Origin of the sequence: Phyllobacterium sp. P30BS-XVII, from assembly GCF_014138335.1 — a bacterium.
Classification (GTDB): domain Bacteria; phylum Pseudomonadota; class Alphaproteobacteria; order Rhizobiales; family Rhizobiaceae; genus Phyllobacterium; species Phyllobacterium meliloti.
Genome location: NZ_JACGXO010000001.1, coordinates 683,310 through 738,815 on the forward strand (window position 1 = coordinate 683,310; position 55,506 = coordinate 738,815).

Consider the following 55,506-nt stretch of genomic DNA (forward strand, 5'->3'; position numbering starts at 1 on the left):
CGATTATGCTGCAACCGGGTTATGCCATTGAATATGACTTCATTGATCCACGCGAGTTGGATCGGAGCCTTCAGACCCGCCGTATTGCCGGTCTGTTTCTTGCCGGGCAGATCAATGGAACAACTGGATATGAAGAGGCAGCTGCGCAAGGTCTGTTGGCCGGGCTCAACGCAGCCCGACTATCAAGTGGTGGTGAGCCGATCATCATACAGCGCACTGAGGCTTATATCGGTGTGATGGTTGATGATCTGACATCGCGTGGTGTCAGCGAGCCCTATCGCATGTTTACTTCCCGTGCGGAATTTAGACTTTCTTTGCGTGCGGATAATGCAGATGAGCGGCTTACCCCTATGGCGGATCGCTTGGGAATTCTTGGTTCCGCACGTAGAACACGATTCGATGAACGCACACGGGAGTTGGATGCAGCGCGCGAGATGGCTAAGCGTCTGAATATCACGCCCAATGCAGCCGCTTCAATGAATTTGCATTTGAACCAAGATGGCGTCCGCCGATCAGCGTATGAGCTTCTTGCCTTTCCCGATATTGACCTTGCACGCCTCACCGCTATCTGGCCAGAACTGTCATCAGTCAAAGGACGGGTCGCCGAAGCACTGGAAATTGAAGCACGGTATGCGGTTTATCTCGAGCGACAGAAAACTGATGTTGCGGCGATGGAACGCGAAGAGGCACTGCTCATTCCGCAGAGCATCGATTTTTCCGCAATTTCTGGCCTGTCCAATGAGTTGAAACAGAAACTCAAGCAACGTCAGCCTCGATCCATTGCTGAAGCGCAGCGTATTGATGGCATGACGCCCGCGGCGCTCGCTTTAATTATTGCGCAGATACGCCGCAGCTCCATCGCACGAGATGTAGCGTGAGCGATTGGCGCGAGAAACGACTGCGTCAGGTCTTGCCAACTGTTTCACGTGAAACAGTGACGGGCCTGATCGGCTTTGAAGATTTGTTTCGAAAATGGTCGAAAGCAATTAATCTCGCCTCCCCGGCTACGCTGGATGAGTTATGGGAACGGCATATTGTTGATAGTGCGCAGCTCTATCCCTTGTTCCCCCACGCCAAAAAATGGCTTGATCTCGGTTCAGGCGGTGGTTTCCCAGGTGTTATACTTGCTATTCTCTTGAAGGAAAATGCAGGCGCCAGAATCGACCTTGTAGAGAGTAATGGCAAAAAAGCAGCTTTTCTGCGCACTGCTTTGGCTCAATTCGCGACGTCTGGTATGGTTCATCCCGCCAGAATTGATGCTGTTTGGGCGAAAATCCCAACTCCTGATGTTATTACCGCTCGCGCACTTGCTCCTCTTAAGGAACTTTTCGCGTTGACTGAGCCTTGGCTGGCAAATGGTGCAACGGCTCTTTTTCAAAAAGGCCGGGATTACCGACGGGAGATTGAGGAAAGCCGTGACGGCTGGTCCTTTGATCTGGTACAACATCCAAGTGTGGTTGATGTTGAGTCGGTCGTGCTGCAGATCAGCAATGTGCGGCGCAATTCGGCGGTAAAGTAACACCACTTTTCGATTTCGGTCGCCGATAACGATGATTTGCTTGGGAAGACAGTGATGAACAGTCAGACGCGTATCATTACCATAGCCAACCAAAAGGGCGGTGTGGGCAAAACCACGACTGCTATCAATCTGGCTACGGCGCTTGCGGCCATTGGCGAAAATGTATTGATCGTTGATCTCGATCCGCAGGGTAATGCCAGTACCGGGCTTGGAATTGACCGCAAAAATCGTGAACTGTCGTCCTATGACGTGCTTATGCAGACTGCTTCGGTTGAAGAGGCGGCGATTGCAACGGCGGTTCCCAATCTTTCATTGATTCCATCAACACTTGATCTACTTGGTGTTGAGATGGAAATCGCCGGGTCTGGAGACCGTGCCACCCGTTTGCGTAAGGCGTTTCGGGGTAACAGTACGGCCTCCCCTTTCACCTATATTTTGATTGATTGTCCCCCATCCCTCAACCTTCTGACAATGAATGCCATGGCGGCGGCCGATTCTGTCCTTGTTCCCTTGCAGTGTGAGTTCTTTGCTCTGGAGGGTTTAAGTCAGTTGCTGGAAACGGTAAATCAGGTGCGCACGGCCCTCAATCCGTCATTGACCATTCAGGGTATCGTACTAACAATGTTTGATGGCCGTAACAATCTTGCGACGCAAGTCGTGGATGATGTGCGCTCATTTATGGGTGATAAGGTGTATCGCACTGTGATTCCACGCAATGTTCGCGTATCAGAAGCGCCATCCTACGGAACGCCGGCCATTCTTTATGATTTGAAGTGCGCTGGTAGTCAGGCTTATCTGCAGCTTGCATCGGAAGTTATTCAGAGAGAGCGGCATTTGCGCGCCGCTTGATATCGATTCGAATACGAAACATTTATGAGAGCCTATGACAATGAATGAAGATCCGTCAAAGAAACGCCTCGGTCGTGGTCTTGCCGCGCTCATTGGAGAGATGGACCGTCTACCGGAAGAAAACGTTCCTCCGCGTATTGCAACATTGGATCGTCAGGTTCCTATTGAATTCGTCAGTCGCAATCCACGCAATCCGCGCCGCCTGTTCACGGAAGCTGATCTTGAAGATCTTACACAGTCGATCCGAGAGCATGGCATCGTTCAGCCTGTTGTCGTTCGCCCTGCCAAGGATTCGGCGGATCGCTACGAACTGATTGCCGGTGAACGGCGCTGGCGTGCCGCGCAACGTGCTGGTCTGACAACTGTTCCTGTTATTATCCGCGAAGTCGATGATCGTGTTGCACTTGAGCTGGCAATTATCGAGAACGTACAACGTGCCGATCTCAATCCGATCGAAGAAGGTATGGGGTATCAGCAGCTTATCGATGATCATGAATATACGCAGGCAGATCTGGCGCAGGTGATCGGCAAGAGCCGCAGTCATGTGGCCAATACGCTGCGTTTGCTGAAATTGCCTGAGCCGGTGCGTGACCATATTACGAACGGCGCTCTTTCAGCCGGGCATGCGCGCACGCTGATCACAGCGGAGAATCCGGGGCTTCTTGCTGATCGGATTATTCGCGATGGTCTTTCGGTTCGTCAGGCGGAAGCTTTGGCACAGGGCGGCGGAAACAAACCAGCTGTGCCCAAGCTGAAGGCTGACAATGACGAGAATAAAGATGCCGATACACGGGCATTGGAAAAGCTGCTCTCTGATGTCACGGGGATGCGTGTTACGGTTAACCATCAGGCGAAGGGTGGGGATGTGCGTATTCACTATACGACGCTGGAGCAGTTGGATGAAATTTGCCGCCGCCTGCAGAGCTAGCGTGACGTAACGGTATATTATCGTTTTAATTCAAATACTTATTTGCTATTCAGCTGCAGATTCGAGCGGGCGTTACCTAACGTCCGCTCCGCCCTGCTCTTGCAGCCTCGGCAGCCAAGGCTATCAGTGATTGGCGAATGATCGGAATGGACAGTGCTGCGTTGCGGCGGCTTTCCAGAACGGTTTTTTGCAATCTTTCAATGGCTCTGGCGCAAGTTTGCGTTGTCCAGCGCTGCAATGCTGTCTCGACAAGCCGACGCCTGGAGAAAAATACCGGCGGCCGCGCGCCTGCGACAGCAGATCCAGCATTTTTGCCTTCCGTCTCCATGCCGTAACGCAGGGACTGGAGCGTCTGGAACTGCCGGATAGCCGAACTCAGAATGAGGAAGCTCGACGAACCCGAGCCGATGACCCGATCAAATGCGTGGGTAAAATCGTTGAGATTGCCAGTCATGAGCGCATCGATAATCGTCTCATAGGAGGTTGCACTGACATCGCCAATAATATCGCGAACGTCCTCAATGGTGATACGTTCGCGCCCATGAGCATAAAGACAAATTTTCTCCAGCTCGGCACGCGTCGCCAAACGATCACCGCCAAGGCTTTCCTTCAGCAGATTGCGGGCATCCAGCGTGATCTGTAACTGATTCCTTGCAAGCATATCGTCGATGGTTGCATCGATCCCTTTGGCGTCGTCGCTATAGCAAGGCAGTGCCATGGCACTGGCGCTTTGTTCGACAATGCCACGCAGGCCTGCGCCCTTTTTCAGATCGCCAGCCTCTATGAGAATAAAGGTGTCTACCGGTGGTGTTTTGGTCAGATGCGTTACGGCATCGGCCAATCCCTTTTGCCCTGATGCGTTACGGACCCAGATCAGGCGCTCGCCGCCAAACATGGAAATTGTATTGGCCTCATCGGAAAGACGGCCAGGTTCTGCCTGAATATCATCGGCGTCCAGACGGATGACGGCGAAGGGGTCGTCCTGTGAGAGCCCGGTCAGTTTGATGAAACTTCCGGCCCTTTCGCTCACGAGGCCTTTGTCCGGACCGTAAAGAAGCACAATGGGATAGGCTCGATCGAGCCTTTTCAGGAAGGAATCAACCTCATGCGCTTTCTTCTGTGCCATGGTTGAAGGGTTTAGCGCATTGAACACGGATTGCAATTGTACATTACTTATCAAAGCAGCGCTTTGAGGGCGGGGAATAAATGCCAGATAGCAAAAAGGCCCAGGTAAACCTGAGCCTTTTGATCTTCGGACAACTGGAGCGGGAGAAGGGATTCGAACCCTCGACCCCAACCTTGGCAAGGTTGTGCTCTACCCCTGAGCTACTCCCGCATGTGCCAGTTTGTCTTGCGAAGCGGGGCCTATATGACCCAAGCACCAGCCAATTGCAACAGTGAATTTTCGACTTTATGACGATATTCGAAAAAATTGTTGAATGATTGCGTTGGCCTTAAGGTCGAACACTTGTTTAAACGCCGTATCACTGGCTTTTCGCTTGAGAGCGCGCGTCGAAGTGATTAGGACAGGAAAGCTTATTTCCTGATGATCGGTGCCGCGAGAGCCAGAATGCCCAAGACATATGAAGAGCTGATGCAGAAACTCGACGAACTCGGGATCAAAACGTCAACGATTCGCCATGCACCGGTGTTTACGGTCGCTGAAGCGCAAGATCTGCGCGGGCAGGTTGCCGGTGCTCATACCAAGAACCTTTTTCTTAAAGACAAGAAGGACAAATTCTTTCTTGTGACTGTTGGGGAGGAGGCACAGGTCGATCTCAAGTCGATTCATACAAAGATTGGTGCTTCAAGCCGGGTGTCCTTTGGAAAGCCGGAAAAGCTGATGGAATATCTTGGACTTGTTCCTGGCTCCGTCAGTGTGCTGGGCGTGATCAATGACGAGGACCATCAGGTGAAGGTGGTGCTCGATGAACATCTTATGCGCAGCGATATCATTAATGCGCATCCTCTAAGCAATGATGCGACAACCTCTATCGCAAGCAATGACCTCAAGCGCTTTCTGAAGGCGACGGGTCATGAGCCCCTGATCTTGAAAATTGACGAATCGAACCCAACCTGAGTGCAGACATGCGCCAGTCCAACCGGACTTGGCAAATACGTGACCAGCGGATGCGGGAGAACTTTCATGAGCAATACAGATAACCCGTTCAGTGGCGGCTATGGCAGCGCGGCTGGTACAACGACCGTATCCTATGGCGGCTCGGCTCCATCTGCGCCCTCAAAACCTGTGGGCGCCCTGATCAAAGATACAACCACCGCAGGATTTGCTACCGATGTGATTGCCGAATCGAAGAACCAGCCGGTTCTGGTTGATTTCTGGGCGCCGTGGTGCGGTCCGTGCAAACAGCTGACCCCTATCATCGAAAAGGTGGTCAATGCCGCTGGCGGGCGTGTAAAGCTCGTTAAAATGAACATTGACGAGCATCCGGCTATCGCTGGTCAGTTGGGTATTCAGTCGATTCCCGCTGTAATTGCCTTTTCGGACGGCAAGCCTGTCGATGGTTTCATGGGTGCCCTGCCTGAATCCAAGGTGCAGGAATTCATTGATCGTATTGCATCACCCGATGGTGACAGGGATGCGGCCATCCAGGCAGCGCTGGACGCGGCGACACAAGCGGTTGCGGCCGGTGATGCCGAACAGGCCGCCCAGATATACTCCGCGGTTCTTGGTGAGGTGCCTGATCATGTCGGCGCGCTTGCCGGACTGGCAAATTGTCTGATTGAGCTTGGTGATCTCGATCAGGCCAAAGCCGTTCTTGCGCAGGTTCCCGCGGATAAGAAGGAAGATGCCGGTATTCGGGCGGCAGAAGCAAAGATTGCCTTGGCCGATCAGGTGGCCAAACTTGGCGATCCCGTTGCACTGGAAGCAAGGCTTAAAGCTGATCCAAAGGATTATCAGGCACGTTATGATCTCGCCATGATCCTGAACGCCACCGGAGAACGCGACGAGGCCGCCGATCATCTTCTTGCCATCATGAAGGCCGATCGTGCGTGGAATGATGATGGTGCCCGCAAACAGCTGTTGCAGTTCTTCGAAGCATGGGGTCCGGCTGATCCGGCGTCACTTACCGCACGCCGGAAATTGTCTTCCCTGCTGTTTTCCTGAATGAAATAGGGCACAATAGCGATTGGTTCGTGTTTCAGCGGATCAATCACTGGAGCTGGTAATGCAAGCAGGCAATGTTCGTTATCGGACGCTGGAGAATATTCCCGAAAGCGTACCGATTTTTCCCCTTTCTGGAGCACTGTTGCTCCCCGGCGGGCAACTGCCTTTGAACATCTTCGAGCTGCGCTATCTGGCGATGGTGGACGCTGCCCTGAGCGGTAAGCGTATTATTGGCATGATCCAGCCCCGGTTCGATCAGGGCGAAGAGGAAACGGATGAATTATGCGAGGTCGGGTGCCTTGGCCGTATCACGTCCTTTGCTGAGACAGGCGATGGCCGTCTTTTGATCACGTTGCAGGGCATTTGCCGCTTTCGGATTGTCAAGGAATTGTCCAGCAGAACGCCGTTCCGGCAGTGCAAGATCGCCCCGCTTCTGGCTGATCTCGACGAGGCGGATGATTCGGAAGTGGATCGCACGGCACTACTGCGTGTTTTCAGGGCTTATCTTGATGCGAATAATCTTGAAGCGGATTGGGATGGTATTTCCCGTGCGGGCAATGAAACGCTGGTGAATGCACTGGCCATGATGTCGCCCTTTGGTGCGGCGGAAAAACAAGCCCTGCTTGAAGCGGCTGACCTGAAAACCAGAGCCGAAACTCTGATTGCAATCACTGAAATCATGCTGGCAAAGGACAATGATGATTTTGGGTCAAACCTGCAGTGATCTGTTCTGAAGGAACACATCTATGATCGAACCAAAACGCGAACCAGCAATTGATCGCAAGTTGCTTGAGCTTCTGGTCTGCCCTTTGACCAAGGGGCCACTTGTCTACGATCAAGAAAAGTCGGAGCTGATTTCAAAATCGGCGTATCTTGCCTATCCCGTCCGCGACGGTATTCCGATCATGCTGCCATCAGAGGCGCGGACCATCGAAGATTAGATTTAACTCCATTTTTTGCAGAAATTGTGAGAATATGAGTCAGTTGAACAACTGACTCAAGGGGGTTAGCTTGACGAAGCGGAATGACAAACGCGATATTCTTGTCGCTACTGCGGCCGGTTTGTTCTGGCGTCAGGGTTTTGCGGTGACAAGCCTTGCGCATATTGCAGCGGAGTCCCGCATCCCGCTTGGCAATATCTATTATTATTTCAGGACCAAGGCCGAGTTGGCGCGCGGTGTTGCTGATATTTTTGTCGCCGAAACCGATGATATGCTGACGGAAATTGTTGAAGCCGATCAGGAACCGCGTAAGCGCCTGCAGCTACTCATTGAAAAACTGGCCCATTCCCTAAAAAGTCGAGTGGAGAACGGTTGTCCGATCGCCTTGGGCATTCGCGACTTTCGGCATGAATCACCGCAGGCGGCTGAACGGGCTGCAGAAGTTTTCAGTCTCCTCATCGGATTTATCGGAAGAGAACTCGGGAGAACGGGACTGCGCCCTTCGACAGCACTTGCCACAGCGCGCAATGCGGTGGCGGAGTGGCAGGGCGGCATCATGCTTGCCCATGGCTTGAAAGACCCGACGGTCCTTGCAGAAAGTTTCCGGCGCATGGAACGGCTTCTGGTGCCTTCGCGGAGCTAGTTCGCACAGCACTCGCATCCTTGGCGTAAACGCACTATATGAAGCGAAAAGTGCTCCGGGAGTTTTAATGGCCAGAAGTAACCAAACTGCAGATTGGACTCATCGCCTGTCACCGGCTTTGAGCGAAATCGAATCCCTCGCGATTGAAGCCTATGCGCATCTGCCGGAGGATTTTCGAAGTCTCTGCGGTGATATCACCATTCAGGTATCCGAATTTCCCGAGGACCAAATCGTTGAAGATATGGGTCTGGAATCGCCGTTTGATCTGCTTGGCCTGTTCGAAGGCCGGGGGATCGGTGAACGTTTCTCGCTACAGACAGGTGAGCAGCCCAATAAGATTACTATCTATCGTCGTGCTGTCCTCGACTATTGGGCCGAATATGAAGAGGCTCTGGGCGATATTGTCACCCACATTCTCATCCATGAGATTGGCCACCATTTCGGCCTTTCGGACGAGGATATGGAACGGATCGAAGCAAGCGTGGACTAATCAGTGATTGCGGGAAAAACTGCTTTTAATTTTGCCTGATCAGGCTAAATCTCATGCATCGATCTCTTAGGTTTATTAGGGAGACCTGTCTTGCCTGATTATCCAACCCCTACCGAGTTTTATCAGGCATTAAAAACGGCGTGGAGCCTTGAGAGTTCAAGCAAGTGGACACTAGAAAATCCTGCCAAGGGACAATGCAGCGTCACCTCGCTGGTGGTTCAGGATTTCTTTGGTGGCTCGATCCTCAAAACACAGACTTATGGCGGTACGCATTTCTACAATACAATTGATGGTGTGCGATGGGATCTTACCATTAGCCAATTCGACCGGCCCATTCCTTTTGAGGACAGACCGGCGACACGCGAAGACGCCATGGCAGATACGTCAGAGCAGCAATATCGCGCACTGAAAAGCCGCCTGAGTAATGCTGTGGCTTAATAGTCGCTGAGCTTGATACCCGGATCATAATCGACCCCGTCAACATCCTTTACCACCGCTTGGCCACACTGCATTGTGCCGGTGACGGAGTTGAAGGCGTAGGTAGGCGAGCCGTAAATGTGCCAACCTTTGTTAACGGCAGCCGTGACCTTATGACAGAAGCTGGCATCATCGGGGCCGGTCAAAAAGCGGTACAGTTTCATGCTTTGTCTCCTTTGATTTGCACTTTCGCCAGCGTCTTTTCCGCATTGGCGAGATGCAGGCGCTCAACCATTTTTCCATTCAGGGCAATCGCACCCTTGCCGGCATTTTCAGGCAAGGCAAAGGCTGCAACAATGGATTCCGCTTCCGCAAGCATCGCCTCATCCGGCTGAAAAGCGCGGTTTGCTGCGTCAATCTGCGAGGGATGGATAAGTGTTTTGCCGTCAAAGCCCATTTTCGAGCCCTGAGTGCATTCAGTTGCAAAACCGGCAGTGTCCGCAAAGTTGTTATAGACGCCATCTATGACATCAAGGCGCCCGGCTTTGGCGCAAAGAATGATCTGCATCAGCCATGGTATGAGATAGGAACGGCCTTCGCTCAGACCTGTACCCGTTTCCTTGGCGATATCATTGGTGCCGACGACAAAACAATCAAGACGACCCGTGGATCGTAAGCCAAGCTCAGCGATCTCATCCGCGTTCAGAATGCCGCGCGGTGTCTCGATCATCGCCCAAAGCCTGATATTCTCTGAAGCGTCAGTCTCTTCGAGTATTTCGGTAACGCTGACTATATCCTGCGGTGTCTCGACCTTCGGCAAAAGGATTGCGTCGGGTTTGCAGGCCCGCGCAGCCAGAAGATCCTCGGCGCCCCACTCACCTGCAAGCGCATTAATACGAATGATCCGTTCAGCCTTGCTTGCCGGATTGGCACGGAAATAATCACGCAAAGCCTCGCGGGCCTCGTCTTTTGCATCAGGCGCAACCGCATCTTCCAGATCAAAAATAACCGCATCAGTGTCAAGGCTGGCAATCTTGGCGAGAGCCTTGGCATTTGAGGCGGGAACGTAAAGAACCGAGCGGCGAGGGCGAAATGTTTTGCGCATGTCACTTTTTTGCATTGATCCGTGAGCCAAGACAAGAGCAATCATGCGCAGCTGACTGCCCCAATCTGCCACAGGCGGAAGGTCTTTGATTCGCCGCCAAGCTGGTGTAAAGCCAACATACTCATCTTATGAACACCACAGGCAGAGATTATGGACAAGTTTACCAAGCTCACCGGCGTTGCCGCACCGTTGCCGATCATCAATATCGACACGGACATGATCATTCCCAAGGATTACCTGAAGACGATCAAGCGCACAGGACTTGGTAGCGGACTATTTGCCGAAATGCGCTTCAATGAAGACGGCTCGGAGAATCCGGATTTCGTCCTCAACAAGCCAGCCTATCGCAAGGCGCAGATTCTGGTTGCCGGTGATAATTTTGGTTGCGGTTCCAGCCGTGAGCATGCGCCTTGGGCGTTGCTCGATTTCGGTATCCGCTGCGTTATCTCAACCAGCTTTGCCGATATTTTCTACAATAACTGCTTTAAGAACGGCATTTTGCCGATCCGTGTCAGCCATGAGGATCTCGACAAGCTGATGGACGATGCACAGCGCGGTGCCAATGCAACGCTGACGATCGATCTGGAAGAAAAGACGATCAGAGGACCTGATGGCGGCCAGATCAGTTTCGACCTTGATGAATTCCGTCGCTACTGCATGCTGAACGGTCTCGATGATATTGGTCTCACCATGGAAAAAGCCTCGAAGATCGACAGCTTTGAAGCGGCCAATGCCCAGAGGCATCCCTGGGCTTAAGCGCTGAACCATGCGGGCTTAAGCCTGTTGAAACTCTCGATTATTCAAAGAAAAAGGGCGCAGAAACTGCGCCCTTTCTTTTTTGCGGCATTGCCTGTTTAAGCTGCGAGCTGCTTTGGCTGGATCAGCGCGCGCGCCACCAGAAGCTCGGCGATCTGAATGGTGTTAAGTGCGGCACCCTTGCGCAGATTGTCGGAAACAATCCAAAGCGACAGGCCATTCTCGACAGTGATGTCCTCGCGGATACGCGAGATATAAGTCGCATCTTCACCGGCTGCCTCGTAAGGCGTGATGTAACCGCCATCTTCATGCCGGTCGATAACAAGGCATCCTGGAGCATCGGACAGGATATCGCGGGCTTCCTCTGCGCTCATCGGGCTTTCGAACTCAATGTTGACAGCTTCCGAGTGGCCGATAAAGACCGGCACACGCACGCATGTCGCCGTCAGCTTGATCTTCGGATCAAGCATCTTCTTGGTCTCTGCAACCATCTTCCACTCTTCCTTGGTGTAACCATCTTCCATGAAGACGTCGATGTGCGGAATAACGTTGAAGGCGATGCGCTTGGTAAACTTCTTGGCCTCGACGGGATCAGCAACAAAGACAGCGCGTGACTGTTGGAAGAGTTCGTCCATGCCATCCTTGCCGGCCCCGGAAACGGACTGGTAGGTGGAGATGACAAGACGCTTGATTTTTGCCTTGTCGTGCAGTGGCTTCAGCGCCACGACGAGCTGGGCAGTCGAGCAATTCGGGTTGGCAATGATGTTCTTCTTGGTAAAGCCGACAATCGCATCGGGATTTACCTCTGGAACGATCAGCGGAACGTTGGAATCGTAACGCCATGCGGAAGAATTATCGATGACAACGCAGCCCTGCGCACCAATCTTCGGGGACCATTCCTTGGAAATATTGCCGCCAGCCGACATCAGGCAGATATCGGTATCGGAAAAATCATAGGTGTCGAGGGCTTTGACCTTCAGTGTACGGTCGCCAAAGGAAACTTCGGTACCCTGTGACCGGCGCGAGGCAAGCGCAACAACTTCACTCACCGGAAAGCCGCGCTCTTCCAGTATTGTCAACATTTCGCGGCCCACATTGCCCGTGGCACCTACAACCGCAACCTTGAAACTCATCTGTGCTATCTCCTGTCCCTCACCGCTCTTTGCAAAAAACCCGCTGGCCACTGCGGGTCTTTTCCCCCGGGCCGGACCCGGGAGGGGGCGAGCAGGCCAAGGGAAATCAGACCGTTTTGGTGGTCGTTTTGGCCGGCATTTTGGTGGAAAGAACAGACGCGCCTGCACATCCGGCATGAAAGCCGGAACCGCTCGTCAAAAAGTGTGCAGTTGATTCGCTGCTCACGGGGCGTCTCCTTAACCTGACACGCTTGTATCCGCTTTCCAAAAAGAGTCAATTGTCCATGCAAAAGATAAGAATATGTCGTGTTACACACAATTTTGGACTTTTGCTGCCAAAAGCAGTCTTTGCTTTCGTGAATATTTGTTCAACACTTGGGCGGTGCATGGGGTGCATGACCTTTGGGGGGAGAGTTCCGGAGGACATTCACCGGCGTGAGATCAGTTGAGCCAATGGGCTTGGCCAATGAAATCCTGCGCAGTGACAAAACTGAGGATATGACCGGACCTTGGGGCCGGGCAAATGCTGTTTTCTGGGAGGAATAGAAATGGCAACCACTTCTGTGGCTGGCGACGCCAGCCGGGGTATGACGAGAGAAGAGAAGAAAGTTATCTTCGCTTCTTCTCTCGGAACTGTTTTCGAATGGTACGATTTTTACCTGTATGGTTCACTGGCAGCTTTCATCGGCGCGGCATTCTTCAGCGAGTATCCTGAAGCAACGCGTAATATCTTCGCGCTTTTGGCCTTTGCTGCCGGTTTTCTTGTCCGCCCCTTCGGTGCTCTGGTTTTCGGTCGTGTCGGCGACCTTGTCGGCCGCAAATATACCTTCCTAGTGACCATCCTGATCATGGGCCTGTCAACCTTTCTGGTGGGTATCCTGCCCGGCTCAGGTACATGGGGTATCGCCGCACCTATCATCCTGATCGTGCTTCGTATGTTGCAGGGTCTTGCACTTGGTGGTGAATATGGCGGCGCAGCAACCTATGTGGCGGAACACGCGCCAAATAATCGCCGCGGCTATTACACGTCCTGGATTCAGACAACCGCGACGCTCGGTCTCTTCCTGTCTCTCGTCGTCATTCTCATTGTCCAGAACTGGCTCGGGAAGGAAGCGTTCGCCGCGTGGGGCTGGCGTGTACCTTTCATCCTATCATTTCTCCTTCTTGGTGTTTCTGTCTGGATTCGTCTCTCTTTGAGTGAATCGCCAGCGTTCAAAAAGATGAAGGAAGAGGGCAAAGGCTCCAAGGCGCCGCTGACGGAAGCATTCGGCCAGTGGAAGAATGCCCGCATCGCCCTGCTTGCGCTCTTTGGTCTGACTGCGGGTCAGGCTGTTGTCTGGTATTCCGGCCAGTTCTACGCATTGTTCTTTTTGCAGAACGTGCTCAAAGTCGACGGTCAGTCCGTCAATATCATGATCGCAATTGCTCTGCTGCTCGGCACCGGCTTCTTCGTCTTCTTCGGCTGGTTGTCGGACAAGATTGGCCGCAAGCCAATCATCATGGCTGGTCTTGCTCTGGCAATCCTCACATATTTCCCGTTGTTCCAGGCTTTAACCCGGGCCGCCAATCCTGCATTGGCACAGGCGGAAGCAACGGTTCGTGCGACCGTGACCGCGGCACCGGGTGACTGTACCTTCCAGTTCAATCCTGTGGGTACTGCCAAGTTCACCAGTTCGTGCGATATCGCCACATCGTTTTTATCCAAAAGTTCGGTGCCCTATGACGTTGTTGATGGCCCTGCCGGACAGCCAGCCACGATCAAGCTTGGCGATACGGTCATCCCGTCCTACGACGCTACTGCCGCTGGTGCGGATGCAGCTGCCAAGAATGCGGTCCTGACGCATGATTTGAACCTGGCTCTGCAGAAAGCCGGCTTCCCGCTCGTTCGCGCGCCTGCAAAAGTTGCTGATGTAAAGCTGGACGGGTTCATCAAAGCCAATCCGGAACTCAATCTCGATGCAGCAGCAATCCGGGCTGGCGAGAAGGTGGTTACGCCAGTGGCGGATCTCGTCAAAGCGAAGCTGGTGACTGCTGAACAAGCAGCTGGTGCAACCGAGATGGCTGTTTATAACATTCCGAATGGCGGTCTGTTCACCATGGTTGCAGATCCAAAGGCAGTCAATTGGCCAATGACCATTGCCATCCTGTTTGTTCTGGTGATTTACGTGACGATGGTCTACGGGCCGATTGCTGCGATTCTGGTCGAGATGTTTCCGACCCGTATCCGTTACACCGGCATGTCCCTGCCTTATCACATTGGCAACGGATGGTTTGGCGGTCTGCTTCCAGCAACGGTTTTTGCGATGAGCGCAGCCAAGGGCGATATTTACTACGGCTTGTGGTATCCAATCGTCATCGCCGCGATGACACTGATCATCGGTCTGATCTTTGTCCGTGAAACCAAAGGTGAAGACCTGCACGACATCAAGTAGTCAGAGTCTAACAAACAAAAACCCGGCGCGAGTGATCGCGCCGGGTTTTTCTATGGGAGATGCAGCCGATCAGGCAGCGAGTGACTTGAATTTGGAAAGGATCGCATCGCCCATCTGGGTGGTGCCAACCTTGGTGCTGCCTTCAGACATAATATCGGCCGTGCGAATACCATCGCCAAGAACACCGGCAATCGCAGCTTCCAGCCGGTCCGCTTCTTCAACCATGTTGAAGGAATAGCGCAGGCACATGGCGAACGACGCAATCATGGCAATCGGATTGGCTGCGCCAGTTCCCGCGATATCAGGGGCAGAACCATGCACTGGCTCATAAAGCGCCTTGCGGCTGCCGGTCTTACCATCGGGCGCACCGAGAGAGGCGGAGGGAAGCATACCCAGCGAACCCGTAAGCATCGCGGCAATATCTGACAGCATGTCGCCAAAGAGATTGTCGGTGACAATCACGTCAAATTGCTTGGGCCAGCGCACCAGCTGCATGCCACCGGCGTCAGCCAGCATATGTTCAAGCTGAACATCGGAATAACGCGCCTTGTGCGTGGCAGTAACCACCTCGTTCCACAGAACGCCGGATTTCATCACATTGCGTTTTTCCATTGATGTAACCTTGTTGCGGCGCGTGCGCGCCAGCTCGAAGGCAACTCCGGAAATACGCTCGATCTCGTAGGTGTCATAAACCTGCGTATCGATACCGCGTTTCTGACCATTGCCGAGATCAACGATCTCCTTCGGTTCGCCAAAATAGACGCCGCCAGTCAATTCACGCACGATCAGGATATCGAGGCCTTCGACCACGTCCTTCTTGAGGGATGAGGAGTCGGCAAGCGCCGGATAGCAGATGGCAGGGCGCAGATTTGCGAAGAGTTCCATGTCCTTGCGCAGGCGCAGAAGACCAGCTTCCGGGCGCACGTCATAGGGCACGCTGTCCCATTTTGGACCGCCTACAGCGCCGAAGAGGACCGCATCTGCTGCCATTGCCTTTGCCATGTCGGCATCCGAAATCGCCTTGCCATGGGCATCATAGGCGCAGCCACCGACAAGGCCCTCGTCCAGTTCGAAGCCGCTTTTGAGTTCAGCATTCATATAGGCGATGATCTTGCGGACTTCGGCCATTGCCTCGGGTCCAATACCGTCGCCGGGAAGAAGAAGGAGCTTTTTCGATGCCATTTCGGGGAAACCTCTAGGAGCGTTTGAAAGGGATGGCGGGTTCTTAGCGCAAGTTCAGCAAAGATGGAAAGCTTTCTGCGAAATTTTCTGACAGTTGATGCGCTCTGCAATGATTTGTGAAGCCGTAGTCATATCACTGCAACCCTCCGGTAATGTCGATGCAATCTTCGCAGCCTAGTTGCCGGGCATAAGTTTTGTCGATGGGGGTTTCCATATGTTCATGCACAATGCCCGTAATTGCAAACGGGTTATCGGAGCCGGTTTTGTAGTTAGCGCATTGCTTTTGGCAGGATGTGCGTCCGACATCATGAAGAATTATATCGGGCAGCCGGTGGAATCGGTGGTTATCGATTACGGCCCGCCGACCGAAGTTCTTGATCTTGGTCCGGGAGAGCGTGCCTATCAGTGGCGCAAGATATCGACCAATGCTGTTTCAGGCACATCGAGTGGTGAGGTCCGCGATACGCGGCATGGCAGGCGTTATGTGGAAACGGAAACACCCGGCTATGTCGAGCAGAAGGAATGTTTCTATACATTCTACGCCCGTTCGTCTGGTGGTCGCTGGTACATAACCAATTTCCGCAAGCCCAAGCTGGAGTGTGAATGATGGGCGGATCATGCAGTGCGAGCAACACTGCATTTATCTGCAAGTCATGATAAAGATTTTGTTACCACACGCGGGCCTTATTGCCGGTGTTTTACCAATGGAGAATTTCAATGCGCATCTTGCTGCTTGAGGACGAGCCTGAGATGGCTTCGGTCCTGAAAGCCGCGCTGGAGCGTCGCGATGTGATCGTCGACCATGTATCGACATTGGCCGATGCCGAGGCTATGGCAAAATTTGGTCCCTATGACGCTGTGGTGCTGGATAGGCGGTTGCCGGATGGCGAAGGCTTGAGCCTCATTCCGCGTCTGCGGGCCCTGCATGTTGATGCGCCGGTGATCGTACTGACGGCCATGAGCAGCCTTAATGATCGCGTTGCCGGACTGGATGCGGGTGCCGATGACTATATGGTCAAGCCTTTTGCCACGGAAGAGCTGATGGCGCGCTTGCGCGCATTGCACCGGCGTCCATTCACCCTACGTGCAGAGCAGACAGTCATTGGCCGGTTGACTTATGATTTCCGCCACCGTGAGGCGCTCATTGATGATCAGCCACTGGAATTGCCGCGGCGGGAGAGGCTGGTGCTTGAGACCTTGATCCGTCGGCCGGGGCGTACTGTCCTGCGCGCCACGCTCGAAGAATCTGTCTATGCCATGGATGATGAGATTGGCTCGAATGCGCTTGATGCCCATGTGTCACGGCTGCGGCGCAAGCTGGAAGATGTGGCCGCAGGTGTCGAGATACGGGCTATACGCAATCTTGGCTATCTGTTACGGGCAACTGCATGAAGAAAATTCGTCCGCGCTCGTTGCAATGGGTTCTGGTACGCAGGCTCATTGTGCTGCAGGCAACGACGCTGCTTATCTTCATCGGGCTGTTTTCGCTGGTCTTGTGGGTGGCCAATCCAAAGCTGCTTGTCGATAATGAAGCGGCTGTGGATCTTCTGAAAAGCGCAATCGACCGGGATGCCGACGGCAAGCTGATCGTGCGTGACACTGCAGAACTGAATGCATTCCGCGAGGAGTTTCCCAGACTGTGGTTCATTGCGCGCGATACAGGCGGGCAGTCCGTACAGCAGGGCGATATCCCCCTTGGTTATGAGAATGATACCAGCGATCTATTGAAGGCCGTAGATCATGCGACTGTTGGCTTTAGCGAGGGTGATTTACGCCCTGAAGCTGTCGTCTCGAAAATCGATACCAAGGCCGGCCCCATCCAGGTCATCACCTCTACGCGGGCATCTCGCGATGAAAACGAGGGCCTGGAAATCAATATTGATATGCAAGTGGATATGGCGCGCAATCCGGATGGTAGTACGGCCTGGATAAGGGTCGTTCCGGTTCTCATTATCGTCATCATCGCGCTGCTTCTGCCCATTATCATCGTGATGGGCGTGACGACACTGGTTACAACACCGGCAGTTGTGCGGCGGTCGCTGGCTGGGCTTGTTGCAACGGCCACTCAGGCGGGACGTATTGATATCAATAACCGTGCAATGCAATTGCCCATCGAACAGGTGCCGCTGGAAATTACGCCGCTGGTTCAGGCTTTCAACCACGCGCTTGCCCGGCTTGGCCAGGGCTATGATCAGCACAATCGCTTTCTGACGGATGCGGCACATGAGCTGCGTACGCCCATTGCTATCCTGCGAACGCGAGCTGAGCTTCTGACGGAAGATCCGCAAAGTGCCCGTTTGCTACAGGATATCGAGCGTTTGTCGCATCTGGCGCAGCAATTGCTCGACCGTCAATTGCTTGACCAGCCGGTTGGGCCGGGTGAGGTTGTCGATCTCGTACCGTTGGCTGGTCAGATCGTTGCGGATTTTGCGCCTTTGGCAATTGCTGCGGGTTACGATCTTTCCTTCGAACCACCGGCAAAGCCAGTCTATGTTCAGGTCAATACGTTGCAGATCGAACAGGCTGTTGCAAACCTCATCCGCAATGCAATCGAGCATTGCGACGGGAAGGGAACAATCACCGTATTGGTTGACGAGACGGGTGGTATTGAAGTTCGTGATGAAGGACCGGGTATTCCGGAGGAAGAGCATGAACATGTGTTCGAGCCCTTCTACCGTCTGCGGCCTCGCTCCAGCGGGGCTGGTCTCGGCCTTAACCTCACTCGTCAGATTGCCCGATTGCATGGCGGGCGAGTCGATATATTGACCGGACCGTGGCGCGGTGCGCGTATTCGCCTGCAATTGCCAATACAAAAAGCGGCTTAAGCGATCCGCTATTTTACCTCGTCTATACTTTCGACCAGATTGTCCCGCATGGTGATCAGTTCCGATCTTAGAGATTTTGCCTCATCCATAGTGCATCCGAAGGCCTTACCCATGGCAACAGGTACGGCCTCGGCTTGCGCGCGCATCGCCCGGCCATCAGCAGTTAGACCAATTAGAACCTGACGCTCATCCACGGTGTCGCGGCGGCGTGTAATCAGTCCGGCGGTTTCCAATCGCTTGAGCAGGGGCGTCAGCGTACCGGAATCCAGACTGAGCTTGTCACCGATTGCTTTCACAGTCTGGTTCGCCTCTTCCCACAGGACGACCATCACAAGATATTGCGGATAAGTCAGGCCCAGCGCTGCAAGACGAGGCTGGTAGGCGCGCGTCACCGCGTTGGCGGTGGAATAGATGGCGAAACAGAGAAAATTCTCCAACTTGAGGAGAGATTCCTGATTGTTCATGCCTGCCTTTTCCATTGTCATTACTCCGTCGGTATTCCCGCACATCATACACAAAGCAATTAAATTGCGCATCATTTAATTTTTCGTAACTCATATACAGTTTCCTATTGCGCGCAATTCAATTGTGTGCAACTTAATACGCATCGAATTATCGATATAACCCAAGGAGCCCACCATGAGCATTCTCTACACCACCAAAGCGACAGCAACCGGCGGACGCGATGGCCGTGCATCCAGTGAGGATGGCCGCCTGAAAGTGACGTTGTCGACACCGAAGGAACTCGGCGGCAACGGGGCGGAAGGCACCAATCCCGAGCAGTTGTTTGGGGCCGGTTATTCAGCCTGCTTCATCGGTGCAATGAAGTTTGTTGCCTCGCAGAAGAAAATCAAATTGTCCGATGACACATCGGTTACTGCGACAGTCGGTATTGGTCCGCGTGAGGACGGCAAGGGCTTTGGCCTTGATGTTGCTCTTGCGGTGACATTGCCCGGCATCGATGCGGCAACTGCACGCGAAATCGTCGATGGCGCACACATCGTCTGCCCCTATTCGGAAGCCACCCGCAGCAATCTGAACGTTCGTATCTCCATCAACTAGGCCGCGGTTAATCCAGCGGTTCACGGAAATGACGACCATGAGCAAGAACAAAACTCTTCTGACGTCCCGCCGCTCCTTTCTGACAGCAGGTGCAGGTCTTGTTGCTGCCGTCAGTCTCAAGGTCGGCGGTGTGCAAGCAGCAGACAAGCCGAACAAAACCAAATCTAAAGAGCCAGTCAAAGGACAAAAGGTCATGACAACATTCACGACGAAAGATGGCACCGAGATCTACTATAAGGATTGGGGCAAAGGACAGCCGGTTGTGTTCAGCCATGGCTGGCCGCTGAATGCCGATGCCTGGGAAGATCAGATGGTTTTCCTTGCCTCGAACGGCTACCGCGCCATTGCGCATGACCGGCGCGGCCATGGCCGTTCCAGTCAGCCGTGGAACGGCAACGACATGGATACCTATGCCGACGATCTGGCAGAACTTGTCGAAAAGCTTGATCTGAAAGACGCCATTCACGTTGGCCATTCAACTGGTGGCGGTGAAGTTGCCCGCTATATCGGTCGCCATGGCACCAAGCGCGTGGCCAAGGCGGTGCTGGTCGGCGCTGTGCCACCGTTAATGTTGAAAACGGCGGCCAATCCCGGTGGTCTGCCGATCGAAGTGTTCAATGGCATTCGCGATGGGGTAGCTGCTGATCGCTCGCAGTTCTTCAAGGACCTGACGACACCTTTCTATGGAGCCAATCGTCCCGGCGCCAAGGTTTCGCAAGGTGTACGCGATGCTTTCTGGCTTCAGGGCATGCAGGGCGGGCTGAAGAATGAACTTGATTGCATCAAGGCATTCTCCGAAACGGATTTTACGGAAGATCTGAAGAAGTTCGACATACCGACCCTGTTTATCCATGGGGATGACGATCAGATCGTGCCAATCGATGATTCAGCCAAGATCGCCACAACTTTGGTCAAAGGCTCAAAGTTGACGATCTATCCGGGCGCACCGCATGGTCTGGCAACCACCCACAAGGATCTGCTCAACAAGGATCTGCTGGCATTTGCCAAGGCTTGATCGATTGAGAAAAACCCGCCGCACTCGCTAGAGCGCGGCGGGTTTTTGATTTCAGGCAAGGCCGCGCTTTTCGATCATCGCGTCCGGTGTTGGCATCTTGCCACGGAAGGCCTTGTACAATTCTTCCGGATCGCGGCTGCCGCCGGCCGAATAGATATATTGCTTCAGCTTTTTCGCGAGATCGGCGTTGAAAACATCGCCAGTTTCCTCGAATGCCTTGAAAGCATCGGCATCGAGCACTTCCGACCACATGTAGGAATAGTAACCAGCGGAGTAACCATCGCCGGAGAATACGTGGGTAAAGTGCGGGGTGCGATGACGCATGATGATGGCATCAGGCATGGAGAGGCCTTTCAGCGTATCGGCCTCAAATTGGATTGGATCAACCGGAGGCGTGCCGTCCGCATGGAAGGCCATATCGACCAGTGCGGAGGAGGTGAACTCCACCGTATTGAAACCGGCATTGAACGTGTTGGCTGCAAGTACCTTGTCGAGAAGCGCCTTTGGCATGGCTTCACCGGTACGGTAATGCACCGCATATTTTTCCAGAACCTCCGGCACCGTTAGCCAATGTTCGTAAAGCTGTGATGGCAGTTCGACAAAATCGCGCGAAACTGACGTTCCGGAGACGGCTGGCCATGTCACATCGGACAGGAGGCCATGCAACGCATGACCAAACTCGTGGAAAAGAGTGCGTGCGCCATCCAGTGAAAGAAGCGCTGGTTCGCCCTTTGGAGGTTTGGCGAAGTTCATGACGTTGTAAATAATCGGCTTCTGGCCGCCATCGAGCTTATGCTGAGATTGCAACGCACTCATCCATGCACCGGAGCGTTTGGATTGCCGGTTGAAATAGTCGCCGAGGAAAAGGCCACGACGACTGCCGTCAGGATTTTGCACTTCCCAGACACGCACATCGGGATGCCAGGTTGGAATGCCGGTCTTTTCTTCAAAGCGAATACCGAAGAGACGCGTAGCCACATCGAAACAGGCTTCGATGATCTTCTCAAGTTGGAGATAGGGTTTAAGTTCGGCCTCGTCGAAAGCAAAACGCTCGTTGCGCAGCTTTTCGGCGTAATAGCGCCAGTCCCACGGCGCCACCTTGTGGTTGCGGCCTTCCGCAGCGATCAGGCGTTCCAAATCAATCTCTTCTTCAGCAGCCCGGTTGCGCGCCTTGTCCCAGACGGGTTCCAGCAGATCCATGACGGCCTTGGGTGTCTTGGCCATAGTATCGTCAAGCTTGTAGGCGGCAAAGCTGTGATACCCAAGCAGCTTGGCTTTTTCGGCACGCAGCGACACCATTTCGGCAACGATGGCGCGATTATCCGTTGCTCCACCGTTCTCGCCGCGTGCGGCCCAGGCCCGGAACGCTTTTTCGCGCAGGGAACGGTCTTCTGAAAAGGAGAGGAAGGGCTCAATGATCGAGCGAGAGAGGGTGACGGCCCAGGCGTCTGGCCGGTCCCGTTCCTCAGCTGCGCCGCGCATGGCGGCGCGGACAAAATCGGGCAAACCTTCCATCTGTGCTTCGTCGGTTATGAACAGCGCCCAATCAGCTTCGTCCTTGAGGACATTCTGACCGAACTGCGCACCAAGGCTGGCCAGTTTTTCATTGATATCGGCAAGACGGGTCTTGCCCTGTTCATCGAGCCGCGCACCGCTGCGCACAAAACCTTTCCATGTCTTTTCCAGAACGCGGTCGGTTTCCGCATCGAGGCCAAGGAAATCCCGCTGCTCGTAAAGCGAGTCAATACGGGCAAACAGCTGCGGGTTCATCATGATTGATGAGTAATGGCGCGACATTTTGGGCGCGAAGACACGCTCCAGCGCCTGAATCGCCTCGTTGGTGTGCGCACCAGCGCGTAACCAGAAGATGGAGGAAACGCGATCCAGACCTTCACCTGATAGTTGCAATGCCTTCAGCGTGTTCTCAATGGTCGGCGCTTCGTGATGATTGACGATAGCTTCCACATCGGCAAGATCAGCCGCAAGGGCCGCGTCAAAGGCCGGAGCGAAATCATCATCCGTAAAGGCTGTGAAATCGGGGAGTCCGAGCGGTCCGGTCCAGTCCGTCAATGCAGGGTTGATAGACGTTTTTTCTAAGGACATGGGAAAGCTCCGGCATGGATGATGAACTGTGGTTCTAACATCTAAGGCGGCAATGGAGCGACCACAAGTCAACAGTGCCAGAAAGCTTGTCACCCAAACGAAAAACGGGGCTTGCGCCCCGTCATCATCTGCATTTTGCTATCAGCTATTACGCTTGCGCGCGGCCAGCGTCCGCAGGCGCAGGGCGTTCAGGCGGATGAAGCCCGCGGCATCCTTCTGGTCATAGGCGCCACGATCATCTTCAAAAGTGACGAGCGCATCGGAATAGAGCGACTTCTTCGATTTGCGGCCTGAGACCATCACATTGCCCTTGTAGAGCTTGAGGCGCACGACGCCTTCCACATCTTCCTGGCTCTTGTCGATCATGGCCTGCAGCATCTCGCGCTCCGGTGAGTACCAGAAGCCATTATAGATGAGTTCGGCATAGCGGGGCATGAACTCATCCTTGAGATGGGCTGCACCGCGATCCAGCGTGATCGATTCCATGGCGCGGTGCGCCGCGAGCAGGATTGTACCGCCGGGTGTTTCATAGACGCCGCGTGATTTCATTCCAACGAAACGGTTTTCGACCAGATCAAGACGGCCAATGCCGTTGTCGCGGCCCAGATCGTTGAGCGTCTTCAGCAGTGTTGCCGGTGAAAGCGGCTTGCCATCAATCGCCACGGCATCGCCCTTTTCAAAGGCGATCTCGATTTCGGTCACCTTGTCGGGTGCATCCATGGGCGAAATGGTGCGCTGATGCACATATTCAGGCGCTTCCTGCCACGGGTCTTCCAGAACCTTACCCTCGGAAGACGAATGCAAGAGGTTCGCATCGACGGAGAACGGGGCTTCGCCGAGCTTGTCCTTGGCGATCGGAATCTGATGCTCGCGGGCAAATTCAATAAGGTCGGTACGGGATTTGAACGTCCAGTCACGCCATGGGGCGATAACCTTGATGTCGGGGTTCAGCGCATAGGCGGAGAGTTCGAAGCGCACCTGATCATTGCCTTTGCCGGTCGCGCCATGGGCGATTGCGTCGGCGCCGGTACGGGCAGCAATTTCCACAAGGTGCTTTGAGATCAATGGGCGGGCAATGGATGTACCGAGCAAGTAGACGCCCTCATAAACGGCATTGGCGCGGAACATCGGAAAGACGAAATCGCGGACGAATTCTTCACGCACATCCTCGATATAGATTTCCTTGATGCCGAGCATCTCGGCCTTCTTGCGCGCTGGTTCCAGCTCTTCGCCCTGACCAAGGTCAGCGGTAAAGGTGACGACTTCCGCGCCGAGTTCCGTTTGCAGCCATTTGAGGATGATGGATGTATCGAGACCGCCCGAATAGGCCAGCACGACTTTCTTGACGTCTTTCCACTTGTTCATTCTGTTTCCCTGACTGCCTGGCAGCCCTGCTGTCGTTTTGATGAAGGTGGGGTTCTTTTATCAGTTGGGGCAATGTTGGCAAGATCAGCTTTGATCGTGTGTATCAGACGCGGGGAAAGCGGCGCGCGGTCCACATCTCGCAAAGACAGGTCAACACACAAAAGACGATCACGGTTGAGAGAGACCCCAGTATCACATCTGAAATGTAGTGCCGACCGAAAGCAACCCGCAGCACGTCGGTGACAATGATGATGACCATTATGGGCAACGCCAGTCTTCGCCTGACTTCATGTGGCCATAGAGGGAGTAGGCAGATAAGCCAGGCTATGCCGGCGGCCTCTCCCGAAACGAAAGAGCAATTGTGCTGGCAGGCATTCGACCACTGCGCAGCTGCCACGAAAGGTTGTTCGCCGCCAAAAAGCAGTGCGTTCGCCGGGCGGGGACGTCCGATGAATTCTTTCATGAAAGCATTGACCAGCAGTCCGGGCCCAATAGCCAGTGTGACGAGAGCCACCGTTGAGATGCGGATTCTTTCATGGCTCCAGCGCAGACCGGAGGCGAGATCGCGCAACGCAATCGTGACGATCACGGAAGCTGCCACGATTGGAAGTGCATAAAAAGCGCGCCGCAATGTCTTGAGGAGAGGAACCTCTGCCGCCGGGAAATCTCCACAAATCTTGGCCCCAACGGTTGTCACGCAATCGGACGCAAAAAAGAACAGCGATGTGACTGATTTATCGATCTCCGGCACATGATTGAACAGGATAGCAAGTGCTGCCCACAGGATCATAAGGCTGATAGCAAGCGCTGGTTGGCTCCAGGCGCCAAAGCCATAGGGCGCCTTGCCACATGCGGCAGATGTTGTTCGATAATAAACCATACGGCTCTCTGGCTGAAATACTGGTCCGTTCTGGCGTGCAATGATTGCAGTGTCATTACAGAACACGTTTTTCAACTGACTGGGGAAAGGTATTTAATTAAGGCTGCCAGATGTCAGCATTTTGAAACTCTAAATGCAAATGGCGGCCGATTGGCCGCCATTTGCATTGGAAGTTTGCTTTGCGTGTTTTGGAATATTGCTTTCAGCGTGTAGCGACCATGAACAGCCGTGGAAAGGGGAGAAGGACAGTGCCATCCGGCAATGCCGGATAAGCCTTTGCGACCGCACGTGTATATTGTTCGAGATAGGCCGCCCGTTCGTTTTCATCAAGTGGATCAAGATATGGCCGCAGACCCGTCCCCTTGAACCATTCTACAACGGCTGGCGCACCACCGGCGAGTGGATGGTGATAGGTGGTTTGCCAGATATCAACCTTGGAGGATATTGGGCGCAATATGCGATAATACCATTCCGCGCTTTGCCGTGGCGATCGCTGGCCAGCCGCTGCTGATAATTTAGCGGCCCATGGTCCGTCGGATGCGATTTCCCGCATCAATCGGTGCGTTGGCTCATCAAGATTGTTAGGGATCTGGACGGCAAGACTACCGCCCGTTGCGAGTTTGCTGATCAGATTCGGCAAGAGCGTGGCGTGATCGGGAAGCCACTGGATGACGGCATTGGCCAAGATGACATCATAAGGTCCGTTGCCGTTCCAGCGCGCAATATCGGCCACCTCGAATGTGACTTCAGGCAGTCGCTTGCGGGCCGCTTCTATCATATCTTCCGAACTGTCTATTCCCGTCACAGCGGCTTTGGGAAAACGGGCAATCAGAACTTCGGTGGAATTGCCAGGCCCACAGCCAATGTCGACAGCCGAGCGGGCATAAACGCCCGGAACCGCCGCCAGCAGATCACGCACGGGACGTGTGCGCTCATCTTCGAATTTGACATATTGTTCAGCGGACCAGCTCACGACAGGCCTCCTATGGCTATCGGACCGGCAGGAGATGGGAGGGCGTGGAGCATACTGATACCTCAATCGTAAAATTGGATGTTGGCAGAATAAACGCCTCGCCCTATGATTTCCAATGCATGGTTTTAGTAATTTTAATACTTAAAAGGTATGGCTTTGATTGATCTACGGCGGTTGCGAGCCTTTGTTGCTCTTGCAGAAGAAGGGCATGTAACGCGTGCGGCGGAGCGATTGGGTATGCAACAGCCGCCGCTGACACGTCTCCTTCAAAGTCTTGAAGCCGATCTTGGGGTTCTTCTGATGCACCGTATGCCGCGCGGGGTTCGCCCGACGGAGGCCGGCAAAGTGCTGCTTGATGAGGCGAGGATCATTTTGGCGCGTGCCGATGGTGTTGCCGCCATGGTTCACCGGGCAGCGCGGGGCGAACAAGGCCACCTTGCCATAGGATTCACCAGTTCTGCTGCCCTTCACCCCATCGTGCCGAAGATGCTGCGTGCCTTTCGTGAAAACCTCCCGCAGGTCTCGGTTTCGCTTGAAGAAGCAGGCACTGCCGAACTGGTGGACGCCCTTCTGCATGAGCGACTGGACGCTGCCTTTATTCGCTCGCCTGTTGGCCGTACACCGGGTTTGCGGATCGATTCAGTGCTGGAAGAGCCAATGCTCGTTGCACTCCCGGTCGGACACCGGCTTGCAACGGATAGCGCGTCACGCTTGCTGCTGACCGAATTGGCCAGTGAGCCTTTTATTCTTTATCGCCGATCGGCGGGGCCGGGCCTTTATGACACGATCCTCACAGCGTGCCGCGAAGCTGGATTTAGCCCTGTTGTGGCACAGGAGGCGCCGCGTTTAACAGCGACGCTCAGTCTGGTCGCCGCGGGATTCGGAATTTCTCTTGTGCCCGCGTCCATGCAGCGTCTGGGTGGAGAAGGTATTGTCTATAAAGCGGTTGCAGGCAGTTCAAGATTGATAGCGCCCCTGCTTCTGGCCATGCGTCAGGCCCATCCCGTGCCCGCGCTCGCACAGTTTCGCAGTCTCGTACAGCGTATAGTCGCCGCGCAAGAAAGAGAGAATTGAGCCCTTGAGGTAACGATAAAAGAAAAACACCAAGAACCGTCAAAATCGAGTGGCCAAAACAATGCGTCCGCGTTAGCTTCCGCGAGTTTCGACGGAGCGCCCGATGACCTTCATTCCAGAATGGCCGATTATCCTGCAATTTGCGATTGCAACTTTTGTCTTGTCCATCACGCCGGGACCTGACATGACGCTTTTTGTTGGCCGGGCCCTATCCGAAGGCAAGGCGGCGGGTTTTGCCTGCCTGTCGGGTGCCAATTGCGGGATTGTCGTACATACGACGATGGTGGCGCTCGGGCTTTCCGCACTGATTATTGCGTCGCCGACGGCCTTTTTTGTTCTCAAGATTGTAGGAGCGGGCTACCTTGTCTGGCTTGCATTTCAGGCTATTCGCAAGGGTTCTGCGTTTTCGCCGGAAAAGAAAAGTGGCCCCTCGCATACGCTGTTCCAGAACTGGTTGACCGGGATTGGCATTAATTTGCTTAACCCGAAGATCATCCTGTTCTTCATGACATTCCTGCCGCAATTTGTTTCGGCAAATGATCCGCATGCGCCGGGCAAGCTCTTCTTCCTTGGCCTGCTTTTCATTCCGCTGTCGCTGCCTGTTGTTACACCGATGATTCTTGCGGCTGATCGCTTCGCCGGCCTTTTGAAAAAGAATCCGACAGTAACCCGCGTGACCGATTGGCTGTTTGCTGGCGTGTTCTCGGCATTTGCCGCAAAAATCCTGATGGCGCAGGCGAAATAGAAGCTGGGGTTTAAGCGCGAGGATCGCTTGGCCGGGTTGGCAAGACCAATCCGGCGCTGCGTCCTGAAACGAGCCAGTAGACAAAACCGCCAACAACGCCTGTGGCAAGAATTGCTGCAAAAGTATCAATGTCTTCCGTTTGCGGGCGCCACTTCCAAACGATGACGACCACAGCTGTTGCCGCACCGCCAAGCGTATAGAAGAGCCAGTCACGCCAGGCGGTCAGTTCTGCAAATACGATGAGAATGAAAGCCGGTATGAACACACTATAACCGATGACCACGGCGAAGGCTGGAACGGTGAGATAAAGAAACGGGCCATCGCTGCCGATCAACTCCGAGCTGCCGAGCAGCAACAGGTTGAGAAAGAGCGAAGCTGCGAAGATAGCGCAGACAAAACCGAATACGATCAGGGTAAAGCGGAAGAGGTAGAGGGCAAACTGGCTCAATCTTCGCCGTGCCCAGCGATCATGGCCGCTTCAAATGCGAGACGGTCTGTCTTCTTCATCCGTTCCGATTCCGATTTCAACTGTCCGCAGGCCGCCAGAATATCGCGACCGCGCGGTGTGCGGATCGGCGAGGCATAACCTGCATTGTTGACGTAATCGGCAAATTTTTCGATCTGTTCCCATTCCGAGCACTGGTAGTTCACGCCGGGCCATGGGTTGAACGGTATAAGATTGATCTTGGCCGGAATGCCCCTGAGCATCCGCACCAATTCCTTGGCATCTTCAAGCGAATCGTTAACGCCGCGAAGCATCACATATTCAAAGGTGATGCGTTTGGAATTGGACAGGCTCGGATAGGCCCGGCAGGCATCAAGCAATTCCTTGAGTGGGTACTTCTTGTTGATGGGCACCAGCATATCGCGCAGATCATCGTTTACGGCGTGTAGGGAAATGGCGAGCATAACGCCGATTTCCTCACCGGTGCGATAGATTTCCGGAACAACGCCTGATGTGGACAGCGTAATGCGGCGCTTCGACAGGGACAGGCCGTCACCGTCAGAGGCGATCAGCAATGCCTTCTTTACATTCTCGAAATTGTACAGCGGTTCGCCCATGCCCATCATGACGATGTTGGAGACCTTGCGGCCTTCGGCAGGCACAATGGCGCCATCGGGCGTGTTGCGATCCGGGAAGTCACCGAGCCGGTCACGCGCGATCAGAAGCTGCGAGAGGATTTCCTCTGCCGTCAGGTTGCGGACCAGCTTCTGTGTGCCTGTGTGGCAGAAAGAGCAGGTCAGTGTGCAACCCACCTGACTGGAAATGCACAGCGTGCCGCGGCCTTCTTCGGGAATATAGACGGTTTCAATCTCAACCGGGCGGCCTGCGCCGCGCGGTGGAAAGCGGAAAAGCCACTTGCGGGTACCGTCGGTGGAAATCTGTTCCTCGACGATCTCAGGCCGGGCAATGGTGAAATGGCGATCCAGCAGTTCGCGCATATCGCGGGAAATGTTGAGCATATCAGCGAAATCCGACACGCCGCGCACATAGAGCCAGTGCCAGAGCTGTGCGACGCGCATTTTGATCTGCCGTTCGGCCACGCCAATTTCAGCCAATGCTTCGCCCATCTCGGCGCGTGACAGGCCGATCAGTGTTGGCTTGCCATTCATGGCGGCAAGCATGGCATCACGGGATTTGTCCCGGGCAAACGACTGGGTCTCAGGCAAAACGGACATAGGATTTTCTAACATTCTTTCGTGAAGCGCGGCTCATACCACGTTCTGGCCGTGCCGTCACCTCCACATGCAAAAAGGCCGGACAGCGGATGTCCGGCCTTTCCATCGGGGAAGTGTCGATGGGCTTACTTGCAGGTGGCGATGGCCTTGAGCGCAGCCGAAACGCCTTTGAGCGAATAGGTGTAGCTTGTCTTGGTGCCGCGCTTGGAAACCGCATTGATGGACATGGTATGACCGGTACGAAGGGCTGCAACCAGCTGCGGCTCTTCAGCTGCGTTTTCCATCCAGCCATGGCTACCATTTGTGAACATGGAGAAGCTGCGCGCATCAATGGTTACAGTAACCTTCGAATTGACCTGAAGATCATAACCCGCCTTGAACTGTGGTTCGAAGCTGACGTTCTGCCCGGGCTTCTGGCTGACCATGAAGAAGTTGTCGCCGTGATCGAGCTTTACAGGCTGCTTGTCGACAGGCACGGACAGGACATAACAAACCTTGCCCTTGCCCTGCTGATAGCTATAGGCGCCCCATGCGTTGAACTGGCTGATTTGACTTGGGGTCTGGGCAAGAGCCGTCCCTGTCAGCCCAAGCATGAGCACAGAGGTCGCTACGATTGATTTTCCAAACATGTTACCTACCAGTTTTTGTCGTTCACTTCATAACTTACGAACCGGCAAGAGCTGTGAAGCCGCATTGTCCAGTTCGCTTTCTCTTAATTTGACTTAATCTGGGTTACCAAACGGTGAAGATGGGGTCAAAAAAGCGATTTTTGTAAGCGAGAAGATCACGTTGTTTATCCAAAATTTCGCGGCGTCACTCCAGCGGAATAAAAGCGGCGACACTTTGACATTTCACCCTATCACGGGGATGTGATGGAAAAACAACCCGGCAAGAGGTCCGCTTCGGGCAGATTTAAGCTCAGTTACCCTTGTCGAGATCCTCGATCGCTTTCTTTGCCGCCTCACGATGAGCCGGTGTGATGTGGTTGCGTATGGCGTTCAGTGCCGCCATGAGCACGGCCACGTCATCGGTGAAGCCGAGACCGAAGATGAAGTCGGGAATAACGTCGAAGGGCATGACAAAATAGGCAAGCGCCGCAAGCAGTGTGCCGCGAACCCTGAACGGAGTGGACGGGTCGAGAGCGCAATAATAACCGGCAATGACCTCATCGAGAAAAGGTATGGACTTGGCTGCTTTACGTGCAGTTTTCCAGAACCGCGCACGCACGGTTTCCTCTCGGGAGCGCTGATCATATTCGCTACCCGGCTGCAGAATTTCACCAATTTTGACGTTATCCATTCCTCTTCCTTCAAGTTATAGGCCCCGATACAAAGGAAAACATGGTAAGAGCTGGTCACGGCTACAAGACTTTTGCCAATAATATCGTCAATTGGCGGCAAAATGGTTCATGGCTTCAGCCATTGTGACATCAAGCTTTGTGATGCCATCTGCGTCATGCGTGGCCAATGTTACATCAACGCGATTGTAGACATTGAACCACTCAGGGTGATGGTCCATCTTTTCGGCAAGAAGAGCCACGCGGGTCATGAAGCCGAACGCTGCATTGAAGTCCTCGAACCTGAATGATTTATGGATAGCTTCACGATCTCCCATTTTGGACCAGCCGGTCAGGTCCTGCAGGGCTTCATCAAGTTCGCTGGCATCTAACCGGTTGCGCGCCATGGTTGGTTTCCTCATATACATCAAATTATTTTCCTCCTGACCATAGTGTAACCGCCCATGAAAACCCATCCGCTTCGCTCTGTTCTTTTTGTGTGCCTTGGCAATATCTGCCGCTCTCCGCTGGCCGAAGGCGTGTTTCGCTCGGTCCTTGCCACGGAAGGAAAAGGCCAGGGGGTTCTCATTGATTCCGCTGGAACCAATGGCTATCACACGGGCGAAGCACCGGATGAACGGTCGATTCTTGCGGCGAAGCAGCATGGGATTGATATTTCCGGCCAGCGCTGCCGACAGCTCAAAGCTGAGGATTTCGCGGACTTCGATCTGATCCTCGGTATGGATCGCGCCAATGTGGCAGCCATCGAGGCGCGGCGTCCGGCAAAAGCGACGGCGAAAACCGGTCTGTTCAGTGAGGTCGCACTTGGCGAAGCCAGTCAGATACCCGATCCCTATTATGGAACCGGGGCAGACTTTGAGCGTGTCTATCTGATGGTTCTCAAGGCCTCCAGAGGCCTCTCAAAACTCTTCTGATAGGTGCGAGGTGATTCCAGAGGCCAGGCCTCCTCGACGATGTAGGGACCGCCACCCACGGAATCGCGCGAAGACATCAGGACGAAGCGCCCGATGTTGAAGGGCATCGTGGAGAAATTACCGCGTGAGGCGAGATAGTGCGCGACTTCCTCGTTACGGGCATTGCGCAGCCGTGCCAGTGTAACATGCGGCGTGAATTTGCGCGGATCAGCCGGCAGCATCAGCCTTTGGCAAATGCGCTCGATCTCGCCGTGAAGCGCCTGAATGTCCGGCGATGGTGAAACGGCGGCAAAAACGCTATGGGGCTTTTTCGATCCGAATGCATTCACGCCCGAAAGCTGAAGTGTGAATGATGGTCGCCTTATGCGGTCGAGCGCGTTGGCTACCTCATCGGCTACATGGCCTTCGACATCACCGATAAAGCGCAGTGTGATGTGATAGTTTTCGACATCGATCCAGCGAGCGCCTGGCAAACCACCGCGTAAGAGCGATAGTGAGAGAGCGGCGTCCCTCGGGATCTCGAGGGCAGTAAAGAGACGCGGCATAAAGCATCCTCCCCGAATCGAGTTATAACCTCAGGGAATCATTGAATGAGTCCAAGAGCAAGGCACAATTTCACATTCTTTTGCGCCGCGACAAATAAGACACGCAAGATGTGGTGTTAAGATGACAACAATGTGGATAGCTTGCCCCCAAGGTTAAGGAGCATCCGGGTGATCAGTTAGGCCCGCAACTGGTCTTGTTGCGGGCTCCATGCAGCCTTACTGGTCGGTACTATCTGATGTATCCGACGTTACCGTTGGCTGTTTGATTGTTTTTTGCATGATCGGAAGGAAACCCTTCACCATCACGGCGACACCTTGTGTGGTTGGATGCATACCATCGGCCTGTAGCAGCGATGCTTCTGTCGCTATGCCGTCCATGAAGAACGGGTAGAGCGGCACGTCATATTTCTTCGCAAGATCGGGGAAGATCGCGTTGAACTTCTGTTCGTAATCACCGCCCATATTTGGCGGCGCCAGCATTCCGGCAAGAATGACCTGAATTTTACGCTTCTGCAGCTTTTCGATCATTTCAGCCAGGTTCTTTTCGCTAATCTCTGGCGAGATACCCCTCAGGGCGTCATTGGCACCAAGTTCGAGAATGACAAGATCAGTACCATCCGGAACGGACCAGTCGAGACGCGCAAGGCCGCCCGTCGTCGTATCACCAGCGACACCGGCATTGGCGATCGAAATCTCGACGCCTTTGTCTTTCAGAGATTTTTCCAGCTGGGCGGTAAAGGAGTCCTGAACCGGAAGTTCAAAGCCAGACATCAGACTGTCGCCAAATCCGACGACGGAGAGCGCATGACCGGACACGGCATTTTGATTGGCCAAGGCGAGGGATGGCAGGGCAACAAGGCCGAGCGACACAATGATCTTTATCAATGGTTTGAATATCATCTTCGGGTACCCATATCTGACCGGATGCGACTAAAGTCGGTGTCGACCATATCGTAAAGGATCTGCTTTCGTGACTAAATCCGTCATCACGCTCGATCACATTGAGTTGACTCTAGGGTCGGGTGCTTCCTCCGTCCATGTTCTCAAAGGCATATCGCTCGCCATTAACAGCGGGCAATCGGTGGGAATTGTCGGACCATCAGGTTCCGGAAAGTCGACCTTGCTGATGGTTCTTGCCGGGCTTGAACGGATCGATTCCGGCTCGGTCGAAATTGCCGGGCAAAAGCTGGAGACTATGACCGAGGATGCGACGGCTGCCTTTCGCGGCACGAATATCGGTATTGTTTTTCAGTCCTTTCATCTCATTCCCAATATGACCGCGCTTGAAAACGTTGCTGTTCCGCTGGAACTGGCTGGCAACCCCGACGCCTTTGCCATCGCCGAGCGTGAACTGGCAGCGGTCGGACTGGCAGACCGCGTGACCCATTATCCCGGAGAATTGTCGGGCGGTGAGCAACAACGCGTGGCCATCGCCCGTGCCCTTGCACCATCGCCAAAAATCCTGATTGCCGACGAGCCCACCGGCAATCTTGATACGACGACTGGTCGGCAGATTGCCGATCTTTTGTTCCAGAAGCAGAAAGATCTCGGACTTACGCTGGTGCTCGTCACCCACGATCCGGCGCTATCAGCCCGTTGTGATCGCGAAATTCGCGTTCGTTCCGGATTGATCGAGGCGGATGAGCATGCACCGGAGCTGAAGAAAACCGCATGAGTGCGACCAGATCCTCCACGTCGCCCTCTTTGCGGTTGGCGCTGCGTTTCGCTCTGCGCGAGATGCGCAATGGCCTGTCAGGGTTTTACATTTTCCTTGCCTGTATTGCCTTGGGCGTTGCAGCCATTGGCGGGGTCAACTCCGTTGCCAATTCTGTGACATCAGGCATTTCCACGCAGGGCCAAAGCATTCTGGGTGGCGACATTCGTTTTCAACTCAACCAGCGTGAGGTTAATCCAGACGAGCGTGCCTTTGTGGAAAGCAAGGGCCGCGTTGCCGTCAGCGCCAATATGCGATCCATGGCTCGTTTGGCCGATGGTTCTGATCAGTCGCTGGTGGAGGTAAAGGCGGTCGATAATGCCTATCCGCTCTATGGTTCCCTTGATACGGCGCCGGTGCTGGACAGAGATGCGCTCTTTGCTGACAAAAACGGAGCATTCGGCGCCGCTGTTGCGCAGATTTTTCTTGACCGGCTTAACCTCAAGCTGGGTGATCGGATATTGCTCGGTTCTGCAACGTTCGAATTACGGGCTGTGATCAACAACGAGCCGGATGTTCTGTCGGATGGTTTTGGATTCGCCCCGCGTTTTCTGGTGTCGCTTGATGGATTGCGTGCTGCGGGGCTGGTCCAGCCGGGCAGCCTGGTCGAGCACAGCTACAAGATTGCCCTGCCCGTCGGGGCGAGCGAAGCCGATATCACCGCTATCCGCAACGAGGCACAAACAAAGTTTCCGCAAGCTGGCTGGACCATCCGCAGCCGTACCAATGCCGCGCCGTCTTTGAGCGCCAATGTCGAGCGGTTCTCGCAGTTTTTGACACTGGTTGGTCTAACGGCATTGATCGTCGGAGGCGTCGGTGTTGCCAATGCGGTACGTGCCTATCTCGACGGCAAACGCGGCGTCATCGCCACCTTCAAGTCATTGGGCGCTCCGGGTTGGTTTGTCATCGCCGTCTATCTGATCCAGATCGTGCTGATTGCCCTTATCGGCATCGCAATTGGATTGGTTCTCGCGGCAATCATTCCTTACGTAGCAGGTTACGCCCTGCAGAGCGTGCTGCCAATCGCTGCCAAGGGCGGCTTTTATCCGGGAGCGCTCGCTTGGGCTGCATTGTTTGGCCTGTTGACCACGCTCGCTTTTGCCATTCTGCCGCTGGGCCGGGCCCGGGACATTCCGGCAACGGCCCTGTTCCGCGAGCAGGGTTTTGATCAGCGCGGTTGGCCCAAACCCGTCTACATCGCCGTGGCGGTTGCCCTTGTTGCCATCCTTTGTCTGTTGGCAGTGTTCTTCGCTTACGACCGGCGTATTGCAGTCACATTTATTGGTGCTGTTGCGTTTTCATTCCTTGTTTTGCGTGCGGTTTCCAGTCTCGTGCAGTGGCTCGCACGCCGCGCGCCACGGGTTCGTTCCACTGCACTTCGCCTTGCCATAGGTAATATCCACCGGCCGGGCGCGTTGACGCCGTCGGTCGTCCTGTCGCTCGGTCTGGGTTTGACACTTCTGGTGACACTCGCCTTAATCGACGGCAGCCTGCGCCAGCAATTGGCCGGTAACTTGCCGGAGCGCGCGCCAAACTTCTTCTTTGTCGATATCCAGAGTACGCAGGTCGACCAGTTCACCAGCCTTCTGCAGAAAGCTGCGCCACAGGGCAAGATCGTCAGCGCTCCGATGTTGCGCGGACGTATCGTTGCCTTCAATGGCACGGATATTGGCAAGCTCACCATACCGCCGGAAGGTGCGTGGGTATTGCGCGGCGATCGCGGCATTACCTATGCGAAGAAGCTACCTGAAAATTCGGTCCTTACTGCCGGTAACTGGTGGCCGGAGGATTATGCGGGTGAACCGCTGGTATCATTCTCGGCGGAAGAGGCGCGCAATCTCGGTCTTAAACTGGGCGACACAGTCACGGTTAATGCGCTTGGCCGTAATGTTACGGCACGGATCGCTAATTTCCGGCAAGTGCAGTGGGAATCTCTGGCGATCAATTTCGTCATGGTTTTCTCGCCCAATGCCTTTGCCGGCGCTCCCCACGCATGGCTTGCCACTTTGACTGACCCTTCGGCAACCACGCAGGAAGACGCAACGGTCATGCGTGACGTTACCCGTGCCTTCCCGGCTGTCACTTCGGTGCGGGTCAAGGATGCAATTTCAATTGCCAATGAACTTGTGGGCCAACTGGCCGTTGCCATCCGTGCGGCGGCATCGGTGGCGCTGATTGCCTCGATCCTTGTGCTTGGCGGAGCGCTTGCCGCTGGTAATCGTGCCCGTGTACACGATGCGGTGGTCCTGAAGACCCTTGGAGCAACGCGGCGCACGCTCATCAAGGCTTTCAGCTATGAGTATGTGATCCTTGGACTGGCGACGGCAACTTTCGCGCTTTTTGCTGGCGGTTTGGCCGCCTGGTATGTGATCGTGCGTGTCATGAAGCTGCCTGCATCGTTCCAGCCGGAGGTGGCGGTTTCGACTCTGGTGCTGGCACTGGTTCTGACTGTTGGTTTCGGGTTGGCGGGAACTTGGAGAATACTTGGTCAAAAGGCTGCGCCAATTCTGCGAAACCTCTGAAATCGTTAAAAAAGCGTAATATTTATGCATTTTGCGACCGTTTGGTGGTCCAACACGCGATCTTGAGTAAAACAGGACTTGTTATCGCCTTGTTGAATCCCCATAATTCTCGGCAAGGCATGCTGGGGTCCCGCCAGCGGCGCCTGGGAATAACCCCCGACACCCGACGGGACGTAGCAATGAGGAAAACCATGGCTGACTATCGCAACATCCAGGCCCGTACATCGGCCGGAGTGCGTGTGGACGCGGGGATCGATCAAGGTCTGCGCAGCTACATGCTGAAGGTCTATAACATGATGGGGATCGGTCTCGCAGTGACCGGTCTGGCCGCACTCGCAATCGTTTATCTCGCAACCACCAACGATCCTTCCCTTGCCGCAGCACAAATGTCAAACGGCAAGATGCTGACGAGCTTCGGTGTTGTTTTCTATACATCGCCGTTGAAATGGGTCGTCATGCTCGCACCACTCGCCGCAGTGTTCTTCCTGAGCTTCCGCATCGAAAAAATGTCGGTTCCTGCAGCCCAGGCAACATTCTGGGTTTATGCTGCGCTTGTAGGTCTTTCACTGTCGACAGTCTTTCTGGTGTTTACATCGGGCAGCATCGTCCAGACATTCTTTATCACCGCTGCATCTTTCGGTGCTTTGTCGCTTTACGGCTACACAACGAAGCGCGATCTCTCCGGAATGGGCTCGTTCCTGTTCATGGGCTTGATCGGTATTCTGCTTGCAGGTTTGGTCAATATCTTCCTGCAGTCGAGTGCTTTGCAGTTCGCAATATCGGCGATCGGTGTTCTGGTCTTTGCTGGCCTGACTGCCTATGACACGCAGAGCATCAAGGAAATGTACTACGAGGGTGACAGTTCAGACACTTATGGCCGCAAGGCTATCATGGGTGCGCTGCGTCTCTATCTCGACTTCATCAACATGTTCATGTTCCTGCTGCAGTTTCTGGGCAACCGTAACTGATCGCAGGCGACACAAACGGACGGATGAGGGCAGCGGTGACGCTGCCCTTTTCTTTGGACGTTGCGAAAAGCATAGCGCGTGGTTCGCCTTTCGACAGGCTCAGGATGAGGGGAGTTATATTCTGCAACGCTTGCGATTAGCGTTGCATCCAACCCTCCCCCTCATGGTGAGCTTGTCGAACCACGCACACCATAATCTTATGTTTACAGACTGATGGCGAGCCATGACCAGTATTCATATCCGCCCGGCCCAGCCCTCCGACCTGCCAGCCATCACCGCCGTTTATCGCGACGCCGTTTTACATGGTACCGCAACCTACGAAATCGAGCCCCCGGATATAGCCGAAATGACGCGCCGATTTCACATAATCACCAGTGACGGCTTTCCCTATTGTGTGGCGGAGATCAACGGTGTGGTCGCCGGTTATGCTTATGCCAGTTATTTCCGCACCCGCCCGGCCTATTGGTGGAGCGTAGAGGATTCGATCTACATTGCGCCCGAAGCCAAGGGAAAGGGCATTGGTAAGGCCCTGTTGCAACGGTTGATTATTGATTGCACCGCACTTGGCTTCCGTCAGTTCATCGCTGTCATTGGCGATGGCCACGACGCATCAGCATCGGTGCGTCTGCACACAAGTTGCGGGTTCAAACATTCAGGAATAATCAAAGGTTCCGGTTTCAAGCATGGCCGCTGGCTGGATACTGTCCTGATGCAGCTCGATATGAATGGCGGCACCGAGACACTCCCAAACACGGCACCCCTGAAAGGCTGAGCGTTTCTAGCTCTGGACAATCCGCAGGGATTTGTCGAAGATTTTCAGCACGCGGTCGAGTTCCATGCCCCGTTTGAGAATAAGGCCGCTTGCGGCGATCACGCTATAGGCACCTTGTTTGCGCGCCAGCCGCGGATTTTTTTCAATACGGTACATCGGTACTTCACTGGTGCGGCGAAACACGGAAAACACGGCACGGTCGCTCAGATGATCAATGGCATAATCACGCCATTCACCCGATGAGACCATAAAACCATATATTCTGAGAATTTGATCAAGTTCCCGCCGATTGAATGTAACGGGGAGATCGCGTGCGCTGGAGAGCGAAATGAGTTTTGCCTGCTGTTGCGATTCGTCGCCACCTGCATTGCTGTCCATCAATCAATCCGCCTTTAGATTTGCTGTATGACAACTGGATGACAGAAGGGTGACCTGTTCCGCCTATATTTACAAGACCGTATCGCGCAAAGCCTCGATAAATGAACATAAAACCTGCCGGTAAAGGGCTTTCTCACGAAGCAATACGTGCTGTTTCGATTGGTGATATCGGGTCACATTTTCGCCACTTTACCTTCGCATTACCGCCCGATTCCAGACCGAACCTGCACCCGTTGTCTGAGACGGTTCGGCCTTGAGCGGTCCGATACCCCAAGCCCCCCGCCCAAACGGGCTGTTCTGGCCGAACCATTCAGTCTCCCAGATGACAACAAGCCCCAAGACTCCAGGCTGGTTCTACCAGCCTTTTTTCTTTTTCAGGAATAGCTTTTAAAATCAGGGCTTTGTCATGATCGATGCACCGATAATCGGACCCGGTTTACCCTCGCCAAGCATCTCCTGCAACAGGACAGCACAGCCCGAGGCCTTCTTGCTGGCGATCTCGGTCAGCGGAATTTCGATCTTCTGTGATTTGCCATCCCACATACCAACCGTTTCCATGGCGCGCACGCTATTGGCATAGCTCACATTGCGTCCGCCATTCTCCCCATCGGGGATGGCAACAATCGTTTCCTTGTTGAAATAGGCAAGGAGAACACGCACCGGATTTTTTGCGGCAGGGCCTTCACCAATATTGATAATCAGCCGATCAGGCGATGTTTTTTCGATGGAGACGGGGACGGTCAGGCCAGAATCACCGCTGCGCATCTCATCGATTCGGCGACGGATACGCGTGCCATCCTGACCATTGACGTGTTCGCGGCCATTGAGGATTGCCTGTGGTGTGTAGACACCTGTCAGACCAAGCGCCTTGCGATAGGCATTCTGGCGCGCGGTATTTTCTGGTAATGCGAGATTGTCGATCCAGCCACGATAATCCCAGTAGTCAACGTGAAAAGCCAGAGCGACGACCTTGCCTTCCGCAACCAACTGCTTGAGCACAGCATCAGCGGGAGGGCATGAGCCGCAGCCCTGCGACGTATAGAGTTCGACCACGCCATCGGGTTTCTTGCCAATGTCTTCAGCGCAAACTGGCCAAGCAAACGCAGCGGCCGCGAAGAGCGGGCTGGCGATAAGAATGGCTTTGAACAGAGGGCGCAGGGTCAAGGGTACGAGCTTTCTTCCCGAATTCTTCTTCGATCTTCCATGAGAGTGATTGCCAGATAATTGATAGGGATGCGTTATATCAAGAGGAAGTCACTTTGAGGTGAATTCAATCACGTTTACAGGCAAAACCTTATAAATATTGGATGAACCGTGCAAAAAAGGCCGCCGGTTGCCCGGCGGCCATTCATTTCTTCACATATCTGCTGGTTTAAGCAGCGAGATCGCGCAGCACGTACTGGAGGATGCCGCCGTTCTTGAGGTATTCGAGTTCATCGATTGTATCGATGCGGCAGATAAGCGGGACCTGTTTGACGGTGCCATCGGCGAACGTCACCGTGGCATGGGTCTTCTGGCGCGGCTGGATCGTGGCAAGTCCTTCGATCGAAACCGTCTCGTCACCCTTCAGACCGAGTGACTGCCAGCTGGTGCCATCCTCAAGCACGAATGGGACAATGCCCATGCCAACAAGGTTCGAGCGGTGGATGCGTTCGAACGACTGGGAGATCACGGCGCGAACACCAAGAAGATTGGTGCCCTTGGCCGCCCAGTCACGCGATGAACCATTGCCATATTCAATACCGGCGAAGATGACCAGCGGGACATTCTCCGTGCGATACTGCATGGCCGCATCATAGATCGGCATTTCCTCTTTCGAGGGATAATGGATCGTGTAACCACCTTCGCGGCCGTTCTCGCCGAGCATGTGGTTGCGGATGCGGATATTGGCAAACGTGCCGCGCATCATCACTTCGTGGTTGCCACGCCGTGTGCCGTACTGGTTGAAGTCGAGCGGTGCTACACCATGATCGGTAAGATACTTGCCCGCAGGCGAAGCCGCCTTGATCGAACCGGCCGGAGAAATGTGGTCGGTGGTGATCTTGTCGCCGAACAGACCAAGGATGCGTGCGCCCTTGATGTCATTGACGGTGCCCGGTGTCTTGCCCATGCCGACAAAGTATGGCGGGTTCTGCACATAGGTGGAATTGTCGTCCCATGCATAGGTCTGGCCTGCCGGAACCTTGACGTCCTGCCAGTTCTGGTCGCCCTTGAACACATCCGCATATTTGGCGGAGAACAGCTTGCGGGTAACGTTTTTGGTGATGAACTCCTGGATCTCATGCGAAGACGGCCAGATGTCCTTGAGGAACACCGGATTGCCGTTCTGGTCTTCACCCAGAGGTTCTGTCGTCAGGTCCTTGGTGACTGATCCGGCCAGCGCGTAGGCAACAACCAGTGGCGGTGAAGCCAGATAGTTGGCCTGAACATCAGGCGAGACGCGGCCTTCAAAGTTGCGGTTGCCGGAAAGAACAGCCGCCGCAATCAGACCCTTGTCATTGATGGTCTTGGAGATCGGCGCAGGCAGCGGACCCGAATTGCCGATGCAGGTGGTGCAGCCAAAGCCAACCAGATTGAAGCCAAGCTTGTCGAGTTCAACCTGTAAGCCTGCGCTTTCCAGATAGGCGGCCACAACCTGCGAACCGGGAGCCAATGAAGTCTTGACCCATGGCTTTGACTTCAGGCCCTTGGCGGCAGCATTGCGGGCGAGAAGACCAGCGGCAATCAGCACGCTCGGGTTTGACGTGTTGGTGCAGGAGGTGATTGCAGCAATGGCAACATCGCCATGGCCGAGATCATAATCCTCACCTTCAACCGCATAGCGGGCCTCAAGCTGGGTGGTCTTCTTGTATTCCTTCTGCAGCGACTCGTGGAAACCGGCTGCGATGTCTTCGAGCGCAATGCGGCCTTCCGGGCGCTTCGGGCCAGCCATGGATGGAACAACAGTACCGAGGTCCAGTTCCAGTGTGTCGGTAAAGACAGGATCGGCGGAACCCGGCTCACGCCACATGCCCTGCGCCTTTGAATAGGCTTCAACCAGCGCCAGACGCTCTTCATCGCGGCCGGACATGTGCATGTAGTTGATGGTCTCGCGGTCAATCGGGAAGAAACCGCAGGTCGCACCATATTCCGGACCCATATTGCCGATGGTGGCCCGGTCAGCCAGCGTCATGCTTTCAAGCCCGGGACCGAAGAACTCGACGAACTTGCCGACAACACCCTTCTTGCGCAGCATCTGCACGACGGTCAGCACCAGATCGGTTGCCGTCACACCTTCCTTGACCTTGCCGGTCAGGCGGAAGCCGATAACCTCCGGCAGAAGCATGGATACCGGCTGGCCCAGCATGGATGCTTCAGCTTCAATGCCGCCAACACCCCAGCCGAGAACACCAAGGCCATTGACCATGGTTGTGTGCGAATCGGTGCCAACACAGGTATCGGGATAGGCAACGGTGACGCCGTCCTCTTCCTTGGTCCAGACGGCCTGTGCCAGATATTCCAGATTGACCTGATGGCAGATGCCGGTGCCGGGCGGAACAACGCGGAAGTTCTTGAACGCCTGCTGGCCCCACTTCAGGAAGCGGTAGCGCTCGCCATTGCGTTCATATTCCAGATCCACATTGCGCTTGAAAGCCTGCGGATTGCCGAACTCATCAACGATGACCGAGTGATCGATGACCAGATCAACCGGAACCAGCGGGTTGATCTTCTCAGGATCGCCGCCAAGGTTCACCATGGCATCGCGCATCGCAGCCAGATCAACAACCGCCGGAACACCGGTGAAATCCTGCATCAGAACCCGCGCGGGGCGATAGGCAATCTCTGCACCTGCACTGCCACGGTCGACAAGCCATTTGGCAACGTTTTCAATGTCCTTCTTGAAAACCGAGCGGTTATCTTCGAAGCGAAGCAGGTTTTCGAGGAGGACTTTCATCGAGAACGGAAGTTTGGAAATGCCTTCCAGGCCGTTTTTCTCAGCTTCGGTCAAGCTGTAATAGACATATTCCTTATCCCCTACGGTTAGGGTTTTACGGCATTTGAAACTGTCGATTTGAGACATGTTGCGTCGTCCTTATGCTACTGGCCTCACCCGGGACGAACGCCTTTGCCGCGTTTCAAGGACGCGCTAAGGTGCGGGTGCAGTCATTTCCGCTGTCCGTCCCGCTACAGGTCCGAAAAGGTGCCCGTATGGAGATCGGCCAAAAATGGTTTCCACACCGACCGCTGGTATGGTTGACTGCTATATAGAGATTTTCGTCGATCTGTGCCAGACCGACATTCGTCAAAAATACGGGCTGCGTCGAAATGCACATGCGCTGGTCCGGATTCAATAAAGAGCGGGAACTTCATGCGGTTAGTCGCCGAAAATCTGGCAGGAGAGCGGGGCGGGGAGTTTTTATTTTCCGGGCTAAACTTCACCATTGCAGGCGGAGAGGCGCTGATGATTACCGGGCCGAATGGTGCGGGAAAATCGACCCTCTTGCGAATCATTGCAGGACTTCTGGAGAAGGCAGAGGGAAGTATCCGGCTTGATAATGCACCTGCCGGTTTCGAGAGCCTTGTTGGAGCCTGTCACTATCTCGGTCACCTCAATGCCATGAAGCCGGTTTTAAGCGTCGAAGAGAATTTGCGTTTCTGGCAGTCATTCAACGGCGCCGGACAACACACACTCCGCGAAGCGCTGGACCGTGTGCAGCTCGGTGATATCGGACATCTGCCTTTTGCTTATCTCTCGACCGGACAAAAGCGACGGGCAAGTATTGCACGGCTTTTGATCAGCCATCGCCCGGTCTGGTTGCTGGATGAACCGACGGCAGGTCTCGACAAGGCATCGGAAGAGCAATTTGCCGAATTGATGCGTGCGCATCTGGCGAGTGGAGGAATTGTGATTGCCGCGACTCATTTGCCGCTGGGGCTTGGCGACGCACAAGGGCTCGTGATGGGAGCCAATGGGCAAGCTCATGCCGGAAGTCGGGAGTATAGCGCCTAATGCTCTCGCTCTTTCTACGCGACACACGATTGGGTCTGCGCGCCGGGGGCGGCGTTCTTGTCGGAATATTATTCTTTCTGGCAGTCATTGCTGTTGTGCCATTCGGTGTCGGGCCGGATCTCAAGCTGCTCAGCCGTATCGGCGCCGCCATGCTATGGATCGGTGCGTTGCTGGCAACGTTGCTTGGTCTTGACCGGTTGTTTCAGGCGGATCGCGATGATGGCTCTCTCGACTTGCTGATCATGGCTTCAGACCGGCACATCTTGGCGCTGACCGTTCTCGTCAAATGTCTGGCACATTGGACCACAAGTGTTTTGCCGCTTGTTATAGCTTCTCCGCTGCTTGGCCTTTTCATGAATATGGAGCCCGCCGCCATCGGCGCTACAACGCTGACGCTGCTTGTTGGTACACCTGCAATCACGTTGATAGGGGCTGTCGGTGCGGCGGTCGCCGTGGCACTGCCACGGGGCGGCCTGCTTGTATCGGTGATCATCCTGCCGCTGACCATTCCAGTGCTGATTTTTGGCGTATCGGCGGCCTATGGCGCTGTGGAGGACCCTGCGCCTTTTGTCGCGCCCTTCCTTATTCTGATTGCAATTACACTGTTCTTTGCCGTCATTGGACCATTGGCTGCGGCTGCGGCGCTGAAATCGTCAGCCGATTGATATGGTGAACGGACGCACGATGTAATGGTGAATTGCGAAACAGAGCGGGGGAAGCTAAAAAATCGCCATGAGTGAAGCAGTTTCAAAAGCTGGCCGCTGGGTCGATCTGGCTAATCCTACCCGCTTTATCAATTTCGCTGGTATCGTTCTGCCGTGGCTTGTCGGAATCACCTTACTGGTGCTGGCTGCCGGATTGTGGATGTCGTTTCAGGCGCCTGATGATTATCAGCAGGGCTCGACCGTCAAGATCATGTTCATCCATGTGCCTTTCGCGTGGCTGTCGATGATGTGCTACACGGTCATGAGCATTTCCGCGATCGGAACGCTGGTCTGGCGTCATCCCCTGGCGGATGTTTCAGCCAAGGCAGCAGCGCCTATTGGTGCTGCTTTTACCGCACTTGCCTTGATAACCGGCTCGCTGTGGGGCAAGCCCATGTGGGGCACCTGGTGGGTCTGGGATGCGCGTCTGACATCGGTTTTCGTGCTGTTCCTGATGTATCTCGGCATCATTGCCCTGACCCGCGCGATGGACGATCCAGCGAAGTCCTCCAAGGCAACGGCTATCCTGACGCTGGTCGGTTTCATCAATATCCCCATTATCAAATTCTCCGTCGATTGGTGGAATACGCTGCATCAACCCGCTTCCGTTATCCGGATGGGCGGGCCGACGATACATCCGTCATTGCTCTGGCCGCTGCTGGTCATGGCGGTTGGTTTCACACTGCTGTTCTTCACCCTGCATATGATGGCCATGCGCAATGAAATCTGGCGCAGACGTGTTGTGGCCATGCGCCGTATCGCGGCCCGCAGCGCTGAACGGAGGGGAGCGCAATGATGACCCATACGGGCTTTGTTCTGGCGTCCTATGGCGTTTCCATTGTTGTGCTCGTGGCGCTTGTCGGCTGGATATTGATTGATCAGCAGGCTCAACGCCGCGCATTACAGGAACTGGAAACGCGTGGCGTCCGCCGTCGCTCCGAGGCTCGAACGGACAGTGCATCGTGAGCGGACCTGATATTACAGAGCAGGCACCACGCAAGCGCTTCTCGCTGTTTGCCTTCCTGCCCCTGCTGCTTTTCGTGGTTCTCGCCGGTATCTTTGCCTTTCAGCTGGCGCTGGGACGTGATGAAAGCGTGATCCCCTCGGCATTGATCGGCAAGCCGGTGCCAAAGCTGACGCTTCCGGCGCTGGCTGGTTTAACCAAAAACGGTCAGCCTGTTCAGGGGATCGATCCCGCGTCGTTCAAGGGGCAATTGACGCTGGTCAACGTGTTCGGTTCGTGGTGCGTGCCGTGCCGGGCTGAACATCCCCTGCTGATGCAGCTGTCCAAGGACAAGCGTTTCCGCCTTGCTGGCCTTAACTACAAGGACAAAGACGAGAACGCACTGCGTTTCCTTGGCGAGCTTGGCAATCCATTTGACATGATCGGTGTGGATGCAAGCGGGCGGGCGGGAATTGAATGGGGCGTCTATGGCGTGCCGGAAACTTTTCTTGTCGGCCGTGACGGTACCATTCTTTACAAGCACGTCGGACCATTCAGCGAAGCCTCAATCCGGGACGATCTGATGCCCGTGATCGAGAAAGCCCTGAAACCATAAATGCTTTACTCGCTGTCGAGCATCGCGTAACGGCGGACCCATCCGGCTGCGCGCGAGGCGGCTTCCGCCGTGCTGTCATAGGCATGGGCCAACGGCACCTCGATCATCCGGTAGCCGAAAGAGGTTTTCTGCGCGACGGTTACGGGGGCATCAATGGGTGTGCCCAGTGCGATAGTATCGAGCGGCCGATCCGGTGCGGGCTGGGGAATAGCAAATGAGCGGCTTGCGACCAAGGCCGATGGATGTTTCGCCTTGATGGTACAGGTCGCGGTGACAAGCGGATAGCTTACGCCCGCAGTCTTGCGAATCTGGTTTTCAAGATCCGCCCGGCAATTCTCGACGCTGGTCCAGCTTGCATCGGCGGTTTTGATATATTCGCAGATTTTCGCATCGCAGTCGCAACCCATCAGGGTCATGATAATGAGGGCCGTTTTCATGGCTCGCACTCTTTCGGGATAGAATTGCCGTAGGTGCGATATTTGAGCCCGGATCGCGGCGGGATTTCGTCGCGATCTGTCAGGAATTGTGGTGCTTTTCAGCTCAATTGTGGCAGCTATTTTTCTTTGCGTTTGTCGAGCAGCGGCTCAAGCGAATGCTTCATCACCAGCGGCATTTGCGCGAATGTGAAGAGCAGCGTGATCGGCATGGTGCCCCAAACCTTGAAAGCAACCCAGAAATCCGTAGAGAAACTGCGCCAGACCACTTCATTCAATACAGCCAGAAACAGGAAGAAAACGCCCCAACGCATGGTGAGCTTGCGCCAACCCTCTGCGTCAAGCTTGAAGGCGCTGTCGAAGACATAACCAAGCAGGGATTTGCCAAAATAGAGACCGCCAAGCAGAATAACTCCGAACAGCGCGTTTACGATGGTCGGCTTCATCTTGATGAAGGTTTCATTGTGCAGATAAAGCGTTAGCGCACCGAAGATCAAAACGACAATGCCGGAGATGAGTGGCATGATCGGCAGGCTGCGTGTCATTATCCAAGACGTAATCAGCGCAATGGCGGTTGCGGCCATGAACAGGGCCGTCGCGATAAAAATCGGCTCACCAATAGTAGACAACACTGGAAATCGCTCGATCAGCCATTCTCCGCGGGCATTGGCAAAGAAAAAGACCATCAATGGTCCAAGTTCAAGCGCCAGCTTGAGGAGTGGCGTGACTTCCTTACGGGAAGGATCGGAGGGGTCACGTTCGAATACAGATTGGTCCATCAAGCAACTCCTGCGATGGCTTTGGCAAAATCTTTGGCGGCGAAGGGTTCGAGGTCTTCGACCTGCTCGCCGACACCGATGAAATAGACAGGCAATTTATGTTTGGCGGAAATGGCAACAAGAATGCCGCCCCGCGCCGTGCCGTCAAGTTTGGTCATGACGAGGCCGTTGACACCGGCGATGTTCTTGAAAATCTCCACCTGATTGAGAGCGTTCTGGCCGGTGGTGGCATCAAGCGTCTGCAGCACCGTGTGCGGCGCCTCCGGATCATTCTTGCCGAGAACACGGACGATCTTTGCAAGCTCGTCCATCAGTTCCGTGCGGTTCTGCAGCCGTCCGGCTGTATCGATGATGAGAACGTCACTGCCCGCCTCCTTGGCCTGTTTCCATGCGTCATAGGCGAGGCCCGCCGCATCGGCCCCGAGCTTCGATGAAACAACGGGAGCGCCGGTGCGTTTGCCCCAGATATGCAGCTGTTCGATGGCAGCGGCGCGGAATGTATCGCCTGCAGCCAGCATGACACTGAGACCGCCTGCGGTCAGTTTTGCCGCAAGCTTGCCTATGGTTGTGGTTTTGCCAGTGCCATTGACGCCGACAACGAGAATAACGTGCGGCTTGTGCGACAGGTCAAGTTCCAGTGGCTTTGCTACCGGCCCGAGCACCTTTTCGATTTCTGTCGCCATAATGGTGCGGACTTCCTCGGAGCTGATGTCCTTGCCATAGCGTGTTGCGCTCAGGGAGCCAGTAATGCGGATAGCCGTTTCCATACCAAGATCCGCCTGAATCAGCACATCTTCAAGGTCTTGCAGCGTGTCTTCATCAAGTTTGCGACGGGTGAAAATACCGCCGATCGAATCGCCGAGCTGCTGTGATGAGCGCGCGAGACCCTTGCGCAGACGTTCGAACCATGAAAGCCGCTTCTCCGGTTCAGCAGCAACCGGCTCCTCAGCCTGCTTTTCCTCAACCGTCTTGGTCACGGTTACTTTTGACGAGACGGGTTTTGCCGGTGCTATTGGTTCAACCGGTGCGGGTATGTCTATGACGGGTTCAATCTCGGGCACATGGACCGGCGGCATGACCGCGTCGGCGATGGTCTCTTCGAAAGGTTCTTCTGGCAAAGTGATTGGAACCGGGCGATCTTCTTCGACGGGTTCAACATCTGGTTCTGGTACCGCTACTATTTCGGGTTCTGCCGGAGGTGCCGCAGGTACAGGCTCGGGCAAGATATCCGGTTCGACCGGTTGCTGAAGTTCTGCAACGGGTTCGGGTTCCGCTAAAGTTTCCGGCGATGATGGATCGTACTCTTCAGCAGTGAGCGTGGCGCCTTCACCCTCCCCCAACGTGGGGAGGGTCGATGCGTCAGCATCGGGGTGGGGGGCTACAGCTTCACTTACAAGAATCTTGTCTTGTTGAGTTTCCGGCTCGTGGTGAGGGGATGGAGTTTCCCCCCACCCCGGACCTTCAGTCCCATCCTCCCTACGTTTGAGGAGAGCGGGGGAGTCAAGCTCGGCTGGCTCAGCGTTCTGATCGGCGGTGACGGATTCAACAGGTTCTGCATCTGCCGGAACAGGCAATGATTCCTGCGCAGCCGTATCTTCATAGACCTGTTCGGTCGTCTGATGAATCGGCGCATCGAGCGCTGCAACAGGCGCTTCCGCCGGTGCCTCTTCGACAACTTCCTTTTTGCCGAATGAAAATATCTTCTTGATAAAACCCAGAGCCATGAATGCTGCTTTGCTCGTTGTGATTACGCTGCGCGCCGGTCGCTGTCTGCGGCCAGCAGCTTGTCGCTATCATGTCCGCTGATCGGCCGTTCAATAATTTCACCCGGAACTCCGCCATTCAGGCCGACAAGGGTAAATCCTTCCGAACGGCCAATACCTTCGCGTTCGATGAGTATCCTTTGGGTCGTGCCAACAAGACGGTCGAGATGGGCACGATAGGCTGTCTCGCCTGCCGCACGCAGCCGGGCAGCACGGGTCTTGACGATTTGCCTGTTCACTTGTGGCATGCGGGCAGCCGGTGTGCCTTCGCGCGGGCTGAAGGGAAAGACATGCAGATGCGTCAGTCCGCATTCTTCGACAATGCGGATAGAGTTTTCGAACATCTCATCGGTTTCAGTGGGAAAACCAGCGATGATATCAGCGCCGAAAACGATGTCAGGCCTGATATTGCGAACATTCTCACAGAACTCAATGGAGTTTTCGCGCAAATGACGGCGCTTCATCCGCTTCAGAATCATGTTGTCGCCCGATTGCAGCGACAGGTGCAGATGCGGCATCAGGCGGCTTTCCGTCGCCAGTGCTTCCATCAGGTCATCGTCTGCCTCAATGGAATCGATGGACGAGAGGCGCAGGCGTTTCAGATCAGGCACTTGGCCAAGCACTGTTTTCACCAGCTTGCCAAGACGCAGGCTACCCGGCAGATCAGGACCATAGCTGGTCATATCAACCCCGGTCAGCACTACCTCGTTATAGCCATTGCCGACGAGCCGCTTGACCTGTTCAACCACGCCGCCCATCGGCACGGAACGGGAATTACCGCGGCCATAGGGGATGATGCAGAAGGTGCAGCGATGATCACAGCCATTTTGCACCTGAACAAAAGCGCGGGCGCGGCCTTCGATGGCATCGACCATGTGGGAAGCGGTTTCGCGCACTTCCATGATGTCGTTGACGCGGACTTTTTCGAACTGGTTCACACCAAAATCCGGCAGCATGCGATAGGAATTGGATTTCAGTTTTTCTTCATTGCCGAGAACGAGATCGACTTCATCCATAGCGGCGAACTCGTCGGCGCCTGTTTGTGCGGCGCAGCCGGTGACAATGATGCGTGCCTGCGGATTGTCGCGGCGTGCCTTGCGAATGGCCTGACGCGCCTGACGGACTGCTTCGCTGGTGACGGCGCAGGTGTTGAAGATGATCGCACCATTTTCCAGCGTGCCAAGTCCGGCTGCGTCGGCTTCGCGCTTCATCACCTCGGATTCATAGGTGTTGAGGCGGCAGCCAAAGGTAACGACGTCCACAGCCATCAGGCAACTCCCTGCGACGGCGTTGTTTCATCACGCTGCCATTCGCCGCTCTGCGGGTCAAATGAGCCGGAGAATTCCCATTCAGCCGGACCAGTCATCAGGACGTGATTGTTTTCCAGCCATTCAATCACGAGCGGACCACCGGGCACGGTGACTGTCACCGTGCGTTCGGTGCGGCCGGTCCGGGCAGCTGAAACAGCCGACGCGCAGGCAGCCGACCCACAGGCGCGTGTAAGTCCAGCTCCGCGTTCCCAGGTGCGCAGAGTAATCGCGTTGCGGCTGGTCACGTGAGCAATTGAGATATTGGCGCGCTCGGGGAAAATCGGGTGATTTTCGAGCAGCGGACCAAAACGCTCCAGATCATAGGTCCAGACATCCTGATCGACCCAGAAGATCGCATGCGGGTTGCCCATGCTGACAACGGAAGGCGAATGCAGCACAGGCGCATCGATGGGCCCGATCTGCAATTCGATCTTGCGCGTGTCATGGAAAGGCTCAGCCAGCGGAATATCCTGCCAGTCAAAGCGCGGCATTCCCATATCAACGGAAATCAGGCCATCGGGGTGCTCGTGGGCTGTGATGATTCCAGAAATCGTTTCGAAGGTGAATTCCCGCTTGCCGGTTTCAGTGGCAAGCGCCTGCACGACACAGCGCATGCCATTGCCGCAGGTCTGCGCCTGCGTACCATCGGAATTGATGATCTCAATGTAGGCATCCGCATCTTGCCTGCGCGGTGCGTGGATCGCCATGATCTGATCGAACTTTGTCGCAGGATCATTATTGAGTGCAATGGCTGCACCGGGTGCAACATGGTCGGTATGGTGACGCATGTCGGCAACGATTATCTCGTTGCCAAGCCCGTTCATCTTTGCAAATTGCGCGCGCACTGCCATGCTTCCGTCAGCCTGTATTGCCATTCTGATGTCGATAGAGGGCTTATATGGCGGAAAAGGTGAAGAATTGCCAGTACCAGCCTTATCAAAGCTACGGCACTGGCAATCAGATGCATCTGCTATCAGGCGACGCGGATGACCAGCTTGCCGAAATTATGCCCTTTCAGAAGCCCCATAAAGGCCTCCGGTGCATTGGCGAGCCCATCAACAATATCTTCGCGGTATTTGACTTCACCGCTACGCAACCATCCACTCATGGTTTCAAGGAATAAGGGCCGCTGATCGACAAATTCGCGCTGGATGAAACCGCGTACTGTCAGGCTCTTCTTCAGAATATCGCGCATGAGCACGGGCAGGCGATCCTTGCCCGACAGGTCAAGTTCGTCATATTGCGCGACGAGACCGCAGACGGGGATGCGGGCAAAGGTGTTGAGGAGCGGAAAAACCGCATCCCAGACGGGGCCACCGACATTTTCGAAGTAGACGTCGATGCCTTTTGGGCAGGCCTGCTTCAACTGCGCTGAAAAGTCAGGCGCCCGATGATCAATGGCGACATCGAAACCAAGCTCATCGCGGATGTAGGCGCATTTTTCCGCGCCGCCGGCAATGCCAATGGCTCTCGCCCCTTTGATTCGTGCGATTTGACCAACGGTTGCCCCCACCGGTCCACTGGCAGCCGCTACAACAACCGTTTCTCCGGGCTTGGGCTGACCGATGGTCAGAAGGCCCGCATAGGCGGTGAAGCCGGGCATACCGAGAATGCCAACGGCGGTCGAGAGGGGAGCGGCGTTCGGGTCAAGCCTGCGCAGGCCAACGCCATTGGAAATGGCGTAGCTCTGCCAGCCGGAGTGAGAAAGAACGATATCACCGGGATGAAAATCGGAATGCCTGCTCTCGACCACCTCGGCAACAGTCCCGCCTTCCATCACGGCGTTGACGGCGACCGGAGCAGCATAGGATTCTGCATCATCCATGCGACCGCGCATATAAGGATCAAGAGACAGGAACAGAATCTTGAGTAATATTTCGCCGTCGCCCGGTGCAGGTATCTGCTGGGTTTCGATGCGGAAATTGTCAAGCTTCACAGGGCCAAGCGGCCGGGATGCAAGCACGATACGGGTATTTTGCGGCTGAGACATCGTTTTGTCCTTATGGGGAGGGCGTCAACCCTACCCCAGCACTGTCAGCCCGGCAATGTGAGTATATCGTCAGTGGGATTCGTGTGCGTCAGCAACGCCGCGCAGCCAATAGCCAGCTGCCTTAACCCACTCGCTGTTGAAACCACGCTCTTCAACGAGGTGGTTACGCACCGACTTTGAAATCCCGCTTTCACAGGCAATAAAGGCATAGCAATCGCCTTCCGGCAGGGCGAGGCTTTTGACGGTTTGTAGCAGAAGATCGTTATTGCCGGCCTCCGCTCCGCTGCGGTGAACCCAGATGATTTCGGCCTTGGCGCTGGTCTTGAGGTTCTGTTCCTCGGCTTTGTCAGCGACCTCAATAACCGCGACGACGCGCGCTGATGCCGGTAATTCTTCCAGTCGGCGGCTGATAGCGGGCAGGGCCGTTTCATCACCAGCGAGGAAATACCAGTCATAGGCATCCGGAATGATCATCGAGCCGCGCGGCCCGCCAATGACGATCTGCTGGCCGGGTTTTGCCTGTGCTGCCCATGTGGAAGCCGGGCCGTCCCCATGCAGCACAAAATCGACATCGAGGGTGTTGGTTGCCGGGTGATAGTTTCGAGGTGTGTAGTCACGCATTTCCGGACGCGGCTTGTCTTCCGGAAAGCTGATGCCATCGGGACCCAGAACCGGGACAATTGGCCCGCTTCCGGCCGGTGGGAAGAAAACCTTGATATGATCGCCGTAACCGGCGCTGACAAACCCATCCAGCTGATCACCGGCGAGCGTGACGCGCACCATGAGGGGCGTCAAATGTTTGACCTCCTGCACTTCAAGGAGGCGCAGGCGGGTTTCGTGGCGGATTCTTTGAGGTGTTTTATTTATGAGTGTCATACTCAACAAATACCTCTCGGTCTTGCGGACTTCAATGGGGCTATTCACACATTTCCGTCATCAGTCGTTTGCGCCATCATAAGACTTTATTCACCTTAAAATGATTGACTTGAAACAAGCGTATGGTTTCCACCAAACGGAAACAGACCTGAACAGTGTGGCGATATTGCCAGTTCGGCGAGTTTTTGACGCTTCTGCCACGGGCATCGGCCGCAAACAGGCCGGTTTTGCCGCGTGACGGGTTGAAATTTGACCGCGATACCCTTTTATCGTGGTTAATAAATGCCAAGTCGAATCGCATTTTTTCTGTTTGATGCGTAGATGGAGAGTAAGACTATGGGGACTTTGAACGTCAATTTGCTGGCCGTTGCCGCTGTCGGCATGGTTCTGGCAGGATGCCAGAGTACGCGTTTTGACAATGATATGGACCGTGTCACACCTTCACCCGCTCCGTTGCAATCTGCGCCGGCCGGGTCTGTGACCCAGAGCCAGTTGCCGCCTCCCGGCGGCGCCAACCAGTTTCCGACAGCGCCGACGACGGGTAACGGTGCAGCAGCGGGTGGCCAGGGTACGCAGGTTGCATCGCTGCCACCGGCAAATGCACCTGATGTTACGGCCAGCAGCGTCGCAGGCGTGTGGAATGCTTCGCTTGGTGGCCAGAGCTGTAAAATCGCGACGCCACAGACAAAGTTCGGTCAGGGTTATCGCGCCGGTCCGTTGCGCTGTCCGGGTGAGCTTGCAAACCTCACATCCTGGGCAGTCAGCGGTAAGCAGCTCACCCTTTATGATGCAGCAGGTGGCACTGTCGCTCGGCTCTATTCATCCGGGTCATCGCGGTTTGATGGTCAGACCACTGGTGGACAGAGTGTGAGCCTGTCACGTTAAGCCCAAAATGGGAGTGTGCAGCACCGGTTCGCCCGCTGCACACGTCCGGAGACTGCAGTTCGCATGTCGCACGATAATCTGAAAGTGTTCCCTTCCGTGCGTGAGCGCTATGATTCGCTCGTGCAAGCCGGGGATATTGACGCGGACCCAGCCCAACAGCTTCTGGCAAGCCGGTTCGACCGGCTGATCCGTGAACTGGCGACAAAGCGGCTTGCGACCAAATCCAGCGCGCTGGGCTGGCTGTTCAGCCGCCGTTCGCCGCGCCACGAGGTGATCAAGGGTCTTTATATTTTCGGTGAGGTCGGGCGCGGCAAGACCATGCTGATGGACATGTTTCATCAGCTCGTTCCGGCCAAACGCAAACGCCGCGCGCATTTTCTCGATTTCATGGCCGACGTACACGAGCGCATCAATGCGCATCGAAAAGCGCACAAGAATGGCGATACCAAGCAGGATGATCCTATCCCGCCCGTCGCCGATGCGCTGGCGGAACAGGCTTGGGTACTATGCTTCGATGAATTCACCGTGACTGATATTGCTGACGCGATGATTCTGTCACGGCTGTTTAAAGCACTGTTCGAGCGCGGGGTTGTCCTCGTCGCCACATCCAATGTGGAACCTGACAATCTTTATCGCGATGGTCTGAACCGGCAGCTTTTTCTGCCCTTTATCGATCTCTTGAAAACCAATGTTGACGTTATCAATCTGGACGCGCGCACGGATTACCGGCTGGAAAAACTCAACCGTATGCCGGTTTATCTCTCACCGCTGAGCGAGGATACAACGCGTAAAATGGATGGCGCGTGGCACGCGGCGACCGATGGCGCGACCGTTGCCGAAGACAGTTTCAAGGTTAAAGGCCGCACGGTTATTGTTCCGCAGGCGGCCCGTCATGTGGCGCGTTTTACATTCGCTGATCTTTGCTCCAAGCCGCTCGGCGCGCTGGATTATGCCGCCATCATTTCACGCTATCAAACGATCTTCATCGATGATGTTCCGATTCTTGACTACTCCAGACGCAATGAGGCCAAGCGGTTTATCATTCTCATCGACATTCTCTATGACCATCACGTGCATGTGGTAATTTCCGCGGCAGCTTCGCCCGACAAGCTTTATGAGGCAAATCGCGGCACCGAGGCTTTCGAGTTTGACCGGACAGCCTCGCGCCTCTTTGAAATGCAGAGCGCGGACTATCTCGCGGAAGCCGCGCCAACAGCTGAAGAACCAGGACCGGCAGAGGCCTGAGTTCGGTATCAAATGACTGTGATGCCGGTCGCCCTTATTTCATCATTTTGATATGTTGCCTATGTTAGATAACTCCAGAAAATCCTTCCCTAGGCTAAATTCAATTGACGTTTACGTAAATCCCATCAAATCTAAACGATTGAATTTATTGGGGGGAAAATTTTTGGTTGAGTTATTTTTGAAAGAGGAATATTCGAACGTCCCAACGCAAAGGCGCATGGTCATGGGCTCTGCCCAACGTCGTTGTTGTCCTTTGGCGTCCGTCCAGACTTCAGATCAGGGAAGTAACCAGCATGGCACGTAACAAAATCGCCCTCATCGGTTCAGGCATGATCGGTGGAACATTGGCACATTTGATCGGGCTCAAGGAGCTTGGTGATATCGTGCTCTTCGACATCGCAGAAGGCACTCCTCAGGGTAAAGGGCTCGATATTGCCCAGTCATCACCGGTTGATGATTTTGACGCCAAGCTCGTCGGCGCCAATGATTATTCGGCGATCGAGGGTTCGGATGTGGTCATCGTGACCGCAGGTGTACCGCGCAAGCCCGGCATGAGCCGCGATGACCTGCTCGGCATCAACCTCAAGGTCATGGAACAGGTTGGCGCGGGCATCAAA

Annotated in this window: 60 protein-coding genes and 1 tRNA gene (2 of these 61 running past the window's edge); 33 read left to right on the top strand and 28 right to left on the bottom strand. The window is 54.8% G+C overall.

Annotated elements, in window-relative coordinates:
* The 4 genes in view from mnmG to FHW17_RS03350 are tightly spaced (at most 54 nt apart) and all read left to right on the top strand, a layout consistent with a single transcriptional unit that may run on beyond the window.
* A protein-coding gene (gene mnmG / locus FHW17_RS03335; protein WP_182509210.1) for a tRNA uridine-5-carboxymethylaminomethyl(34) synthesis enzyme MnmG crosses the window boundary here: on the top strand, window positions 1-878 show its final stretch. It extends 991 nt beyond the left edge of the window; 878 of the gene's 1,869 nt are visible here — the last part of the coding sequence; its start codon lies beyond the left edge, outside the window; the stop codon is at window positions 876-878.
* Window positions 875-1,519 carry a 16S rRNA (guanine(527)-N(7))-methyltransferase RsmG gene (gene rsmG, locus FHW17_RS03340; protein WP_112522781.1) on the top strand — a complete coding sequence of 215 codons (645 nt, stop codon included), beginning with the start codon at window positions 875-877 and terminating at the stop codon, window positions 1,517-1,519. Before mnmG ends, rsmG begins: the two co-directional genes overlap by 4 nt.
* Before the next feature lie 54 nt (window positions 1,520-1,573).
* Entirely contained in the window at window positions 1,574-2,368 is a 795-nt protein-coding gene (locus FHW17_RS03345; RefSeq protein ID WP_112522782.1) for a ParA family protein, read from the top strand.
* A 40-nt stretch (window positions 2,369-2,408) separates the two neighbouring features.
* Window positions 2,409-3,296, top strand: a complete 888-nt coding sequence (locus tag FHW17_RS03350) for a ParB/RepB/Spo0J family partition protein (protein ID WP_182509410.1) — start codon at window positions 2,409-2,411, stop codon at window positions 3,294-3,296.
* 76 nt (window positions 3,297-3,372) lie between these two features.
* On the opposite strand, the gene holA is transcribed toward FHW17_RS03350, so the two are convergent.
* Together holA and FHW17_RS03360 are read right to left on the bottom strand one after the other, a co-directional pair.
* The gene (gene holA, locus FHW17_RS03355) at window positions 3,373-4,422 is read right to left on the bottom strand and encodes a DNA polymerase III subunit delta (RefSeq protein ID WP_112522783.1); all 1,050 of its coding nucleotides are present in this window, start codon (window positions 4,420-4,422) and stop codon (window positions 3,373-3,375) included.
* Between the two features lie 135 nt (window positions 4,423-4,557).
* Window positions 4,558-4,632, bottom strand: a tRNA-Gly gene (locus tag FHW17_RS03360).
* Window positions 4,633-4,866: 234 nt separating this feature from the next.
* Here FHW17_RS03360 and FHW17_RS03365 point away from each other — a divergent pair.
* From FHW17_RS03365 to FHW17_RS03395, 7 genes are all read left to right on the top strand, one after another.
* Window positions 4,867-5,376 carry a prolyl-tRNA synthetase associated domain-containing protein gene (locus tag FHW17_RS03365; protein ID WP_182509211.1) on the top strand — a complete coding sequence of 170 codons (510 nt, stop codon included), beginning with the start codon at window positions 4,867-4,869 and terminating at the stop codon, window positions 5,374-5,376.
* Window positions 5,377-5,442: 66 nt separating this feature from the next.
* Window positions 5,443-6,423, top strand: coding sequence for a thioredoxin (gene trxA, locus FHW17_RS03370; protein WP_182509212.1), 981 nt, complete (start codon window positions 5,443-5,445; stop codon window positions 6,421-6,423).
* Between the two features lie 61 nt (window positions 6,424-6,484).
* Window positions 6,485-7,147: an LON peptidase substrate-binding domain-containing protein gene (locus tag FHW17_RS03375; RefSeq protein ID WP_112522785.1), complete on the top strand. Its 663-nt coding sequence runs from the start codon at window positions 6,485-6,487 to the stop codon at window positions 7,145-7,147.
* 22 nt (window positions 7,148-7,169) lie between these two features.
* Window positions 7,170-7,364, top strand: coding sequence for a Trm112 family protein (locus FHW17_RS03380; protein ID WP_182509213.1), 195 nt, complete (start codon window positions 7,170-7,172; stop codon window positions 7,362-7,364).
* Between the two features lie 70 nt (window positions 7,365-7,434).
* Complete coding sequence (locus tag FHW17_RS03385) at window positions 7,435-8,007, top strand: TetR/AcrR family transcriptional regulator (RefSeq protein WP_182509214.1); 573 nt, start codon at window positions 7,435-7,437, stop codon at window positions 8,005-8,007.
* Between the two features lie 67 nt (window positions 8,008-8,074).
* Window positions 8,075-8,497 (top strand): metallopeptidase family protein, encoded by a 423-nt coding sequence (locus tag FHW17_RS03390; protein WP_112522788.1) that lies wholly within the window; start codon window positions 8,075-8,077, stop codon window positions 8,495-8,497.
* Window positions 8,498-8,587: 90 nt separating this feature from the next.
* Window positions 8,588-8,935: a hypothetical protein gene (locus tag FHW17_RS03395; RefSeq protein WP_182509215.1), complete on the top strand. Its 348-nt coding sequence runs from the start codon at window positions 8,588-8,590 to the stop codon at window positions 8,933-8,935.
* On the opposite strand, the gene FHW17_RS03400 is transcribed toward FHW17_RS03395, so the two are convergent.
* Window positions 8,932-9,138, bottom strand: a complete 207-nt coding sequence (locus FHW17_RS03400; protein WP_091879388.1) for a DUF1737 domain-containing protein — start codon at window positions 9,136-9,138, stop codon at window positions 8,932-8,934. The genes FHW17_RS03395 and FHW17_RS03400 overlap by 4 nt on opposite strands.
* Window positions 9,135-10,019 (bottom strand): CoA ester lyase, encoded by an 885-nt coding sequence (locus FHW17_RS03405; protein ID WP_182509216.1) that lies wholly within the window; start codon window positions 10,017-10,019, stop codon window positions 9,135-9,137. The genes FHW17_RS03400 and FHW17_RS03405 overlap by 4 nt, the downstream gene beginning before the upstream one ends.
* A 150-nt stretch (window positions 10,020-10,169) precedes the next feature.
* Here FHW17_RS03405 and leuD point away from each other — a divergent pair, with 150 nt between their 5' ends.
* Window positions 10,170-10,775: a 3-isopropylmalate dehydratase small subunit gene (gene leuD / locus FHW17_RS03410; protein WP_112522792.1), complete on the top strand. Its 606-nt coding sequence runs from the start codon at window positions 10,170-10,172 to the stop codon at window positions 10,773-10,775.
* A 98-nt stretch (window positions 10,776-10,873) separates the two neighbouring features.
* On the opposite strand, the gene FHW17_RS03415 is transcribed toward leuD, so the two are convergent.
* Entirely contained in the window at window positions 10,874-11,908 is a 1,035-nt protein-coding gene (locus FHW17_RS03415) for an aspartate-semialdehyde dehydrogenase (RefSeq protein ID WP_182509217.1), read from the bottom strand.
* 548 nt (window positions 11,909-12,456) lie between these two features.
* Between FHW17_RS03415 and FHW17_RS03420 the strand changes: the two genes are divergently transcribed.
* On the top strand, window positions 12,457-14,340 hold the full coding sequence (locus FHW17_RS03420) for an MFS transporter (protein WP_112522793.1): 1,884 nt from the start codon (window positions 12,457-12,459) through the stop codon (window positions 14,338-14,340).
* A 69-nt stretch (window positions 14,341-14,409) separates the two neighbouring features.
* Here the strand turns inward: FHW17_RS03420 and leuB are convergent, their stop codons facing one another.
* Window positions 14,410-15,522, bottom strand: a complete 1,113-nt coding sequence (leuB, locus tag FHW17_RS03425; RefSeq protein WP_113095356.1) for a 3-isopropylmalate dehydrogenase — start codon at window positions 15,520-15,522, stop codon at window positions 14,410-14,412.
* Between the two features lie 220 nt (window positions 15,523-15,742).
* Here leuB and FHW17_RS03430 point away from each other — a divergent pair, with 220 nt between their 5' ends.
* The 3 genes from FHW17_RS03430 to FHW17_RS03440 all read left to right on the top strand — a co-directional run bounded on the left by FHW17_RS03430 (window position 15,743) and on the right by FHW17_RS03440 (window position 18,347).
* On the top strand, window positions 15,743-16,129 hold the full coding sequence (locus FHW17_RS03430) for a hypothetical protein (protein WP_227988227.1): 387 nt from the start codon (window positions 15,743-15,745) through the stop codon (window positions 16,127-16,129).
* Window positions 16,130-16,239: 110 nt separating this feature from the next.
* Entirely contained in the window at window positions 16,240-16,914 is a 675-nt protein-coding gene (locus FHW17_RS03435; RefSeq protein WP_091879399.1) for a response regulator transcription factor, read from the top strand.
* Window positions 16,911-18,347 carry a HAMP domain-containing sensor histidine kinase gene (locus FHW17_RS03440; RefSeq protein ID WP_182509218.1) on the top strand — a complete coding sequence of 479 codons (1,437 nt, stop codon included), beginning with the start codon at window positions 16,911-16,913 and terminating at the stop codon, window positions 18,345-18,347. The genes FHW17_RS03435 and FHW17_RS03440 overlap by 4 nt, the downstream gene beginning before the upstream one ends.
* Before the next feature lie 8 nt (window positions 18,348-18,355).
* Here the strand turns inward: FHW17_RS03440 and FHW17_RS03445 are convergent, their stop codons facing one another.
* Window positions 18,356-18,832 carry a MarR family transcriptional regulator gene (locus tag FHW17_RS03445; RefSeq protein WP_112522797.1) on the bottom strand — a complete coding sequence of 159 codons (477 nt, stop codon included), beginning with the start codon at window positions 18,830-18,832 and terminating at the stop codon, window positions 18,356-18,358.
* A gap of 154 nt (window positions 18,833-18,986) precedes the next feature.
* On the opposite strand from FHW17_RS03445, the gene FHW17_RS03450 reads away from it, so the two are divergent.
* Both FHW17_RS03450 and FHW17_RS03455 read left to right on the top strand, forming a co-directional pair.
* Window positions 18,987-19,409: an organic hydroperoxide resistance protein gene (locus FHW17_RS03450; protein WP_091879403.1), complete on the top strand. Its 423-nt coding sequence runs from the start codon at window positions 18,987-18,989 to the stop codon at window positions 19,407-19,409.
* A gap of 193 nt (window positions 19,410-19,602) precedes the next feature.
* Entirely contained in the window at window positions 19,603-20,424 is an 822-nt protein-coding gene (locus FHW17_RS03455) for an alpha/beta hydrolase (protein ID WP_112523103.1), read from the top strand.
* A gap of 51 nt (window positions 20,425-20,475) precedes the next feature.
* Here FHW17_RS03455 and FHW17_RS03460 read toward each other — a convergent pair whose 3' ends face one another.
* The 4 genes from FHW17_RS03460 to tam all read right to left on the bottom strand — a co-directional run bounded on the left by FHW17_RS03460 (window position 20,476) and on the right by tam (window position 25,781).
* Window positions 20,476-22,527 (bottom strand): M3 family metallopeptidase, encoded by a 2,052-nt coding sequence (locus FHW17_RS03460; RefSeq protein ID WP_112522798.1) that lies wholly within the window; start codon window positions 22,525-22,527, stop codon window positions 20,476-20,478.
* A gap of 141 nt (window positions 22,528-22,668) precedes the next feature.
* On the bottom strand, window positions 22,669-23,892 hold the full coding sequence (locus FHW17_RS03465) for an argininosuccinate synthase (protein WP_112522799.1): 1,224 nt from the start codon (window positions 23,890-23,892) through the stop codon (window positions 22,669-22,671).
* Window positions 23,893-23,995: 103 nt separating this feature from the next.
* Window positions 23,996-24,772, bottom strand: a complete 777-nt coding sequence (locus FHW17_RS03470; RefSeq protein WP_112522800.1) for a phosphatase PAP2 family protein — start codon at window positions 24,770-24,772, stop codon at window positions 23,996-23,998.
* A 202-nt stretch (window positions 24,773-24,974) separates the two neighbouring features.
* Window positions 24,975-25,781: a trans-aconitate 2-methyltransferase gene (tam, locus tag FHW17_RS03475; RefSeq protein WP_348643706.1), complete on the bottom strand. Its 807-nt coding sequence runs from the start codon at window positions 25,779-25,781 to the stop codon at window positions 24,975-24,977.
* A 114-nt stretch (window positions 25,782-25,895) separates the two neighbouring features.
* Here tam and FHW17_RS03480 point away from each other — a divergent pair, with 114 nt between their 5' ends.
* Entirely contained in the window at window positions 25,896-26,819 is a 924-nt protein-coding gene (locus FHW17_RS03480; protein WP_182509221.1) for a LysR family transcriptional regulator, read from the top strand.
* 103 nt (window positions 26,820-26,922) lie between these two features.
* Window positions 26,923-27,564 carry a LysE family translocator gene (locus FHW17_RS03485; protein ID WP_091879412.1) on the top strand — a complete coding sequence of 214 codons (642 nt, stop codon included), beginning with the start codon at window positions 26,923-26,925 and terminating at the stop codon, window positions 27,562-27,564.
* 10 nt (window positions 27,565-27,574) lie between these two features.
* Here the strand turns inward: FHW17_RS03485 and FHW17_RS03490 are convergent, their stop codons facing one another.
* The 5 genes from FHW17_RS03490 to FHW17_RS03510 all read right to left on the bottom strand — a co-directional run bounded on the left by FHW17_RS03490 (window position 27,575) and on the right by FHW17_RS03510 (window position 30,927).
* A complete protein-coding gene (locus FHW17_RS03490; RefSeq protein ID WP_091879414.1) occupies window positions 27,575-28,012 on the bottom strand; it encodes a hypothetical protein in 438 nt (145 codons plus the stop codon).
* A complete protein-coding gene (gene rlmN / locus FHW17_RS03495; protein WP_227988229.1) occupies window positions 28,009-29,190 on the bottom strand; it encodes a 23S rRNA (adenine(2503)-C(2))-methyltransferase RlmN in 1,182 nt (393 codons plus the stop codon). The genes FHW17_RS03490 and rlmN overlap by 4 nt, the downstream gene beginning before the upstream one ends.
* A gap of 179 nt (window positions 29,191-29,369) precedes the next feature.
* Entirely contained in the window at window positions 29,370-29,873 is a 504-nt protein-coding gene (locus FHW17_RS03500) for an invasion associated locus B family protein (protein ID WP_091879417.1), read from the bottom strand.
* A 289-nt stretch (window positions 29,874-30,162) separates the two neighbouring features.
* Window positions 30,163-30,543 (bottom strand): YkvA family protein, encoded by a 381-nt coding sequence (locus tag FHW17_RS03505; protein ID WP_112522805.1) that lies wholly within the window; start codon window positions 30,541-30,543, stop codon window positions 30,163-30,165.
* A gap of 87 nt (window positions 30,544-30,630) precedes the next feature.
* Complete coding sequence (locus tag FHW17_RS03510; RefSeq protein WP_112523104.1) at window positions 30,631-30,927, bottom strand: 4a-hydroxytetrahydrobiopterin dehydratase; 297 nt, start codon at window positions 30,925-30,927, stop codon at window positions 30,631-30,633.
* Between the two features lie 57 nt (window positions 30,928-30,984).
* On the opposite strand from FHW17_RS03510, the gene FHW17_RS03515 reads away from it, so the two are divergent.
* Window positions 30,985-31,455, top strand: coding sequence for a low molecular weight protein-tyrosine-phosphatase (locus FHW17_RS03515; protein WP_112522806.1), 471 nt, complete (start codon window positions 30,985-30,987; stop codon window positions 31,453-31,455).
* Here FHW17_RS03515 and thpR read toward each other — a convergent pair.
* Both thpR and FHW17_RS03525 read right to left on the bottom strand, forming a co-directional pair.
* Window positions 31,407-32,000, bottom strand: a complete 594-nt coding sequence (gene thpR / locus FHW17_RS03520) for an RNA 2',3'-cyclic phosphodiesterase (RefSeq protein WP_091879423.1) — start codon at window positions 31,998-32,000, stop codon at window positions 31,407-31,409. The two genes, FHW17_RS03515 and thpR, sit on opposite strands and share 49 nt — an antisense overlap.
* Window positions 32,001-32,216: 216 nt before the next feature.
* On the bottom strand, window positions 32,217-32,900 hold the full coding sequence (locus tag FHW17_RS03525; RefSeq protein WP_112522807.1) for an arylesterase: 684 nt from the start codon (window positions 32,898-32,900) through the stop codon (window positions 32,217-32,219).
* A 70-nt stretch (window positions 32,901-32,970) separates the two neighbouring features.
* Here FHW17_RS03525 and FHW17_RS03530 point away from each other — a divergent pair, with 70 nt between their 5' ends.
* The 4 genes from FHW17_RS03530 to FHW17_RS03545 all read left to right on the top strand — a co-directional run bounded on the left by FHW17_RS03530 (window position 32,971) and on the right by FHW17_RS03545 (window position 37,976).
* Window positions 32,971-33,675 (top strand): ABC transporter ATP-binding protein, encoded by a 705-nt coding sequence (locus tag FHW17_RS03530; protein WP_112522808.1) that lies wholly within the window; start codon window positions 32,971-32,973, stop codon window positions 33,673-33,675.
* A complete protein-coding gene (locus FHW17_RS03535) occupies window positions 33,672-36,236 on the top strand; it encodes an ABC transporter permease (RefSeq protein ID WP_182509222.1) in 2,565 nt (854 codons plus the stop codon). The genes FHW17_RS03530 and FHW17_RS03535 overlap by 4 nt, the downstream gene beginning before the upstream one ends.
* A gap of 191 nt (window positions 36,237-36,427) precedes the next feature.
* Window positions 36,428-37,204 carry a Bax inhibitor-1/YccA family protein gene (locus FHW17_RS03540; protein ID WP_091879429.1) on the top strand — a complete coding sequence of 259 codons (777 nt, stop codon included), beginning with the start codon at window positions 36,428-36,430 and terminating at the stop codon, window positions 37,202-37,204.
* A 223-nt stretch (window positions 37,205-37,427) separates the two neighbouring features.
* Window positions 37,428-37,976, top strand: a complete 549-nt coding sequence (locus FHW17_RS03545) for a GNAT family N-acetyltransferase (RefSeq protein ID WP_182509223.1) — start codon at window positions 37,428-37,430, stop codon at window positions 37,974-37,976.
* Window positions 37,977-37,982: 6 nt separating this feature from the next.
* On the opposite strand, the gene FHW17_RS03550 is transcribed toward FHW17_RS03545, so the two are convergent.
* The 3 genes from FHW17_RS03550 to acnA form a co-directional block, all read right to left on the bottom strand.
* Window positions 37,983-38,354: a DUF2794 domain-containing protein gene (locus tag FHW17_RS03550; protein WP_112522812.1), complete on the bottom strand. Its 372-nt coding sequence runs from the start codon at window positions 38,352-38,354 to the stop codon at window positions 37,983-37,985.
* A gap of 393 nt (window positions 38,355-38,747) precedes the next feature.
* A complete protein-coding gene (locus FHW17_RS03555) occupies window positions 38,748-39,518 on the bottom strand; it encodes a DUF1223 domain-containing protein (RefSeq protein WP_210275787.1) in 771 nt (256 codons plus the stop codon).
* Between the two features lie 208 nt (window positions 39,519-39,726).
* Entirely contained in the window at window positions 39,727-42,414 is a 2,688-nt protein-coding gene (gene acnA / locus FHW17_RS03560; RefSeq protein WP_182509224.1) for an aconitate hydratase AcnA, read from the bottom strand.
* Window positions 42,415-42,702: 288 nt separating this feature from the next.
* Here acnA and ccmA point away from each other — a divergent pair, with 288 nt between their 5' ends.
* From ccmA to FHW17_RS03585, 5 genes are all read left to right on the top strand, one after another.
* A complete protein-coding gene (ccmA, locus tag FHW17_RS03565) occupies window positions 42,703-43,344 on the top strand; it encodes a heme ABC exporter ATP-binding protein CcmA (protein ID WP_182509225.1) in 642 nt (213 codons plus the stop codon).
* Window positions 43,344-44,009, top strand: a complete 666-nt coding sequence (gene ccmB, locus FHW17_RS03570; protein WP_113095367.1) for a heme exporter protein CcmB — start codon at window positions 43,344-43,346, stop codon at window positions 44,007-44,009. Before ccmA ends, ccmB begins: the two co-directional genes overlap by 1 nt.
* A gap of 67 nt (window positions 44,010-44,076) precedes the next feature.
* The gene (locus tag FHW17_RS03575) at window positions 44,077-44,844 is read left to right on the top strand and encodes a heme ABC transporter permease (protein WP_112522817.1); all 768 of its coding nucleotides are present in this window, start codon (window positions 44,077-44,079) and stop codon (window positions 44,842-44,844) included.
* Window positions 44,841-45,014 carry a heme exporter protein CcmD gene (ccmD, locus tag FHW17_RS03580; protein ID WP_112522818.1) on the top strand — a complete coding sequence of 58 codons (174 nt, stop codon included), beginning with the start codon at window positions 44,841-44,843 and terminating at the stop codon, window positions 45,012-45,014. Before FHW17_RS03575 ends, ccmD begins: the two co-directional genes overlap by 4 nt.
* The gene (locus tag FHW17_RS03585; protein ID WP_112522819.1) at window positions 45,011-45,607 is read left to right on the top strand and encodes a DsbE family thiol:disulfide interchange protein; all 597 of its coding nucleotides are present in this window, start codon (window positions 45,011-45,013) and stop codon (window positions 45,605-45,607) included. The genes ccmD and FHW17_RS03585 overlap by 4 nt, the downstream gene beginning before the upstream one ends.
* Window positions 45,608-45,612: 5 nt before the next feature.
* Here the strand turns inward: FHW17_RS03585 and FHW17_RS03590 are convergent, their stop codons facing one another.
* The 7 genes from FHW17_RS03590 to FHW17_RS03620 form a co-directional block, all read right to left on the bottom strand.
* A complete protein-coding gene (locus tag FHW17_RS03590) occupies window positions 45,613-46,044 on the bottom strand; it encodes a hypothetical protein (RefSeq protein ID WP_112522820.1) in 432 nt (143 codons plus the stop codon).
* Between the two features lie 116 nt (window positions 46,045-46,160).
* Window positions 46,161-46,820, bottom strand: coding sequence for a septation protein A (locus FHW17_RS03595; protein WP_112522821.1), 660 nt, complete (start codon window positions 46,818-46,820; stop codon window positions 46,161-46,163).
* On the bottom strand, window positions 46,820-48,544 hold the full coding sequence (gene ftsY / locus FHW17_RS03600) for a signal recognition particle-docking protein FtsY (protein WP_112522822.1): 1,725 nt from the start codon (window positions 48,542-48,544) through the stop codon (window positions 46,820-46,822). The genes FHW17_RS03595 and ftsY overlap by 1 nt, the downstream gene beginning before the upstream one ends.
* A gap of 23 nt (window positions 48,545-48,567) precedes the next feature.
* Complete coding sequence (gene mtaB, locus FHW17_RS03605) at window positions 48,568-49,851, bottom strand: tRNA (N(6)-L-threonylcarbamoyladenosine(37)-C(2))-methylthiotransferase MtaB (protein ID WP_182509226.1); 1,284 nt, start codon at window positions 49,849-49,851, stop codon at window positions 48,568-48,570.
* Entirely contained in the window at window positions 49,851-50,744 is an 894-nt protein-coding gene (dapF, locus tag FHW17_RS03610; RefSeq protein WP_112522824.1) for a diaminopimelate epimerase, read from the bottom strand. Before dapF ends, mtaB begins: the two co-directional genes overlap by 1 nt.
* A gap of 122 nt (window positions 50,745-50,866) precedes the next feature.
* Window positions 50,867-51,883, bottom strand: a complete 1,017-nt coding sequence (locus tag FHW17_RS03615) for an NADP-dependent oxidoreductase (RefSeq protein ID WP_182509227.1) — start codon at window positions 51,881-51,883, stop codon at window positions 50,867-50,869.
* A 69-nt stretch (window positions 51,884-51,952) separates the two neighbouring features.
* On the bottom strand, window positions 51,953-52,759 hold the full coding sequence (locus FHW17_RS03620) for a siderophore-interacting protein (RefSeq protein WP_182509228.1): 807 nt from the start codon (window positions 52,757-52,759) through the stop codon (window positions 51,953-51,955).
* A gap of 336 nt (window positions 52,760-53,095) precedes the next feature.
* On the opposite strand from FHW17_RS03620, the gene FHW17_RS03625 reads away from it, so the two are divergent.
* The 3 genes from FHW17_RS03625 to mdh all read left to right on the top strand — a co-directional run.
* On the top strand, window positions 53,096-53,644 hold the full coding sequence (locus FHW17_RS03625) for a protease inhibitor Inh/omp19 family protein (protein WP_112522827.1): 549 nt from the start codon (window positions 53,096-53,098) through the stop codon (window positions 53,642-53,644).
* A 63-nt stretch (window positions 53,645-53,707) separates the two neighbouring features.
* Complete coding sequence (zapE, locus tag FHW17_RS03630; protein ID WP_182509229.1) at window positions 53,708-54,889, top strand: cell division protein ZapE; 1,182 nt, start codon at window positions 53,708-53,710, stop codon at window positions 54,887-54,889.
* A 293-nt stretch (window positions 54,890-55,182) separates the two neighbouring features.
* Window positions 55,183-55,506, top strand: the 5' end (the start) of a protein-coding gene (gene mdh, locus FHW17_RS03635) for a malate dehydrogenase (protein ID WP_091879456.1). Its footprint extends 639 nt past the window's final position; only the first 324 of its 963 coding nucleotides appear in the window; the start codon lies at window positions 55,183-55,185; its stop codon lies beyond the right edge, outside the window.

Excerpts from the sequence above, each read along its gene's own strand:
- dapF (WP_112522824.1), bottom strand. The coding sequence starts at position 50,744 with ATGGCAGTGCGCGCGCAATTTGCAAAGATGAACGGGCTTGGCAACGAG.
- FHW17_RS03455 (WP_112523103.1), top strand. The coding sequence starts at position 19,603 with ATGACAACATTCACGACGAAAGATGGCACCGAGATCTACTATAAGGAT.
- FHW17_RS03430 (WP_227988227.1), top strand. The coding sequence starts at position 15,743 with ATGCACAATGCCCGTAATTGCAAACGGGTTATCGGAGCCGGTTTTGTA.
- leuB (WP_113095356.1), bottom strand. The coding sequence starts at position 15,522 with ATGGCATCGAAAAAGCTCCTTCTTCTTCCCGGCGACGGTATTGGACCC.
- FHW17_RS03435 (WP_091879399.1), top strand. The coding sequence starts at position 16,240 with ATGCGCATCTTGCTGCTTGAGGACGAGCCTGAGATGGCTTCGGTCCTG.
- FHW17_RS03365 (WP_182509211.1), top strand. The coding sequence starts at position 4,867 with ATGCCCAAGACATATGAAGAGCTGATGCAGAAACTCGACGAACTCGGG.
- FHW17_RS03480 (WP_182509221.1), top strand. The coding sequence starts at position 25,896 with ATGGCTTTGATTGATCTACGGCGGTTGCGAGCCTTTGTTGCTCTTGCA.
- ccmD (WP_112522818.1), top strand. The coding sequence starts at position 44,841 with ATGATGACCCATACGGGCTTTGTTCTGGCGTCCTATGGCGTTTCCATT.
- thpR (WP_091879423.1), bottom strand. The coding sequence starts at position 32,000 with ATGCCGCGTCTCTTTACTGCCCTCGAGATCCCGAGGGACGCCGCTCTC.
- FHW17_RS03440 (WP_182509218.1), top strand. The coding sequence starts at position 16,911 with ATGAAGAAAATTCGTCCGCGCTCGTTGCAATGGGTTCTGGTACGCAGG.
- FHW17_RS03460 (WP_112522798.1), bottom strand. The coding sequence starts at position 22,527 with ATGTCCTTAGAAAAAACGTCTATCAACCCTGCATTGACGGACTGGACC.
- ccmB (WP_113095367.1), top strand. The coding sequence starts at position 43,344 with ATGCTCTCGCTCTTTCTACGCGACACACGATTGGGTCTGCGCGCCGGG.
- mtaB (WP_182509226.1), bottom strand. The coding sequence starts at position 49,851 with ATGGCTGTGGACGTCGTTACCTTTGGCTGCCGCCTCAACACCTATGAA.
- FHW17_RS03545 (WP_182509223.1), top strand. The coding sequence starts at position 37,428 with ATGACCAGTATTCATATCCGCCCGGCCCAGCCCTCCGACCTGCCAGCC.
- FHW17_RS03505 (WP_112522805.1), bottom strand. The coding sequence starts at position 30,543 with ATGGATAACGTCAAAATTGGTGAAATTCTGCAGCCGGGTAGCGAATAT.
- FHW17_RS03595 (WP_112522821.1), bottom strand. The coding sequence starts at position 46,820 with ATGGACCAATCTGTATTCGAACGTGACCCCTCCGATCCTTCCCGTAAG.
- acnA (WP_182509224.1), bottom strand. The coding sequence starts at position 42,414 with ATGTCTCAAATCGACAGTTTCAAATGCCGTAAAACCCTAACCGTAGGG.
- FHW17_RS03620 (WP_182509228.1), bottom strand. The coding sequence starts at position 52,759 with ATGACACTCATAAATAAAACACCTCAAAGAATCCGCCACGAAACCCGC.
- FHW17_RS03465 (WP_112522799.1), bottom strand. The coding sequence starts at position 23,892 with ATGAACAAGTGGAAAGACGTCAAGAAAGTCGTGCTGGCCTATTCGGGC.
- FHW17_RS03380 (WP_182509213.1), top strand. The coding sequence starts at position 7,170 with ATGATCGAACCAAAACGCGAACCAGCAATTGATCGCAAGTTGCTTGAG.
- FHW17_RS03575 (WP_112522817.1), top strand. The coding sequence starts at position 44,077 with ATGAGTGAAGCAGTTTCAAAAGCTGGCCGCTGGGTCGATCTGGCTAAT.
- FHW17_RS03375 (WP_112522785.1), top strand. The coding sequence starts at position 6,485 with ATGCAAGCAGGCAATGTTCGTTATCGGACGCTGGAGAATATTCCCGAA.
- FHW17_RS03535 (WP_182509222.1), top strand. The coding sequence starts at position 33,672 with ATGAGTGCGACCAGATCCTCCACGTCGCCCTCTTTGCGGTTGGCGCTG.
- FHW17_RS03500 (WP_091879417.1), bottom strand. The coding sequence starts at position 29,873 with ATGTTTGGAAAATCAATCGTAGCGACCTCTGTGCTCATGCTTGGGCTG.
- FHW17_RS03390 (WP_112522788.1), top strand. The coding sequence starts at position 8,075 with ATGGCCAGAAGTAACCAAACTGCAGATTGGACTCATCGCCTGTCACCG.
- FHW17_RS03405 (WP_182509216.1), bottom strand. The coding sequence starts at position 10,019 with ATGCGCAAAACATTTCGCCCTCGCCGCTCGGTTCTTTACGTTCCCGCC.
- holA (WP_112522783.1), bottom strand. The coding sequence starts at position 4,422 with ATGGCACAGAAGAAAGCGCATGAGGTTGATTCCTTCCTGAAAAGGCTC.
- FHW17_RS03510 (WP_112523104.1), bottom strand. The coding sequence starts at position 30,927 with ATGGCGCGCAACCGGTTAGATGCCAGCGAACTTGATGAAGCCCTGCAG.
- FHW17_RS03400 (WP_091879388.1), bottom strand. The coding sequence starts at position 9,138 with ATGAAACTGTACCGCTTTTTGACCGGCCCCGATGATGCCAGCTTCTGT.
- rlmN (WP_227988229.1), bottom strand. The coding sequence starts at position 29,190 with ATGCTTGCCGCCATGAATGGCAAGCCAACACTGATCGGCCTGTCACGC.
- FHW17_RS03525 (WP_112522807.1), bottom strand. The coding sequence starts at position 32,900 with ATGATATTCAAACCATTGATAAAGATCATTGTGTCGCTCGGCCTTGTT.
- FHW17_RS03450 (WP_091879403.1), top strand. The coding sequence starts at position 18,987 with ATGAGCATTCTCTACACCACCAAAGCGACAGCAACCGGCGGACGCGAT.
- FHW17_RS03345 (WP_112522782.1), top strand. The coding sequence starts at position 1,574 with ATGAACAGTCAGACGCGTATCATTACCATAGCCAACCAAAAGGGCGGT.
- ccmA (WP_182509225.1), top strand. The coding sequence starts at position 42,703 with ATGCGGTTAGTCGCCGAAAATCTGGCAGGAGAGCGGGGCGGGGAGTTT.
- leuD (WP_112522792.1), top strand. The coding sequence starts at position 10,170 with ATGGACAAGTTTACCAAGCTCACCGGCGTTGCCGCACCGTTGCCGATC.
- FHW17_RS03615 (WP_182509227.1), bottom strand. The coding sequence starts at position 51,883 with ATGTCTCAGCCGCAAAATACCCGTATCGTGCTTGCATCCCGGCCGCTT.
- FHW17_RS03540 (WP_091879429.1), top strand. The coding sequence starts at position 36,428 with ATGGCTGACTATCGCAACATCCAGGCCCGTACATCGGCCGGAGTGCGT.
- FHW17_RS03590 (WP_112522820.1), bottom strand. The coding sequence starts at position 46,044 with ATGAAAACGGCCCTCATTATCATGACCCTGATGGGTTGCGACTGCGAT.
- FHW17_RS03625 (WP_112522827.1), top strand. The coding sequence starts at position 53,096 with ATGGGGACTTTGAACGTCAATTTGCTGGCCGTTGCCGCTGTCGGCATG.
- FHW17_RS03420 (WP_112522793.1), top strand. The coding sequence starts at position 12,457 with ATGGCAACCACTTCTGTGGCTGGCGACGCCAGCCGGGGTATGACGAGA.
- FHW17_RS03470 (WP_112522800.1), bottom strand. The coding sequence starts at position 24,772 with ATGGTTTATTATCGAACAACATCTGCCGCATGTGGCAAGGCGCCCTAT.
- FHW17_RS03485 (WP_091879412.1), top strand. The coding sequence starts at position 26,923 with ATGACCTTCATTCCAGAATGGCCGATTATCCTGCAATTTGCGATTGCA.
- trxA (WP_182509212.1), top strand. The coding sequence starts at position 5,443 with ATGAGCAATACAGATAACCCGTTCAGTGGCGGCTATGGCAGCGCGGCT.
- FHW17_RS03350 (WP_182509410.1), top strand. The coding sequence starts at position 2,409 with ATGAATGAAGATCCGTCAAAGAAACGCCTCGGTCGTGGTCTTGCCGCG.
- ftsY (WP_112522822.1), bottom strand. The coding sequence starts at position 48,544 with ATGGCTCTGGGTTTTATCAAGAAGATATTTTCATTCGGCAAAAAGGAA.
- FHW17_RS03445 (WP_112522797.1), bottom strand. The coding sequence starts at position 18,832 with ATGACAATGGAAAAGGCAGGCATGAACAATCAGGAATCTCTCCTCAAG.
- FHW17_RS03515 (WP_112522806.1), top strand. The coding sequence starts at position 30,985 with ATGAAAACCCATCCGCTTCGCTCTGTTCTTTTTGTGTGCCTTGGCAAT.
- zapE (WP_182509229.1), top strand. The coding sequence starts at position 53,708 with ATGTCGCACGATAATCTGAAAGTGTTCCCTTCCGTGCGTGAGCGCTAT.
- FHW17_RS03415 (WP_182509217.1), bottom strand. The coding sequence starts at position 11,908 with ATGAGTTTCAAGGTTGCGGTTGTAGGTGCCACGGGCAATGTGGGCCGC.
- FHW17_RS03550 (WP_112522812.1), bottom strand. The coding sequence starts at position 38,354 with ATGGACAGCAATGCAGGTGGCGACGAATCGCAACAGCAGGCAAAACTC.